35 protein-coding genes, 3 pseudogenes and 1 other annotated feature are annotated in these 45,832 nt (G+C 40.6%); of the genes and pseudogenes, 36 read left to right on the top strand and 2 right to left on the bottom strand.

Going from position 1 to position 45,832, the window contains the following annotated elements:
- Positions 1–278: 278 nt before the first annotated feature.
- The 3 genes and pseudogenes from A0765_RS02580 to A0765_RS10580 all read left to right on the top strand — a co-directional run.
- Positions 279–497, top strand: coding sequence for a YqgQ family protein (locus A0765_RS02580; RefSeq protein WP_005590812.1), 219 nt, complete (start codon positions 279–281; stop codon positions 495–497).
- Position 498: 1 nt separating this feature from the next.
- Entirely contained in the window at positions 499–879 is a 381-nt protein-coding gene (locus A0765_RS02585; protein WP_048764043.1) for a rhodanese-like domain-containing protein, read from the top strand.
- Between the two features lie 39 nt (positions 880–918).
- Positions 919–1,065 (top strand): annotated as a pseudogene (locus tag A0765_RS10580) (DUF4190 domain-containing protein); the annotation flags it as partial.
- Between the two features lie 35 nt (positions 1,066–1,100).
- On the opposite strand, the gene A0765_RS02590 reads toward A0765_RS10580, so the two are convergent.
- Positions 1,101–1,826 (bottom strand): 16S rRNA pseudouridine(516) synthase, encoded by a 726-nt coding sequence (locus A0765_RS02590; protein WP_062004484.1) that lies wholly within the window; start codon positions 1,824–1,826, stop codon positions 1,101–1,103.
- A gap of 192 nt (positions 1,827–2,018) precedes the next feature.
- Here A0765_RS02590 and typA point away from each other — a divergent pair, with 192 nt between their 5' ends.
- The 18 genes from typA (at position 2,019) to A0765_RS02680 (ending at position 22,668) form a co-directional block, all read left to right on the top strand.
- Entirely contained in the window at positions 2,019–3,866 is a 1,848-nt protein-coding gene (typA, locus tag A0765_RS02595; protein WP_062004485.1) for a translational GTPase TypA, read from the top strand.
- Positions 3,867–3,900: 34 nt separating this feature from the next.
- Positions 3,901–4,167 carry a DUF3165 family protein gene (locus tag A0765_RS02600; protein ID WP_045499076.1) on the top strand — a complete coding sequence of 89 codons (267 nt, stop codon included), beginning with the start codon at positions 3,901–3,903 and terminating at the stop codon, positions 4,165–4,167.
- A gap of 353 nt (positions 4,168–4,520) precedes the next feature.
- Complete coding sequence (gene murD, locus A0765_RS02605) at positions 4,521–5,873, top strand: UDP-N-acetylmuramoyl-L-alanine--D-glutamate ligase (RefSeq protein WP_062004486.1); 1,353 nt, start codon at positions 4,521–4,523, stop codon at positions 5,871–5,873.
- Position 5,874: 1 nt separating this feature from the next.
- Complete coding sequence (locus A0765_RS02610; protein WP_062004487.1) at positions 5,875–6,945, top strand: UDP-N-acetylglucosamine--N-acetylmuramyl-(pentapeptide) pyrophosphoryl-undecaprenol N-acetylglucosamine transferase; 1,071 nt, start codon at positions 5,875–5,877, stop codon at positions 6,943–6,945.
- Positions 6,942–8,135, top strand: a complete 1,194-nt coding sequence (locus tag A0765_RS02615; protein ID WP_062004488.1) for a cell division protein FtsQ/DivIB — start codon at positions 6,942–6,944, stop codon at positions 8,133–8,135. Before A0765_RS02610 ends, A0765_RS02615 begins: the two co-directional genes overlap by 4 nt.
- Positions 8,136–8,258: 123 nt before the next feature.
- A complete protein-coding gene (gene ftsA / locus A0765_RS02620) occupies positions 8,259–9,614 on the top strand; it encodes a cell division protein FtsA (RefSeq protein ID WP_048791714.1) in 1,356 nt (451 codons plus the stop codon).
- 16 nt (positions 9,615–9,630) lie between these two features.
- The gene (gene ftsZ / locus A0765_RS02625) at positions 9,631–10,896 is read left to right on the top strand and encodes a cell division protein FtsZ (RefSeq protein WP_062004489.1); all 1,266 of its coding nucleotides are present in this window, start codon (positions 9,631–9,633) and stop codon (positions 10,894–10,896) included.
- A 4-nt stretch (positions 10,897–10,900) separates the two neighbouring features.
- Complete coding sequence (locus A0765_RS02630; protein ID WP_062004490.1) at positions 10,901–11,572, top strand: YggS family pyridoxal phosphate-dependent enzyme; 672 nt, start codon at positions 10,901–10,903, stop codon at positions 11,570–11,572.
- Positions 11,573–11,581: 9 nt separating this feature from the next.
- Entirely contained in the window at positions 11,582–12,148 is a 567-nt protein-coding gene (locus A0765_RS02635; RefSeq protein WP_062004491.1) for a cell division protein SepF, read from the top strand.
- 3 nt (positions 12,149–12,151) lie between these two features.
- Positions 12,152–12,427, top strand: a complete 276-nt coding sequence (locus tag A0765_RS02640) for a YggT family protein (RefSeq protein ID WP_061910824.1) — start codon at positions 12,152–12,154, stop codon at positions 12,425–12,427.
- Positions 12,421–13,206, top strand: coding sequence for a YlmH family RNA-binding protein (locus A0765_RS02645; protein WP_062004492.1), 786 nt, complete (start codon positions 12,421–12,423; stop codon positions 13,204–13,206). Before A0765_RS02640 ends, A0765_RS02645 begins: the two co-directional genes overlap by 7 nt.
- Before the next feature lie 9 nt (positions 13,207–13,215).
- On the top strand, positions 13,216–14,001 hold the full coding sequence (locus A0765_RS02650; protein ID WP_062004493.1) for a DivIVA domain-containing protein: 786 nt from the start codon (positions 13,216–13,218) through the stop codon (positions 13,999–14,001).
- Positions 13,998–14,201 (top strand) — a binding site (T-box leader). It overlaps the preceding gene by 4 nt.
- A 52-nt stretch (positions 14,202–14,253) precedes the next feature.
- A complete protein-coding gene (gene ileS, locus A0765_RS02655) occupies positions 14,254–17,046 on the top strand; it encodes an isoleucine--tRNA ligase (protein WP_062004494.1) in 2,793 nt (930 codons plus the stop codon).
- A 193-nt stretch (positions 17,047–17,239) separates the two neighbouring features.
- Positions 17,240–17,692: an NUDIX domain-containing protein gene (locus A0765_RS02660; protein WP_062004495.1), complete on the top strand. Its 453-nt coding sequence runs from the start codon at positions 17,240–17,242 to the stop codon at positions 17,690–17,692.
- A 99-nt stretch (positions 17,693–17,791) separates the two neighbouring features.
- Positions 17,792–18,097: a DUF1827 family protein gene (locus A0765_RS02665; RefSeq protein WP_062004496.1), complete on the top strand. Its 306-nt coding sequence runs from the start codon at positions 17,792–17,794 to the stop codon at positions 18,095–18,097.
- Between the two features lie 271 nt (positions 18,098–18,368).
- Entirely contained in the window at positions 18,369–19,493 is a 1,125-nt protein-coding gene (locus A0765_RS02670) for an AI-2E family transporter (protein WP_062004497.1), read from the top strand.
- A 97-nt stretch (positions 19,494–19,590) separates the two neighbouring features.
- The gene (locus A0765_RS02675) at positions 19,591–21,237 is read left to right on the top strand and encodes a phosphoenolpyruvate carboxykinase (ATP) (protein ID WP_062004498.1); all 1,647 of its coding nucleotides are present in this window, start codon (positions 19,591–19,593) and stop codon (positions 21,235–21,237) included.
- 90 nt (positions 21,238–21,327) lie between these two features.
- On the top strand, positions 21,328–22,668 hold the full coding sequence (locus A0765_RS02680; RefSeq protein WP_045499115.1) for a hemolysin family protein: 1,341 nt from the start codon (positions 21,328–21,330) through the stop codon (positions 22,666–22,668).
- Positions 22,669–23,020: 352 nt separating this feature from the next.
- Here A0765_RS02680 and A0765_RS09880 read toward each other — a convergent pair.
- Positions 23,021–23,116, bottom strand: a pseudogene (locus A0765_RS09880) (trehalose operon repressor); the annotation flags it as partial.
- A 23-nt stretch (positions 23,117–23,139) separates the two neighbouring features.
- On the opposite strand from A0765_RS09880, the pseudogene A0765_RS10775 reads away from it, so the two are divergent.
- From A0765_RS10775 to A0765_RS10590, 15 genes and pseudogenes are all read left to right on the top strand, one after another.
- Positions 23,140–23,241: pseudogene (locus A0765_RS10775) on the top strand (DUF3459 domain-containing protein); the annotation flags it as partial.
- A 378-nt stretch (positions 23,242–23,619) separates the two neighbouring features.
- A complete protein-coding gene (gene pflA, locus A0765_RS02685) occupies positions 23,620–24,417 on the top strand; it encodes a pyruvate formate-lyase-activating protein (RefSeq protein ID WP_005590787.1) in 798 nt (265 codons plus the stop codon).
- A 349-nt stretch (positions 24,418–24,766) separates the two neighbouring features.
- The gene (locus A0765_RS02690) at positions 24,767–25,990 is read left to right on the top strand and encodes a glycosyltransferase (RefSeq protein ID WP_005590786.1); all 1,224 of its coding nucleotides are present in this window, start codon (positions 24,767–24,769) and stop codon (positions 25,988–25,990) included.
- Between the two features lie 167 nt (positions 25,991–26,157).
- Positions 26,158–27,417 carry an accessory Sec system protein translocase subunit SecY2 gene (gene secY2 / locus A0765_RS02695; RefSeq protein ID WP_005590785.1) on the top strand — a complete coding sequence of 420 codons (1,260 nt, stop codon included), beginning with the start codon at positions 26,158–26,160 and terminating at the stop codon, positions 27,415–27,417.
- Positions 27,418–27,423: 6 nt separating this feature from the next.
- The gene (gene asp1, locus A0765_RS02700; protein ID WP_062004499.1) at positions 27,424–29,025 is read left to right on the top strand and encodes an accessory Sec system protein Asp1; all 1,602 of its coding nucleotides are present in this window, start codon (positions 27,424–27,426) and stop codon (positions 29,023–29,025) included.
- A complete protein-coding gene (gene asp2, locus A0765_RS02705; protein ID WP_062004500.1) occupies positions 29,012–30,571 on the top strand; it encodes an accessory Sec system protein Asp2 in 1,560 nt (519 codons plus the stop codon). Before asp1 ends, asp2 begins: the two co-directional genes overlap by 14 nt.
- Complete coding sequence (gene asp3 / locus A0765_RS02710) at positions 30,568–31,602, top strand: accessory Sec system protein Asp3 (protein ID WP_062004501.1); 1,035 nt, start codon at positions 30,568–30,570, stop codon at positions 31,600–31,602. The genes asp2 and asp3 overlap by 4 nt, the downstream gene beginning before the upstream one ends.
- Entirely contained in the window at positions 31,592–33,979 is a 2,388-nt protein-coding gene (gene secA2, locus A0765_RS02715; RefSeq protein WP_062004502.1) for an accessory Sec system translocase SecA2, read from the top strand. The genes asp3 and secA2 overlap by 11 nt, the downstream gene beginning before the upstream one ends.
- A gap of 69 nt (positions 33,980–34,048) precedes the next feature.
- Positions 34,049–37,078, top strand: a complete 3,030-nt coding sequence (locus tag A0765_RS02720; RefSeq protein WP_062004503.1) for a serine-rich family protein — start codon at positions 34,049–34,051, stop codon at positions 37,076–37,078.
- Positions 37,079–37,141: 63 nt separating this feature from the next.
- The gene (locus A0765_RS02725) at positions 37,142–38,317 is read left to right on the top strand and encodes a family 1 glycosylhydrolase (RefSeq protein ID WP_062004504.1); all 1,176 of its coding nucleotides are present in this window, start codon (positions 37,142–37,144) and stop codon (positions 38,315–38,317) included.
- 246 nt (positions 38,318–38,563) lie between these two features.
- Complete coding sequence (locus tag A0765_RS02730; protein WP_257000787.1) at positions 38,564–39,433, top strand: coiled-coil domain-containing protein; 870 nt, start codon at positions 38,564–38,566, stop codon at positions 39,431–39,433.
- Between the two features lie 14 nt (positions 39,434–39,447).
- On the top strand, positions 39,448–40,977 hold the full coding sequence (gene gtfA, locus A0765_RS02735) for an accessory Sec system glycosyltransferase GtfA (RefSeq protein ID WP_062004506.1): 1,530 nt from the start codon (positions 39,448–39,450) through the stop codon (positions 40,975–40,977).
- Between the two features lie 30 nt (positions 40,978–41,007).
- Entirely contained in the window at positions 41,008–42,336 is a 1,329-nt protein-coding gene (gene gtfB, locus A0765_RS02740) for an accessory Sec system glycosylation chaperone GtfB (protein ID WP_062004507.1), read from the top strand.
- Positions 42,337–42,406: 70 nt separating this feature from the next.
- The gene (locus A0765_RS02745; RefSeq protein ID WP_062004508.1) at positions 42,407–42,583 is read left to right on the top strand and encodes a hypothetical protein; all 177 of its coding nucleotides are present in this window, start codon (positions 42,407–42,409) and stop codon (positions 42,581–42,583) included.
- Between the two features lie 431 nt (positions 42,584–43,014).
- The coding region (locus tag A0765_RS10590) for a KxYKxGKxW signal peptide domain-containing protein (protein ID WP_257000788.1) at positions 43,015–45,832 on the top strand (2,818 nt) is incomplete at its 3' end.

Here is a 45,832-nt window from a genome sequence, read left to right on the forward strand (position 1 = left end):
ATCAGCTTTTACAGCCCTACTCAACTGTGCGGAGGTGGGACGACGAAATCGAATTCTAACCAATTACCGATTTCTGTCCCACTCTCTGTTTTTTCTTAAGGATTGTTTAAGCTTCTTCCTTTATACTAAGATTATCAAATGAAGACCTCCTAACTTTGTTTGATAGAACTCCTAAACTTTTCTTTTTCATAATAATCTCCCGAAAAGGCAGTCTCCGTGGCTGTCTTTTCTGTTTTGCCATCTTGAAAACTTTGCTAAAATCTGATAAAATATAGCTCATGAAAACACTCTATGATGTGCAGCAATTTCTTAAAAATTTCGGGATCATTATCTATATGGGCAAGCGTCTTTATGATATTGAGATGATGAAAATTGAGCTAGAGCGGATTTACGATGCTGGCCTGATGGATAAGCTTGATTATCTGGAGGCTGAGGCGGTTCTTCGCAGAGAACATCAAGTAGAGTTGAAGTATTTAGAAGATAAAGGGAGAAACTAGAATGGGAATTTGGACTTTATGGGCAATCTTGCTGGGAATGTTGGCTTGGATGGGCTTCAATTATTTCCGTATTCGTCGTGCAGCTAAGGTAGTAGATAATAGTGAGTTTGAAGGCTTGATTCGTCAAGGGCAATTGATTGACTTGCGTGATCCATCGGATTTCCATCGCAAGCATATCTTGGGCGCGCGCAATATTCCGTCTCAACAGCTCAAGTCTAGTATCAATGCGCTTCGCAAAGACAAACCAGTTCTTCTTTATGAAAATAGCCGTGGCCAACGTGTGACCAATGCGGCAATCTACTTGAAGAAGCAAGGCTTTAATGATATTTATATCCTGTCTTACGGTCTTGATTCTTGGAGTGGCAAGGTTAAGACAAGCTGATTCTTTGTAGAAATATATACAAAGTTAACTACCTATAATTTAATCGGTCTGATTTTGGGCAATTCTCATCAAAAAGAAACTCAATTAGATTATAAAACAGAAAGAATTCTTAATATCGTCGGTATTGTTATTTCTGTCATCAACTGGATTGCAGGAATTCTTCTGACTATGAATGGATTTGTGTAATAAATAATAAAAAGGCTTGAATAAGCCTTTTTGTTTTACCAAGTTTGTTCCAAATAGCCTCTGATAATCTCGAGTTCGGAAGGATTCAGCGGTCGATAGCTGCCTTCTGCTAGATTGGGATCCAGCTGAAAATCACCGAAATGAGTGCGTTTGAGATAAGTGACTTTGACACCAACTGCTAGAAACATTTTCTTGACCTGATGAAATTTCCCTTCAGAAATGGTAACTGATGCGGTGGAGTGCTCGAGGCTAGTTGTGTGAATCTGAAGTTGGGCGGGTTTGCAACGGGTGCCATCCAGAAAAACAATGCCTTGCTGAAAAGCAACTATGGCTTCTTGGTCAAGAGGGCCGTTGACTTCGACATAGTAGGTCTTTGCGATATGGTATTGTGGATGGAGGAGTTGAAATCCCAGTGGCCCATTATCTGTAATCAGAAGCAGGCCCCGTGTATCACGATCCAAACGGCCGATGGCGTAAAGCTGGTCGTTAAAATCTTCTGGGGCAATTAGATCTAGGACGGTCATCTTGTCTGCATCAGAATTGGCAGTGACAGTACCGGCGGGCTTGTTCATCAGAAAATAATGGTGGGCTAGGTGCTTTAAAGGTTTACCAGCTAGGCTAATGGACTGGAGGCCACTATCGACATTTTGACTGAGGGAGCGAGCTGCTTGACCGTCAATTACAATCTGCCTTAGTCGCAGTTTTTGTTTCATCTCTTTCCGGCTAATCTTAGCTAGGGCTAAGAATTTATCAAGGCGCATGAGTTTTCCTTTCAACGGTTTGGATCGATTCTTTTTTCTTTTTATCATACACTTTCGGAAGTAAAATTGCAAAAATGACTACAGTTTACGATTTACCTATGAAAACATTTACACTTGGTTGGCCCGTGTTTTTTGGAAAAAACTATGTTATAATTTTTATTTGGAAATAAATAATAAGATTTAGAGGAAATCATGACAAAATTAAGAGAAGATATCCGTAACATTGCGATTATCGCCCACGTTGACCACGGTAAAACAACCCTCGTTGACGAATTATTGAAACAATCTGAAACTCTTGATGCTCGTACAGAGTTGGCAGAGCGTGCTATGGACTCAAACGATATCGAAAAAGAGCGTGGTATTACCATCCTTGCTAAGAATACAGCTGTTGCTTACAACGGAACTCGCATCAATATCATGGACACACCAGGACACGCGGACTTCGGTGGAGAAGTTGAGCGTATCATGAAAATGGTTGACGGGGTTGTCTTGGTCGTAGATGCCTACGAAGGAACCATGCCACAGACTCGTTTCGTATTGAAAAAAGCCTTGGAACAAGACCTTGTCCCAATCGTTGTGGTTAACAAAATCGATAAACCATCAGCTCGCCCAGCAGAAGTAGTAGACGAAGTATTGGAGCTCTTCATTGAGCTTGGTGCAGACGATGACCAGCTTGATTTCCCAGTGGTGTATGCTTCAGCTATCAACGGAACTTCTTCATTGTCAGACGATCCAGCTGATCAAGAAAAAACAATGGCACCAATCTTTGACACCATTATCGATCATATCCCAGCTCCAGTAGACAACTCAGATGAGCCTTTGCAGTTCCAAGTGTCACTTTTGGACTACAATGATTTCGTAGGTCGTATCGGTATCGGACGTGTCTTCCGTGGTAGTGTGAAAGTTGGGGACCAAGTTACTCTTTCTAAACTAGACGGCACAACGAAGAACTTCCGTGTTACAAAACTCTTCGGTTTCTTTGGTTTGGAACGTCGTGAGATCCAAGAGGCCAAAGCGGGTGACTTGATTGCCGTATCTGGTATGGAAGATATCTTCGTTGGTGAAACAATCACTCCGACAGATGCCATTGAACCACTTCCAATCCTTCACATTGATGAACCAACCCTTCAAATGACTTTCTTGGTAAATAATTCACCATTTGCAGGTCGTGAAGGTAAATGGGTAACGTCTCGTAAGGTAGAAGAACGCTTGCAAGCAGAATTGCAAACAGACGTTTCCCTTCGTGTGGATCCAACGGATTCACCAGATAAATGGACTGTTTCAGGACGTGGTGAGTTGCACTTATCAATTCTGATTGAAACCATGCGTCGTGAGGGCTATGAACTTCAAGTATCTCGTCCAGAAGTTATCGTGAAAGAAATCGACGGTGTTAAATGTGAGCCGTTTGAGCGTGTCCAAATCGACACTCCAGAAGAATACCAAGGATCTGTAATCCAAAGCCTTTCTGAACGTAAAGGTGAAATGTTGGATATGATTTCAACTGGTAATGGACAAACTCGTTTGGTCTTCCTTGTTCCTGCGCGTGGTTTGATCGGATACTCAACTGAGTTCTTGTCAATGACTCGTGGTTACGGTATCATGAACCATACCTTCGACCAATACTTGCCGTTGATTCCAGGGGAAATTGGTGGACGTCACCGTGGTGCCCTTGTTTCGATCGATGCTGGTAAGGCTACAACTTACTCAATCATGTCTATCGAAGAGCGCGGAACTATCTTTGTCAACCCAGGTACTGAGGTTTACGAAGGGATGATCGTTGGTGAAAACTCTCGTGAAAACGACTTGACAGTGAACATTACTAAGGCCAAGCAAATGACCAACGTCCGTTCTGCAACCAAGGACCAAACAGCAGTTATCAAGACACCTCGTATCTTGACCCTTGAAGAGTCACTTGAATTCTTGAATGACGATGAGTACATGGAAGTAACACCTGAGTCAATCCGTTTGCGTAAACAAATCTTGAACAAGCAAGAACGCGAAAAAGCTAATAAAAATAAGAAAAAACAAGCAGCGGAATAAATCATTTAGTTGACTGATGGTAGAAAGGAGCAGCATGATTTACCTGATTATTGGAATATTAATCCTGCTTTTCTATGTATTTGCCATTCCAACTAGTATTAAGGGGACGTTGAATGTCTTGACATTTGTACTCTTGCTGGTTGCCTTGATCATTTTGCTTGCTTTGGCAATTTTTCAAATTTTTAAATTGCCTGGAGAATTATTTGTGAGTATCTTTTTGATTATTATTACAGTGTGGGCCTTGATGGATATCGAGCGTCTAGTGCCATCTCAGAAATCAAAAGAAACTTTAAACTCATAAACTATAAGGAAGGAATTAGGATTTCAAAGGTCGTGTAGACTTTCGGTAGCCTAATTCCTTTTGTTTATCTGAAGCGAGATTCTTCAATGGTGGTTTTGACTGAGTAGAAAGATAATACAGATACCGGTAGTTTCTCATCTAGCGAGAACATGTTTTTTCGAATGTTGCTGGTAATCAAATGTTTTAGATAGCCCTTTGCCGGTATAAAAAGATGTTTCCAAAGGTTTCAAATAGAATAATATTTCTTCTTATTTATTAAAAGCTGCTAACAGTTAAAATAAAAGCCTGATATGACTTTTTTATTTTCGCAAAAAAAGGTAAAATAGAAGGTAGTATGAATGAAGAGGTACATGATGAAGACTATTTCAAAATTTGCCAATAAGAAAGTCTTGGTGTTGGGTTTAGCTAAATCAGGGGAGTCAGCTGCCCGCCTTTTGGATAAGCTGGGAGCGATTGTGACGGTCAATGACGGCAAGCCTTTCGAGGAAAATCCAGCTGCCCAATCTTTGCTAGAAGAAGGAATTAAAGTCGTGACAGGTGGTCATCCTCTGGAACTGTTGGATGAAGATTTTGAATGGATGGTGAAAAATCCGGGCATTCCTTACAATAATCCTATGGTTATGAGGGCTTTGGAAAAGCAGATTCCTGTTATTACTGAAGTTGAGCTGGCTTATCTGATTTCGGATGCACCGATTATTGGGATTACTGGCTCCAATGGAAAAACCACTACCACAACCATGATTGCAGAAGTGCTAACAACAGGCGGACAAAATGGCCTCTTGTCAGGGAATATCGGATTTCCAGCTAGCCAAGTTGCCCAGGACGCGGGTGAAAGAGACACATTGGTCATGGAACTTTCTTCTTTCCAACTAATGGGAATCGAAGCCTTCCATCCAGAAATAGCGGTCATTACAAATCTGATGCCGACGCATCTGGACTATCACGGCTCTTTTGAGGGATATGTGGCAGCCAAGTGGAATATCCAAAAAAATATGACAGCTTCTGACTATGTCGTGTTGAATTTCAATCAAGATTTGGCGAAAGAATTGGCTAAGAAGACGGCTGCCAAAGTGCTTCCTTTTTCGACTAAAGAAAAGGTCGATGGAGCTTACTTGGACGGTGATGTGCTGACTTTCCGTGGGGAAGCCATTATGAAAGCTTCTGAACTAGGCGTGCCTGGTAGCCACAATGTAGAAAATGCTCTAGCAACCATTGCAGTAGCCAAACTGCGCGGGATTGACAATCAAGTTATTAGAGAAACTCTGGCTCATTTTGGTGGTGTCAAGCATCGTCTCCAGTATGTGGGCGAAATCAATCAAGTCAAATTTTACAATGACAGTAAATCAACTAATATTTTAGCGACACAAAAGGCTTTGTCAGGCTTTGACAATAGCAAGGTCATTCTGATTGCTGGTGGTTTGGATCGTGGCAATGAATTTGATGAATTGGTGCCAGATATCAAGGGCTTGAAAAAGATGGTGATTCTGGGAGAATCGGCTGCGCGTGTTAAGCGGGCTGCGGATCAGGCAGAAGTAAGCTATCTGGACGCTTCAGATGTCAGAGATGCTACTCGTAAAGCCTTTTCTGTGGCGGAGCCTGGGGATATTGTCCTTCTCAGTCCAGCCAATGCCAGCTGGGATATGTATAAGAATTTTGAAGTGCGGGGCGATGAATTCCTTGCCGTGTTTAAAGAATTAAAGGAATAAAATGAAAAAAATAGTATTTACAGGCGGAGGGACAGTTGGCCATGTGACCCTCAATCTTTTGCTGATGCCTAAATTTATCGAAGAGGGCTGGGAAGTCCATTATATCGGTGACCGCCATGGGATTGAGTACAAGGAAATTCAAAAATCAGGTCTACCTGTTGTTTTTCATTCGATTGCAACTGGCAAGCTCCGTCGCTATTTTTCTTGGCAGAATCTTTGGGATGTTTTCAAAGTGGCAGGTGGGATTCTCCAGTCGCTGGGCATCATGTTGAGAGTACGTCCAAAAGCCCTATTTTCAAAAGGAGGCTTTGTGTCTGTTCCGCCAGTGATTGCGGCGAAGGTGACGGGCGTTCCAGTTTTTATTCATGAGTCTGACTTGTCGCTTGGTCTGGCCAATAAAATTGGTTATAAATGCGCGACAAAGATGTTCACGACTTTTGAGCAAGCTGAAGGACTGAGCAAGGCTGAACATGTTGGAGCGGTGACCAAGATCGCTGCCCTCCCTCAAACGGAACCGGCTGAGATTGAGAAAATTAAGGCCCATTTCACAGAAGGAAAACCTACCTTGCTCTTTGTTGGTGGCTCAGGAGGAGCGAAAGTTTTCAATGATTTTATTACCAAAAATAAGGATCGCTTGATTGAAAAATACAATATTATCAATCTGACGGGCGATGCTAACTTGGATGAGCTTTCCCATCGCATTTACCGAGTGTCCTATGTGACAGATCTGTATCAGCCACTGATGGCTATGGCAGATGTCGTCGTGACACGAGGCGGTTCCAATACTATTTTTGAATTACTGGCGATGAAGAAGTTGCAAGTAATTGTACCTTTGGGGCTGGGGGCAAGTCGAGGAGATCAAATTGAAAATGCCAACTACTTCTTGGAAAAAGGCTATGCGCTTAAAATCAATGAAGAAAACTTGAATCGGGTCAATCTCCAAGTAGCAGTGGATGATTTACTAAGAGAAAAGGATGCTTACTATCAACGAATGGAAAAAGCACCTGAATTAACATCAGTAGATGAATTTTATGAAATTTTGAAGCAAGATATTAACAAAGGGAAAAAATGAAAAAAAGTAAGGAAGATAAGCAAGAGACTGCTCAACTTTCTCTTTCTGAATGGCAAGTCAGAAACAAAGAGTATCTTGAGAAAAAAGCTCAAGAAAAGGCAAAAAAGCAAGCTGAGTTAGAGAAAAAAAGAGCTGAACTAGAGCAGAAAAAAGAAGAAATGAAGGCGGAACTGGAAAATCAGGAGCCTTCTAACGAAGAAGATACTGTCTCCGAAGAAATTGACACAGACTCTCCTACAAGTGAGGAAGAAGATGCAGTTCAAGATTCTGAAAGTGAATCTGAAGTTGAGGAGCAAGAGGAAGTCCAAAAACAAGAAGAAGAGCAAGAGGAAGAAGTAGAGCAGCTTGAGTTTTCAAAAGTTCCAATTGAGAAAATTCATTGGTATCGAGCTTTGCCAGTTTTAGTGACAAGCTCCCTAGTTTTTTTAGCTTCCCTTTATTTCCTTACACCGCTTGCAACCATGAAGACCATTGAATTTACTGGGAACAAGGTTGTGAGTCAGGAGGAGTTAAGAAGCAGTAGCAAAATCGATCAGCGCGATTATACTATCACTGTTTACAAAAATCGCCATCATTACGAGCAAAATCTGAAAGCTTCTAGCCCCTGGATTGAAAATGTAGAAATGACTTATCAATTCCCACTGACTTTCAAAGTCGATGTTCAGGAATACAATATTTTGGGTTATTTACAGAAAGATTCTAAGTATTATCCTATTTTAACGAGTGGAGAATACGTAAAAAAAGAGGTTGCGGCTGATGCCTTGCCCGAAGAGCGGATGGATGTGACCTTCTCGGATGCAGGCTTGATCAAGGAGTTTGTTCAACAACTGAAGAATGTTCCCGATTCAGTCAAAAAGAGCATTAGAAAAGTTGATTTAACTCCTAGCAAGGTGACAGAGGATTTAGTGACTATTACCATGTTTGATGAACACCAAATTTTAGTTCCAATTTCTCATATTGCTAAGAAACTTCCCTACTATGAAGGAATTCATCCTCAGTTGGAAGTGCCAAGCGTGGTCGATATGGAGGCTGGTATTTTTAGCTATGCGCAAGGCACAGAAAATGAAGCTATCCATGAAGCTAGCAACGATGCGCAAGATACAGAATCTTCAACTCAACATGCAGAGCAATCTACCGAGCATTCTGCTCAATCTCAGGCAGAAAAGCCAGAGATTTCTGAAAATAACTAATTATTATAGATAAAAAACTGCGCCAATTTCGTATTTTTATGATATAATAAAGTTTGGATAACCCTATTTTCTAGAGTTATTTGTATTAGAATGGAAACGTGGAAGACAGAGAGGACTGATGTAATGGCTAGAGATGGCTTTTTTACTGGATTAGATATAGGAAGTAGCACAATTAAAGTGTTGGTGGCAGAGCACATCAACGGTGAAATGAATGTTATTGGAGTCAGCAATGCAAAGAGTGCTGGCGTTAAAGATGGGATTATTGTCGATATTGAAGCAGCAGCAGCGGCTATTAAGTCAGCAATTTCTCAAGCAGAAGAAAAAGCGGGGATTTCAATTGGACTAGTGAATGTTGGCTTGCCTGCAAATCTACTGCAAATTGAGCCAACTCAAGGAATGATTCCTGTGACTAGTGACTCCAAAGAAATTACCGATGAAGATGTCGAGAGCGTTGTAAGATCTGCCTTGACCAAGAGCATGACTCCTGACCGTGAAGTAATTACCTTCATCCCAGAAGAGTTTGTTGTTGATGGCTTCCAAGGGATCCGTGATCCTCGTGGTATGATGGGGATTCGCCTAGAAATGCGCGGCCTACTCTACACTGGTCCTCGTACAATCCTGCATAATCTCCGTAAAACAGTGGAGCGTGCAGGAGTGAAATTGGAGAATATTATCATTTCTCCTTTAGCGATGACAAAATCCATTTTGAACGAAGGAGAACGGGAGTTTGGTGCGACAGTCATTGATATGGGTGGCGGACAAACTACAGTTGCTTCTGTAAAAAATCAAGAATTACAATTTACCAATATCTATCAAGAAGGCGGGGACTATGTCACAAAAGACATTTCAAAAGTGTTGAAAACTTCTCAGAAATTGGCAGAAAGCTTGAAATTTAACTATGGTGTAGCTTATGTACCATTTGCAGGCACAGAATCTTTCCCAGTTGAAGTCATCGGGGAAGTTAATCCAGTTGAAATAACAGAAACCTATCTAGCTGAAATCATCTCTGCTCGTATCAAACATGTTTTTGAACAAATCAAGCAAGATTTAGATAGAAGACACGTGTTAGATCTTCCTGGTGGTATCGTCATCGTTGGTGGTGGAGCGATCTTGCCTGGCGTTGTAGAATTAGCTCAGGAAGTATTTGGCGTTCACGCTAAATTATATGTACCAAATCAAATCGGTATCCGTAATCCAGCTTTTGCTCACGTGATTAGTCTTTCAGAGTATGCGGGCAATCTGACCGAAGTGGATCGAATTGCACAAGCTGCTGTTCGTGGAGACGAGCAGTTGCGTCATCAAGCAACTAGCTTTGAACGTCCAAGTCATAGAGTACCTCGCTTTGATCATCAGCCGGTTGAACCAGTTCAAGAGGTGGAACCAGAAATTGCACCGCTTAGAAATGAAGAACCACAAGAGGAACCAAAGGCTAGTCTTACAGATAAGATGCGCAATTTAATTGGGAATATGTTTGAGTAAGGAGAATAAATAGATTATGACATTTTCATTTGATGCGGCTGCTGCACAAGGCGCAGTCATTAAAGTAATTGGTGTCGGCGGTGGCGGCGGAAACGCTATTAACCGTATGATCGATGAAGGTCTTGCTGGCGTAGAATTTATCGCAGCAAATACAGATGTGCAAGCACTTAGCAGTGCAAAAGCAGAAACAGTTATCCAGCTTGGTCCTAAGTTGACTCGTGGTCTGGGTGCCGGAGGTCAACCTGAGGTTGGTCGTAAAGCAGCTGAAGAAAGCGAAGAAGTCTTGACAGAAGCCCTTCAAGGCGCAGACATGGTCTTTATCACTGCTGGTATGGGTGGTGGCTCTGGTACAGGAGCAGCACCAGTTATTGCTCGCATTGCTAAATCAGTAGGCGCCCTAACTGTAGCAGTCGTGACACGTCCATTTGGCTTTGAAGGAAGCAAGCGTGGTAATTTTGCCGTTGAAGGAATCAATGAGTTGCGTGAACATGTAGATACTCTTTTGATCATTTCAAACAACAACCTTTTGGAAATTGTTGACAAGAAAACTCCGCTTCTGGAAGCCTTGAGTGAAGCTGATAACGTATTGCGCCAAGGGGTTCAGGGTATTACTGATTTGATTACCAGCCCTGGCTTGATCAATCTTGACTTTGCAGACGTGAAGACTGTTATGGAAAACAAAGGTAATGCTTTGATGGGTATCGGTATCGGAAGCGGTGAAGAACGTGTTATCGAAGCAGCTCGCAAAGCTATCTACTCTCCACTTCTTGAGACAACTATTGACGGTGCAGAAGACGTGATCGTCAACGTTACTGGTGGCCTAGATATGACTTTGATTGAAGCAGAAGAAGCTTCTGAAATCGTTAATCAGGCAGCTGGTCATGGTGTCAACATCTGGCTTGGTACTTCTATTGATGAGTCTATGAAGGATGAAATCCGTGTGACTGTTGTTGCAACAGGTGTTAAAGAAGATAAGGTTGATAAGGTAAGTGGATTGCAAGGCGTTAAACCTGCGAGCCGAGCTAATCAAGTACGCTCAGCACAATCATCTGCTCATTATGATCGAAACTTCGATATGGCAGAAACAAGAGAAATGCCAGCTCCTTCTCATCGCTCAACTGTAGAAACTTCTAGAGCTTCAGCCTTTGGAGACTGGGATTTACGTCGTGAATCAATTGTTCGTCAAGCAGAACCTGTACCTTCTAGCCGTGTAGAGCGCTTTACAGATATTAAGGAAGAAGATGACGAGCTTGAAACACCGCCATTCTTTAGAAATCGCTAATTAAATGGATTTTCAAGTAAATAAAGATTTAATTTTTCAAAATGTTGCTCAAATAGTTGAAAAAGAAAATCGATTGAAGGACTCCGTAAACATTATTGCGGTTACCAAATATGTTGACTGTGAAACAGCGAAAAAACTCGTGGATACAGGAATCAAACATATTGGAGAAAATCGAGTAGATAAGTTTCTTGAAAAATATCATGCTTTAAAGGAAGAAAACCTTACCTGGCATTTGATTGGTAGTTTGCAGAGAAGAAAAGTGAAAGATGTAATCAACTATGTTGATTATTTCCATGCTTTAGACTCTGTCAAATTGGCTCAAGAAATCAACAAGCGAGCAGATCATGTGATTAATTGTTTCTTGCAAGTCAATATTTCAAAAGAAGAAAGCAAGCACGGTTTTTTAGTTGAAGAACTAGATAGTGTTTTACCAGAGCTTGCAGCCTTAGAAAACATTTGCATTGTTGGCCTGATGGCCATGGCTCCACTCGAAGCTGATCATCAAGAACTGAATCAGATTTATTCAGAGGCACATCAGCTTCAACAAAACTTACAAAGCAAACAGTTAAAAAACATGCCCTTTTCTGATTTGAGTATGGGAATGAGCCGTGATTATCCAGAAGCGATTGCCAACGGCTCAACCTATGTCAGAATCGGAACAGCATTTTTTAAATAGGAAAGAACTATGTCATTTAAAGATAAATTTGATAAATTTATAGAATACTTTACAGAAGATGGAGAAAAGTCTGACTTACCAGTACAGCCTTTAGATGAATCTGATTCTGTTTTGAAGCAGGCAGAGATCGAGCCAGTTCCGGCTGCATCAGCAAAGGAAAACGCACGTACTCGTTCAGCTTCTTCACAAGTCCAACAAAAACCTGCGACGGAAAATATTACTAGATTGCATGCTCGCCAACAAGAACTAGCTCAGCATCGAGTGAAATCTAGTGAGAAGGTTACGATTGATGTTCGCTATCCGAAAAAATATGAGGAAGCAACAGAGGTTGTTGATTTACTTGTTGCGAATGAGAGTATCTTAATTGATTTTCAATATATGACAGAGGTACAAGCAAGACGTTGCTTGGATTATCTTGATGGGGCACGCTATGTTTTAGCTGGGAACTTGAGAAAAGTTGCTAGTACCATGTACTTGCTCACTCCAATCAATGTTGTCGTCAATGTAGAAGATATTCGCCTTCCCAACGATGTGGACCTGAGTGAATACGATTTTGATATGAAACGCAGCAGATAATTAATGATTTACTTTATTTTAAAATTAGTTTCTAATCTAATTGATCTTTACTCCCTTCTCGTCTTCGTCTATGCACTCTTGTCTTGGTTCCCTGGAGCTTACCAAACAGCCCTAGGAAGGCTTGTTGGTTCTCTGGTTGAACCATTTTTGCGTTTGTTCCGCAGGTTGCCTTTGCAGTTTGGTAGATTAGACTTTACTGTTCTGGTGGCACTTTTTGCCTTAAGAGTGCTTGATACTTTATTTCTACACTTCCTCGCCTCCTTGTTATTGCTATGGTAAACAAGATCTATCAGCATTTTTCTCAGGATGATCAAGATTTTCTGGATAAAAGCATGGAATTGCTTCAAAGAGTAGAAAATCAATATAGCTATGAGACGACTGCTTTTTTGAATCCTCATCAGGTCAATATTCTCAAAAATTTGAGTAAGCAATACGATGTGCAAGTATTTGCTAGTTCAGATTATTTTCCAAGTGAGTTTGCTAAAGTGTTGATTGCACCTAGCTATTATCAATTAGAACTCGAAGATTTTGGTGTGGTCTTGCTAGAGATTACCTATGCAAGTAAGTTCTACAAGGTAACTCATTCACAAATTATGGGAACTCTTTTGCATCAGCTAGGGATTGAGAGGCGGACGTTTGGCGATATTATCGTTGTGGATGACCGTGCACAAGTATTTGTGGACCGAAGATTAAAAGAATATTTTATTACCAATGTTTTCAAAATAGCTAAAGTTCCAGTTCGGCTCAAGAAAGTTTCCTTGACCGAGCAGCTGCAAAACTTGTCAGCGACTAAAACCAGAGATGTCTTGGTCTCTAGTCTTAGACTGGATAAATTAGTAGCGACAGTCTTTAAATTATCGCGTAGCCAAGCTGTGGAACTAATCATGGGGAAACAGGTGAAGCAAAACTACAGAACTATTGATAACCCTAGTCAACAGATTGCTTTAGGTGAATTGATTAGCGTTAGGAAATATGGACGATTTAAGGTTTTAACAGAAAATGGTTTTTCCAAAAATGGGAAACATAAACTAACAGTTGAATTATTACCTAGCAAATAAGGAGGAAATATGGCACTAACATCACTAGAGATTAGAGATAAAGCTTTTTCGACCAGATTTAGAGGGTACGATATTGATGAAGTTGAAGAATTTCTTGATATCATTGTCGGTGATTATGAAGATTTAATCCGTGAAAATCATGAGAAAGAAGCAAAAATCCGCAATCTTGAAGAGCGTCTAATTTATTTTGATGAAATGAAAGATTCGCTTAGTCAGTCCGTTTTAATTGCGCAAGACACAGCAGAGCGGGTCAAACAGGCAGCACAAGAGCGTTCAGGAAATATTGTGCAGCAAGCAGAGCAAGATGCGCAACGTTTATTAGATAGAGCCAAGTATAAGGCGAATGATATTCTTCGTCAGGCTACAGATAATGCCAAAAGAGTAGCTGTTGAGACAGAAGAATTAAAAAATAAAACACGTGTCTTTCATCAGCGTCTCAAATCGACAATTGAAAGTCAACTAAGTATTGTTGACTCTCCAGATTGGGAAGATATCCTTCGTCCGACTGCTACCTATCTTCAGACCAGTGATGAAGCCTTTAAAATGGTAGTGGAAGAAGCGCTTGGAGAAAAAGTCGAGCTAGAGGAAGAAGTGGATGTTACGCGCCAATTCTCACCTGAAGAATTAGCTGAATTGCAAGAACGAATTGAGCAAGCAAATCGAGATTTGGCAGAAACACAGACTCTTCAAACTATAGATGAAGAGCTGATCCAAGCACAACAGAAAGAAATTTTAGAATCTGGAGAACTTTCAGATTTGGATGAAGATTCTAAAGTTCAAGTGGATCTTTTATAAGTGCAGAAACACAAGGCAAATAAAATATTTTCAGCGAGCAGGTGGTGGTGAAAGACCTGTAATCCCTTTTGTTTGACTTATCATTCTGCTTCATCGTTTCTGAAGCGAGTAAGAAACGACGTCGGCCTACGTTACAGGCTAAGAGGGACAGGTTTTTTCCTGTCTAAACAAAGGTGGTACCACGAATTTTCGTCCTTTCGGAGAAGTTTGTGGTTTTTTATTTTGAAAATTATGATGGAATAAGGAGACTAAATGAAACTCAAAGAAACCCTGAATCTTGGGAAAACTGCATTTCCAATGCGTGCTGGCCTTCCAACCAAAGAACCAGTTTGGCAAAAAGAATGGGAAGAAGCAAAACTTTACCAACGTCGTCAAGAATTGAACCAAGGAAAACCGCATTTCACCTTGCATGATGGACCTCCATATGCAAACGGAAATATCCACGTTGGACACGCTATGAACAAGATTTCTAAAGATATTATTGTTCGTTCAAAATCGATGGCTGGCTACTATGCGCCTTACATCCCAGGTTGGGATACTCATGGTCTCCCAATCGAGCAAGTCTTGGCAAAACAGGGTGTTAAACGCAAAGAAATGGACTTGGTTGAGTACTTGAAACTTTGCCGTGAGTATGCTCTTTCTCAAGTTGACAAACAGCGAGAAGACTTTAAACGTTTGGGTGTTTCTGGTGACTGGGAAAATCCTTATGTGACCTTGACTCCAGACTATGAAGCAGCTCAAATCCGTGTCTTCGGTGAAATGGCTAAGAAAGGCTATATCTATCGTGGTGCCAAGCCAGTTTACTGGTCATGGTCTTCTGAGTCAGCCCTTGCTGAAGCAGAAATTGAGTACCATGATTTGCTTTCAACTTCCCTTTACTATGCTAACCGCGTCAAAGACGGAAAAGGTGTGCTAGATACGGATACCTATATCGTTGTATGGACAACCACGCCATTTACCATCACAGCTTCTCGTGGATTGACAGTTGGAGCGGATATTGACTACGTTGTGGTGCAACCTGCTGGTGAAGCTCGTAAGTTTGTAGTTGCTGCAGAGTTGTTGACTAGTTTGTCTGAGAAATTTGGTTGGGCTGATGTTCAAGTCTTAGCGACTTACCGTGGTCAAGAATTGAACCACATCGTGACAGTCCACCCTTGGGATACGGCTGTAGATGAGCTGGTGATCCTTGGCGACCACGTTACGACTGACTCTGGTACAGGTATCGTCCATACAGCGCCTGGTTTTGGTGAGGATGACTACAATGTCGGTGTTGCTAATGGTCTTGAAGTTGCTGTAACAGTTGACGAACGCGGGATCATGATGGAAAATGCTGGTCCTGATTTTGCGGGTCAATTCTATGACAAGGTGGTTCCAACTGTTGTCGAAAAACTTGGTAATCTACTCCTTGCGCAAGAAGAAATCTCTCACTCTTACCCATTTGACTGGCGTACGAAAAAACCAATCATCTGGCGTGCAGTGCCACAATGGTTTGCTTCTGTATCAAAATTCCGCCAAGAAATCTTGGATGAAATTGAAAAAGTGAAATTCCACTCAGAATGGGGTAAAGTTCGTCTTTACAACATGATTCGTGACCGTGGCGACTGGGTCATCTCTCGTCAACGTGCTTGGGGAGTTCCCCTTCCTATCTTCTATGCTGAAGACGGAACACCAATCATGACAGCTGAAACGATTGAACATGTGGCTCACCTCTTTGAAGAGCATGGCTCTATTGTCTGGTGGGAACGTGATGCTAAAGACCTCTTGCCAGAAGGATTTACGCATCCAGGTTCACCAAATGGCGAGTTCAAGAAAGAAACGGATATCATGGATGTTTGGTTCGACTCAGGTTCATCATGGAATGGAGTAGTTGTCAACCGTCCAGAACTCAAATACCCAGCAGACCTGTACCTAGAAGGTTCTGACCAATACCGTGGTTGGTTCAACTCTTCACTTATCACATCTGTTGCCAACCATGGTGTAGCGCCTTACAAACAAATCTTATCACAAGGATTTGCCCTTGATGGTAAAGGTGAGAAGATGTCTAAATCCCTTGGAAATACCATTGCTCCAAGCGATGTTGAAAAACAATTTGGTGCGGAAATCTTGCGTCTTTGGGTAACAAGTGTTGATTCAAGCAACGACGTACGTATCTCTATGGATATCTTGAGCCAAGTCTCTGAAACTTACCGTAAGATCCGTAACACCCTTCGTTTCTTGATTGCCAATACATCTGACTTTAACCCAGCTCAAGACGCAGTCGCTTACGATGAACTTCGTTCCGTTGATAAGTACATGACCATCCGCTTTAACCAGCTTGTCAAGACGATTCGTGATGCTTATGCTGATTTTGAATTTTTGACAATCTACAAGGCCTTGGTGAACTTTATCAACGTTGACTTGTCAGCCTTCTACCTTGACTTTGCCAAAGATGTTGTCTACATCGAAGGTGCCAAATCACTTGAGCGCCGTCAAATGCAGACTGTCTTCTATGACATTCTTGTCAAAATCACGAAGCTCTTGACACCAATCCTGCCTCATACAGCAGAGGAAATCTGGTCATATCTTGAGTTTGAAGCAGAAGACTTCGTTCAATTGTCAGAATTGCCAGAAGCTCAAACATTTGCTAACCAAGAAGAAATCTTGGATACCTGGGCAGCCTTCATGGACTTCCGTGGACAAGCTCAGAAAGCCTTGGAAGAAGCCCGTAATGCCAAAGTGATCGGTAAATCACTCGAAGCGCACTTGACAGTTTATCCAAATGAAGTGGTGAAAACTCTTCTTGGAGCAGTAGATAGCAATGTAGCTCAACTTTTGATCGTGTCAGAATTAACCATTGCAGATGGACCAGCTCCAGAAGGTGCAGTTAGCTTTGAAGATGTTGCCTTTACAGTTGAACGTGCTGCAGGTGAAGTATGTGACCGTTGCCGTCGTATCGATCCAACTACTGCAGACCGTAGCTATCATGCAGTTATCTGTGACCACTGTGCAAGCATCGTAGAAGAAAACTTTGCGGATGCAGTTGCAGAAGGATTTGAAGAAAAATAATCCAGTCTAACATGAATAGGTTTGACTGATGGCTAGTAGAAGAAGTCCCGTCTCAACTGAGGCGGGCTTTTTTACTTGAGAACTAAGGGGCTAAGCTTCCTTGTGAAAGCTGAAAAAATAAGTTCAAACTCTTGACAGGCTAGTATAAGTTATTTATGATAGTAGTAAAGATTAGAAGGAATGAGGAAAGATAATGACCCATCCAGTTTTTGGAGTTCATGAGGAAAATGTCGAGTATGTGACACGCTATGGAGTTTACGCAGTGATTCCGGATGAAAAGAAAGAAAATATTATTTTAGTACAAGCTCCTAATGGCGCTTGGTTTCTTCCTGGAGGACAAATGGAAGAAGGAGAAGATCAGCTGGCTACTCTCGAGCGGGAATTGCTGGAAGAGCTTGGTTTTAGCATTCAAGTAGGAGATTACTTTGGTCAAGCGGACGAGTATTTTTATTCTCGCCATCGGGACACGCATTTTTATAATCCTGCCTATATTTACGAAGCCCTTTCTTATCAGGCAGTAGAAAAGCCACTGGAAGATTTTAATAATCTAGCATGGTTTCCTGTCGAACTTGCAATAGAAAAATTGAAACGTGGCAGCCATAAATGGGGAATTGAGCAGTGGAAGCGCAAATATCAGAATAACTAACCTGCTATATGTAAAATAATATAAATTACAGGTAATCGTTCACAATTCCTGAAAAACGTGTTATAATAATAGCGACGATTTAAGGTAGGAGGCAAATGAATGAAGCTTATAAATACGACGAATACCCACGCAGAATTAGTAAAAAATCAGTTGGAAAGCACAGACGCAACGCTTGTAGAGGTTTATTCTGCAGGCAATAGTGATGTTATTTTCACAGAGGCTCCTAGCCATTACGAAATTCTCATTTCAAATAAGCATCGTGCGATACGAGAGCAAGAAATTGAAAAAATTAGAGAATTCTTTTTGAAACGAAAAATTGACCAAAAGAATATTGACGCCTCTGCCATTCGGACGATCTATGCTAATAGCTTGATTGAGATTTCAATCCCGATTAAAGGACAATGACTTGTTTACGGGTTTAAACAGTTTTACATTCTCAATTGTATTCTTTGCTTCCTGATGGAAGTGATATCAAAAATCACTTGAAAAACTGTGCTCTTCAGCTCTTGCTTTCAGGTGATTTTTTATTTGTCTGATTTAGATTTTAAATTGCGTGATCTTTTCTGACTAGCCAAATTCTTCGAACTTAATAATGTTTCCATTTTTATTCTTTCTTTTATGAAATAACCTTTATTTTATGATAAATTATGGTAAAATAACTTGGAGGAGAGTAAAGATGTTTCATAAAAGTAAGTTAATGTTTTGGACCAGTGAAGTCTTGCTGCTAACGATTATCTTTTTCATCTGGCGCCAGATGGGAGATATGATTACGCCAGTGGTGAGCGTTATCAATACGATTTTAATTCCTTTTGTTATGGGAGGATTTCTCTACTATATCACAAATCCTCTAGTAACACTGCTCGAAAAAAAGTTGAAAATCAATCGAATTTTCGGGATTTTAATCACTCTTTTCCTACTCTTTGGCCTAGTGACAGTCGGAGTAATCTACCTTTTGCCAATCTTGATTAACCAGCTGTCCAGCTTGATCAACTCGACACAAAATCTCTATTGGGAAATTCAGAGTTTTGTCAATCAATTATCCAAAAATCCTTTATTTAAGAGTTTAAATATTCAGTCTACTATCCAGCAGCTTAACCTGTCCTATGTAGATATTCTGCAAAATATTTTAAATAGTGTTACCAATAGTCTGGGTAGTGTAGTGTCTGCTGTCATCAATACCCTCATGATTCTCATCATGACGCCGATTTTTTTAGTCTACTTCCTGATGGATGGACATAAGCTTTTGCCTATGTTGGAGCGGACCGTTCTTAAGCGCGATAAGCTCAATATATCTAGTCTCTTGACCAATCTCAATGCGACCGTTGCCCGTTATATCAGCGGTATTTCAATTGATGCCTTGCTGATTGGGACCTTAGCTTATATTGGTTACAGTGTCATTGGACTCAAGTATGCCTTGGTCTTTGCTATTTTCTCAGCTTTGGCTAACTTGATCCCTTATGTGGGCCCTAGTATCGGCTTGATTCCTATGTTGATCACCTACTTTTTTACCGACCCGCATAAAATGCTGGCAGCCTTGATCTATATGTTGATCATCCAGCAGATTGATGGAAATATCCTCTATCCTCGTATTGTTGGGAGCGTTATGAAGGTGCACCCTATTACGATTATGGTTCTCTTACTTCTTTCAAGTAATATCTATGGCATTATGGGCATGATTGTAGCGATTCCGACCTACTCTATCCTCAAGGAAATTGTGAAATTCCTTGCCAACCTTTATGATAACCACAAAGAAGCTCAGCAGCAAAAGAAGAATGAAGAATTTGGTATTATAAAAAAATAGGAGAAAGCTCGCCTTTCTCTTTTTTACTGCATTTTTTATGGTCCATCATTGGATATTTATGCTAAAATAATAGTAATAGCATAAAGGAGGTATCGTTATGGGAACACGTCGTAAATTTTCTCCGCAAGAAATAAGAAAAGATTCTTCTTATTTTTCGCCCTTGAAGACCATTGTAGAGACAGCCTTTTATGAGAATCAGGTTCAGGCAATCAAGACCGTAGAAGAGGCCTATCAACTGGCTTCGGTAGCTGCTGGAACGGTTGTGCTGGACATGCCGGTGATTCATACTAAGGAGCTGGGACTTCCTTCTTATGCCCGCGTTTTATTAACTAACTCGGGGGCTGTTGTCGGCCGAACTGCCAAGGCTAGACGAATTTATGGCAGAGATCGTCAGGAAGATGAGCACTTGCTGTTTCTGGTTCGTAGTGCTGTTTATCAGGCACATCAGAGGACCTTTTATAAGGCAGATGCAGTCGTGGGGCTGGATGAGGACTTTATGGTTTGCGCCCATCTGATGGTTCCTCAGGAAGAAATAAACAATCTTTATTCTTGGCTCTTGAATTTCCAGATTTTGGATGAGGAATTTAAGAACCGCCTACGAGCTTCTAAAAAGTACGAGGAAAATGATATCTTTGTCTTTTTTGATCCCAAGTGGACGCATCCAGACTATCCTGAAGGTTTGGTTTACTTTGATACCAATCATAATTGCGCTGTTATTCTGGGCTTAAATTATTTCGGGGAGCTGAAAAAGGCAACCTTGACTTTGGCGTGGGGAACGGCTGCTAGAAATGGCTATGTTGCCTGCCACGGAGGTCTGAAAATCTTCAAGCAGAAGACGGAAAAAGAAGACTATGTTGCATCTTTCTTTGGGCTGTCAGGTTCAGGAAAATCTACATTGACGCATACCAAACATGACCATAAATATGACATCAAGGTTCTCCATGATGATGCTTTTATTATCTCGGTCAAGGATGGCTCCTCTATTGCCCTCGAACCGTCTTATTTTGACAAGACTAATGACTATCCTACAGGCCATAGTGAGCAGGATTTCTTTGTCACTGTGCAGAACTGTGGAGTGACGCTGGATGAAAATGGGCGGAAAAAGCTAGTAACAGAGGACATCCGTAACGGGAATGGACGGACTGTCAAATCGCGCTTTGCGACTCCGAATCGAGTAGACCGAATTGATGAGCCCATCAATGCTATCTTCTGGATTATGAAGGATGATTCTCTGCCGCCACTGGTTAAGATCAATGATCCGCTGATGGCTTCCACAATGGGCTGCACCCTGATGACCAAGCGCTCCAATGCCGAGAATGTCACTGGTTTGCACGAAGACTTGGTTATTGAACCTTATGCCAATCCTTTCCGAGTCTATCCATTGGTGGAAGATTATCGGAAATTCCGTCGTTTATTTGAGTCAGGGGTCGCTTGCTACATTATCAATACTGGTTTTTATATGGGCAAAGGTATCTCAAAGGAAGTATCTTTAGATATTATTGAGCAGATTGTAGAGGGAAGGGCTCAATTTAAGCCTTTTGGTCCTTTGGAAGGTTTTGAATATCTGGATTATAAGGGTTATGCTGTTCCAAACTTTGACGACAAATACAGACAGCTCATTCGTGAAAGAATGCAGGTTCGTTTAAACTTTCTATTGGCCTTTAATCAGAAATATCCCAAGACAGCCCTGCCTGTTGGAGCTATTTCCCAGCTAGAAAAAGTCTTGCAGGACTTAGAGGATTAATCTGCAAAACGCTTTCCTATAAATCCTTGTGCACGAATCCCAAAAATATGTTATAATCAAAGTTGATTATAATTTTTAGGAGAAGAATCCATGGAAGACCCTGGCAGTCAGAGTATTTTATTGCAAGCAATACTGCTATTTGTTTTAACCTTACTAAATGCCTTTTTCTCAGCTTCTGAGATGGCGATGGTGTCGCTCAATCGAGCTCGCGTCGAGCAAAAAGCCGAGGAAGGCGATGCCAAATACGTTCGTTTATTAAAAGTTCTTGAAAGTCCCAATAACTTTCTGTCAACGATTCAGGTTGGTATCACCGTCATCAATATTCTGTCGGGGGCAAGCTTTGCGGATAATCTAGGGAAAATCTTTGCTTCTTGGATGGGTGATTCCAAGACGGCACATGCAGTTGCTAGTTTCTTGGCCCTTGCTCTCTTGACTTATATTTCCATTGTTTTGGGGGAGCTTTATCCTAAGAGAATCGCTATGAATCTTAAGGATAGTTTGGCTATTCGGACTGCACCAGTGATTATCTTCCTCGGGAAAATTGTCAGTCCGTTTGTCTGGTTGCTTTCAGCCTCTACCAATCTTCTCAGTCAGATGACGCCGATGAAGTTTGATGATGCGGATGAAAAAATGACCCGAGATGAGATTGAGTATATGCTGACCAATAGTGAGGAGACGCTGGATGCAGATGAAATCGAAATGCTGCAGGGGATTTTCTCGCTAGATGAAATGGTGGCGCGTGAACTCATGGTACCACGGACAGATGCCTTTATGGTTGATATTCAGGATGACACCAAGGAAATCATCGAAAGTATCCTCAAGCAAAATTTCTCACGAATTCCTGTCTATGATGGCGATAAGGACAATGTGATCGGCTTGATTCATACTAAGCGCTTGCTAAATGAAGCCTTCGCCAATGGATTTGACAATCTAAACCTCCGCAAGATTCTGCAAGAGCCACTTTTTGTGCCTGAAACGATTTTTGTAGATGATTTGCTCAAATCTCTCCGGAATACCCAAAATCAAATGGCGATTCTGTTGGATGAGTATGGTGGTATGGCAGGTCTCGTGACGCTTGAAGACTTGCTAGAAGAAATCGTCGGTGAAATCGAAGATGAAACAGACAAGGTTGCTATCGAGGTTCATGAAATTGGTGAGAATACCTACATTGTTTTAGGAACCATGACCCTCAATGACTTTAATGAATATTTTGAAGTTGAAATTGATAGTGATGATGTGGATACTATTGCTGGTTATTATCTGACTGGTGTTGGAACCATTCCAAATCCAACAGAACGGCTCAGCTATGAAGTGGAAAGCCAGAATAAAAAACTGATTTTGACCAATGACAAGGTTAAAAATGGCCGTGTCACCAAGGTGAAAGTGGAAATATCTGAAATGATTGAAGAAGATGAAGAAGCTGAAAAATAATTCAGCTTCTTTTGTTTTAAGTTTTCCGCAAGATTTTTATAAGGAATGCTTAAGCTGAAAGTCTTATACTAGTCTCAACAAATAAGAAATGAGGGCAGTCCAATGACATATAAAGTAAATGTAACCTATCAGAAATCATTCATTCGCTCCAAGTTAAACAAAGCAGCCTAACCAGTACTAGCAATAGAAGCAAGAAATAGATTCTCGTATCAACATTTCATAAATTTTTCATATCATCTCCTAAATATAAAAAAATTATAAAACTAAAAATAAACCAAAGAACAGGAAAACTCCTCTGCTCGCTAGATTTTAGCTGACAGAGGAGATTTTTTATGCTCGCTGAATCAAGACTTCATTCTCTCTGCCGAGTAGCAAAATCCACGAAGCGAAATTTATCTAGTTTGTGCCGGCTCTCCGTGTATTGAAACTGGCGGCCGTCGGAGAGATAGAAGATAGAGCATTTTTAGATATTATCAAATTAGGCAGGTACTGATTTCAAATTACGAGGAGACAGCAATAGCTGCGACCATGACTTTGAAACCCTATGAAACGTTAGCTATTCTAGTAAAATAATGATTAAAACCAGCTTAAGCTTCTTTTAAGTATGGTGCAGTATACTAGAAGCATCAAATGAAGACCTCTTAACTTTATTTGATAGAAGGAGTCCTTTAGTTTAACAGATGAGCAGCTGTTATAGCTATAGTTCCGCACCTTTTTTTCATAACAATCTCCGAAAAGGTCGCCCTCAGGGCGGCTTTTTTTATGGAGAAAGCTGGAAACGGAGAAAAGCAATTTCAAGAAAAACTGAAAAACTCTATCTGTTGTAACACAATGAAAATGAAACTGAAAAACAGTTTATTTTCTAAAAAATAGGCAGAATCTATCTATTTTCACTCGAATCGTGGTATAATGTAGTTATAGTAAAACGTTTTCAGGTACAAGAGGATTATTATGGTTGAAGAAGCGATTGATTATGGGAAAGTAACGGGAATGGTGCACTCTACGGAGAGTTTTGGAGCAGTGGATGGACCAGGTATCCGCTTCATCGTCTTTTTGCAGGGCTGTCATATGCGTTGTCAATATTGCCACAATCCAGATACCTGGGAGATGGAAACCAACAAGTCTCAACTGCGGACTGTGGATGATATCCTACAAGAAGCCCTTCGTTACAAAGGTTTCTGGGGCAATAAAGGTGGTATTACCGTCAGCGGGGGAGAAGCACTTCTACAGATTGACTTTTTGATTGCCTTCTTTACCAAGGCCAAAGAGCTGGGGATTCATTGTACGCTGGATACCTGCGCCCTGCCTTTTAGAAATACGCCTCGTTATCTAGAAAAGTTTAATAAACTGATGGCGGTGACGGATTTGGTCTTGCTGGATATCAAGGAAATTAATGAGGCGCAGCATAGGATCGTGACTACCCAGACCAATAAAAACATCTTGGCCTGTGCAAAATATCTCTCAGATATTGGAAAGCCAGTGTGGATTCGACACGTTCTGGTGCCAGGCTTAACGGACCGTGATGAGGACTTGATTGAGCTAGGTAAGTTTGTCAAAACACTCAAGAACGTTGATAAGTTTGAAATCCTTCCTTACCATACTATGGGAGAATTCAAGTGGCGGGAGCTGGGCATTCCTTATTCACTGGAAGGTGTGAAGCCACCGACTGCTGACCGGGTCAAGAATGCCAAGGAACTGATGCAAACAGAATCCTACACCGAATACATGAATCGGGTGCATAATAACTAAGTGATGTAAGTAGGGTAAGTGGACTGGAGAGAAACCAGTCCATTTTTCTTAATAAAATACCTGCTAATTCTTCGGGATAGCCTAATTTTATAAGATTTGATAGCATGTTCAGCACCTATTTAAAGACGTTACAGGTAGTGGCTGTCTGATTTTAAAAGGATGGATATATTAGAAGCGCTTATAGCAAGCTTTCTTCTTTTTGTGTGAGTAGCTTTCACCTCTATTTTAAGGCTAGAAAAGTTAGGTCTAGCTTTCAAGAAGGTGTTTGAATAAAGGCGGAATTTATGGTATAATAAACCCTAATAGCGATTTTTTTAGAGAATTGAATAAGCTTAGTGGGAGTAGTGTTTTGGAAAAGAAAAAAGCCATTGTGGTTTCGGGAGATTATGGGTATATCAGACAGATTGAAACAACAATAAAATCTCTTTGCTGTCATCATAAAAATCTAGATATTTATGTTTTTAATCAGGACATTCCTCAAGAATGGTTCTACTATACGCGTCGGAAGGTGGAAGCAGCTGGCAGTCAGTTGAACGATGTGAAATTATTCAATGACCAGATTGACGATCAGGTGAAATCGAAATGGGAAGCTGGGACTTACGCTCATATCAACTACATGGCCTATGGGCGCTATTTTATACCGAATTACGTTGCAGCAGATAAAGTTTTATATTTAGATTGTGATATTGTTGTGACACGAAATCTGGACCATCTTTTTGAGATAGATCTGGAGGATTATTATGTAGCAACGACTCGCGCGACATATGGAGTAGGCTTTGGCTTTAATTCTGGAATGATGCTCATCAATAATAAGCGTTGGCGTGAAGAAAACATGGCTCAGCAATTGGTTGAGTTGACAGATAGAGAATTAGCCAATTTTACTGAAGGTGATCAGTCTATCTTGAATTTGATGTTTGAGGGCAAAAAACTTGATTTGGAAGATACTTACAATTTTCAAATCGGTTTTGACATGGGAGCTGCGCTAGATAAGCATGACTGGATTTTCGAAATTCCACTTTCTCCACTACCTGCTGTTTTGCATTATATTTCTGGTCAAAAACCATGGAACACTGTTTCCAACATGCGTCTGCGTGAAGTATGGTGGTTTTACAATTCTCTTGATTGGTCTACAATTATTGAGACAGATGAATTTGATGTCGAGAAAGCTATTAAACAGAGGGATGAAGGCTTTGCTCTCCACTGTGTAACCTTGACAAACTCAGATAGGCTAGAGGGAATTGAAGATTTGGTGAATGCATTACCAAACTGTCTATTTCATATTGCTGCCTATACACAGATGTCTGATAAGTTACTCAAACTGATGGCTTATGAAAATGTTCGTTTGCACCCTGCAATTTTGCCATATCCTTTGAGAGATTTACTTGCGAGCAGCGACATTTATCTTGATATCAATCACGATCAGAAATTCGATACTGTAATTAGGGAGTTTCAAGAGTCTGGTAAGCCTGTTTATGCCTTTGATAATGTTCAAACAGAAGGGGTTTCAGAGCAAGTATTCTCACATGAGAATTATCAGGAAATGGTGGAAAAAATTCGATCAGATTTTAATTAAATGACGAACTGCCCCACATTTTGTAATCGAAATAGAGAAAGCAAGTTGATTCCTTATCTATAATTCTATGGAATGGGCTTGCTTTCTTAAGTCTTTGGCTTAAAAGACAAGTTTATGTATGAAAAGAGGACTCTGGGCAAGTCCAAAATACAAATAAAGGATAATAAATGGAGCACTTTGGTCTTAAGAAAAAGAAGCATCAGAATATTTTTAGAAAGAGAATCCTCTTTACCCTGTTCATTATAGCTATTTATATATTAGGAAGACATATCTTGCTTCCGGGCTACAATGGCAGTATGGAAGCTTTTCGGATAAAGGAAGACAATCCCTTGGCCGCTTTGTATTTGCTGGCAGGAATTGATGTTTCTCAGATTTCAGTATTTTCTTTGGGCTTAGGACCTTGGATTACGACGATGATCGTATGGCAAGTCATGAACCTAAAGAAAAGCTGGAATATACAATCTTGGTCCCTTAAAAAAACGGATTTCTTTCAAAAAATCTTAACCTTGTTCTTTGCGATTGTGCAGGGACTGGCCATTATGTACACCGCTTATAGAGGAAATGGTCGCTTTCTACTTCTAGTGGATGATTGGCTCTATAATCTAGCAGTTTTACTCACAGTTGTGACAGGCAGTTTTATTATTATTTGGTTGTCAAGCCTTAATACTCGTAAAGGAGTGGGAGGGTCAACCATTATTATCATTTCAGGGATTTTACTCCAGTTTGCTGACCAATTAATAGTCTTGCTTGGGAAATCCTTGTCTTCTGTCCGAGGAGGAATGATGTTAGTTGTGGCTCTATTGGCCTATCTTCTCTTGACCTTTGTTGCTGTTGTGTGTGAGAAAGCCGAGATACGTCTGCCTCTCAATCGGATCATGTTAAGCAGTCGCTACTATGATAAATCTTATTTGCCAATTAAGTTCATTCCTTCTGGTGGAATGCCCATTATGTATGCAACAAGTGTCTTGATGTTGTTCCAATTATTACTAGACTGGACGGGGAAAGGATTTTCACTAAAATTTGGGAATTTGTTTGACTTTACAAAGCCCTTGGGTCTCCTTGTTTATCTAGTTGCGATTTACTTGTTGGGTATTTTGTTTGCCTATATCAATTTGGAACCGGAAGAGACAGCGAAACGCTTGCAGCGTCAGGGAGAATATTTTGACTATATTCAGCCTGGGAAAGAAACCTTAAAAGTGTTAAAACACTATATTTCTTTGCAATCAAATATAGGTGCTATCTATCTCATCATGTATGTCGGCCTGCCCTATTTTATTAATTTCTTCTTGCCTTTACCAAGTTTCTTTTTGACCTTGCCAAGCACACTAGTCATTTTGATCAGCATGCTCTTGCCCTTGCGTGAAGAAATACGAATCTTAAGAATCGGGACTTATTATCATAAAGAACTAGAAGTAAAAGGAGAATAGAGGGATATGTTTTACTTTGTACCTTCTTGGTATAAACAAGATCGAAAATGGTATTCTACTGCCCTACCTTTCTATCTGCAGCCGAAAAATATGATGTTTGACGATGCCGTAAATTTATTACGGATGTTTCAACAATCAGGAGAAGCCAACTCTGTCTTGATTTTGAATTATTCACCTCATATTCGGACTTTCTTTTATCAACAAAGACTTTCATCAGATGAAATGTGGAATCTATTTGATAGCATACAAGGTCTGACAGATGTGCCTGCACGAAAAATTCGTTTGGATGATTTGAAATGGCCTCAGGGAGCAGAAATCTTTTATACTCCTTTTATTGTAGATGTTCACGTTGATCACCTACCTCATGCTCAGATTAATTTTTCACAAATAGGTAATATTTTTGATATTACCTATTTTGAAAATAATCAGATAGATTATCAGCTTGTTTTTGATGACCGTGGCTTTGTCTCCAGTATTATCTATTTTGAGCACAATCAGCCTTATTATCAGGACTATCTGAATGCACAAGGGATATGGCAATTCAGAGAATTTTTGACAGCCGATAACCAGCAGGTCATTATCAATCCTGAGGCACAGGGCACATTTGCCAAGGATGTCTATCAGAATATTGAAGAACTTGTTAAAGAAAAGCTAGAGCAGCATTTGGCTTCTGTTTTAACCAAGGATGATTCAATTATTGTTTCAGCAGATGTGCAGCATAATCATTTTTTCCAACAGATTAAGAAGGATCATCTTGTTGTTCTGTCCTTCTTTGGCAATCGTTATCCGATTACGAATACAGAACAATTATTCTCTGATTTAAAAGATACCCCATTTTTTGTGGTAGATAGCTTGGATAAAATCGTGAAGATTGCAGAACAAGTGGGGGAAGTAGAAGAAGAGCAACTTCCTGCTTATTATGAGATTCCACCCTATGACACACAGTTGAATCTTGGGCATAGTCAGCGGAAAAAAGAGTTGATTATCTATGTCAATTTTGATACTTTACCAGAACATCATCTTCAATATGTCTTTACTTCCTTGTTTGATATGATGTTGCAACATGAGTGGATTGACTTATTGGTCGGGACGCAGAGTCAAGATTTTGGTCGAGAAGCTTCTATTCGACAGTTTCTTGAGGAATCTTTATCATCAACAAAGTATGCAGAAAAATTGCTCCTTGTTGACAAGGATAAGGCTGCTAAGAGTGGTGATCCACGCTTAGAAGATGATGATAGCCTCAGAGAGCGAATTGATACTGTGGTGATTCATAGTGATACCGATTTGGCAAAGGCTCTGAAGTATGTTCGGGTCATCTTGGATTTGGGAAGCCCCGCAGATATACGAACCCAAATTGCAGGTATCAGCGGAGGGATTCCTCAAGTGAATTTGTATAATTCTTCCTATGTGAAGCATGGCGAAAATGGTTGGATTATGAATGATATTTCTAACCTGAAAGAGGCACTCTTGTATTACCTCACAGATTTGGAACACTGGAATCAGTCTTTGGTGCATTCGGTTAAGAGGATTGAGCTGTATACAAGGGGAGAAATTGTCGAAATGTGGAAAAATACGATAAAGGAATTAAAGCTAAATGAACAGAATTAGTGTCCTACAGATTGCCAATGAGAATTGGCAGCACCAATATGAGATTCCTAGTAATATCGCATGGACATTTGTTAAGCCAGAAGATATCATGTCTCTCTTGCCGGAAGATATTGGTATTTTAAAAAAGGATGGGAGGAAACCGAAGGCTGTTAAGCCCTATGATGTTGTCTTGGTAGATACTGTTGAGCATTTTGAGTACATCACAGTATTGGACAGCTTAATTCAGGTTTATCGCTTGTTTTATCATGAGCGCTGTCAAATCACTACAAAAACCTTGGAGAGATTCCTTTTACGCAAAAGAGCCGTTCAGTCTACTTTTGAAGATCCAGCTCAGATGCTGTATCTATTTTCACGGGGCTTTTCTTCCAAGCAAAGTGGTACCAAGCTCAGTGTTAATCATCTAGCCGTCAATCCCTCCTTTTCAGGTCAGATTAACTATGAAGGAACTAACTATCTCCGTCTGTGTGGCCAATATGGTGAGGATTACCAAACTGTAGCAACCTATCAGTACAATATCTTTCTGAGCGCAGACGCCCCTTTGGATTTATGGCCAGAGTTCAGAAATTCTGAAGATTGCGCAATTCGTTATGTCATCAAGGGTTATCCAGTTGGCAATTCTCCCATGCAAGAATGGATTTATGATGAAGAATCTTTTGATAAGCCTCTCGTTTTGGATACCAGCGATTCTTATTACCTAAGCGTCAGTGTTCAAGTGAAGGGGCAAGGAATTGTGAAAATTGGACCATTCCACCATCGCCAGTCTCATTTGGGTTATGGGGACTTGTTGATTGGTGGAAATCGTGTTGTGGATAAAAATCGGGAGGAATTGATTTACTACTTCCATCCTGGTGATTTGAAGCCACCTCTCAATATTTATTTTTCTGGTTATCGTCCAGCTGAAGGATTTGAGGGATACTGGATGATGAACAATTTGGGAGCGCCTTTCTTGTTGATTGGAGATCCGCGTTCTGAGGGTGGTGCTTTCTATCTCGGCTCAGAAGAGCTAGAGCAAAAGCTTGTTCAGGTTATTCATCACTGTTTAGATGAATTAGGCTTTACAAGGGATCAGTTGACCTTATCCGGACTATCAATGGGGACCTTTGGAGCCCTGTATTATGCTTCCAAGTTAGAGCCTCATGCAGTGATTGTCGGTAAGCCCTTAGTAAATTTAGGCGATATTGCAGAGAATGAATCCACGATTCGTCCTGGAGGTTTTCCTACTTCTTTAGATTTGGTGCTTCGTACAACAGGAGAATTATCAGAGGAAGGAATAGCTCAACTTAATGAGCACTTCTGGTCAGCATTCAAAGAAGCTGATTTTTCAAGGACGAAATTTATTGTGTCTTATATGTATCATGATGACTACGATGGTACGGCCTACCCTGATATGCTAGAAGAGCTAGGAAAGCGAGCTTATCGCGTTAATATCATTAGTAAAGGATTGACTGGACGACATAATGATGATACGCAAGGAATTGTCGAATGGTTCTTTAATCAGTATAAAACTTTATTAGTGAATAGTTTTGAAAGGAAGTTTGGTTCGTGAGATACAAGGAAGAAATCTATTTTGCTTATTGGGATATGCAAAGTGTATCACAGTATCTATATGGATCGTCTGTGAAGCTGCTAGCAGATGGGCATGTTTTATATGAGAATCAGTTCATGCCGTCTGGTACAGTCATTCATGAATGGCATTCGCAAGCAAACTATCAGGCTTTACGAAATACGAGCCAGCTTCCTGAATTGAAGCGAGGAGAAAAATATATCTTTGGCAGCCATCTGGAGACTCTTCCTGAAAATTCGACCTACTTGAAGATTGAATTTATGAATGCGCGTGATGAGGAGATTTTTAATCAAATCATTAAGCAGGGTGAGACAATGAGCGTTCGTGTTCCTAATAATACCCATCATTATAAAATTCAATTAGTAAGTTCAGGTTGCCATCGCTTCTTGTTTGAAAGCATCTATATTGCTGAAGAAGGTGTGGCAGATTATACTGTCGATCGCTATTGGATTTCGAAATTGTTGCATAAGGATGTCAATCAAGAGACGATTTACGTTTGCTTTACGGAGCCTGATTTCAATCGGACGGGCTACATTCCAGAAATTGTTCGGGAACATTTTCCAAATTTGCTGGTAGTCAATTCTTCCTATAAAGACGCTCTTTTGTATATGGAAAAAGAGTTTTTCGAAATCTTACTTGGAACAATTGAAAAGCTGTCTCGAGAATATTCTTTTGAAAAGGTCGCTTTTGCTGGCTATGGGCCGATTTCAAATATCGCAGCCTTGCTTTACTCACAGCAATTTGAAAATGCCTATGCTTTAGTGACTGATGATTTCATGCCAGAATTGGATTATCAGCATGTTCTTGTTCGCTATCAAAATAGGGTAAATTATCCTTTATTTAGAGATTTGCTACTGGAACGCTTCAATTCAGCTAGAGTAAAAGAGTATGCCCATCTGAAAAATAGGCCACGGGTACTAACCAAAATTGATTATTTGTTGGATCAGTCCTTTTTGCTTCAAAAAATAGACTTGGAGAAAACGGAAGAGTGGATGAGAAAGAATGAAGCCTAAAAAATTACATTTAGCTAATTCCTTTAAGCTAAGGCGTTATAAAAAAATCTTAGAAAAGATTAATCAGCTTTCTGATAATTATGCAGCCATGTCAGATGAAGAATTGCAGTCCAAAACTCAATGGTTTAAAGGCCGTCTTTCTAAGGGAGAAAGGCTGCAGGAAATTTTACCAGAAGCCTATGCCACCATTCGTGAAGCGGCTAAGCGCGTCTTGGGGCTCTACCCTTACGATGTACAAATCTTAGGTGCCTTAGTCATGCAAGACAATCAGATTGCCGAGATGAGGACGGGAGAGGGCAAAACACTAACAGCAATTCTGCCCTTGTACTTAAATGCCTTGACTGGAAACAGCACCATCTTGGTTACGGCCAATGAATATTTGGCGATACGTGACGCTAAACAAATGGCTCCTGTTTTTCATTACTTAGGAATGACAGTTGGGATTGGTGTTTCAGAAAATCCAGCTAAAAGATTGAAGGTTGCGCAAAAGCAGCGGATTTATCAAAGTGATATCGTGTATACAACACATAGTGCGCTGGGATTTGACTATCTTGAAGAAAATTTAGCGACCTCTCAAGCAAAGAAATTTTTGCCTAAGTTCTATTTCTGTTTAGTGGATGAGGTTGATGCAGCTCTCTTGGATAGTGCACAGATGCCTCTGATTATATCAGGCTCTCCGCGGGTTCAGTCCAATCTATTTGTTACCTGTGATGAGTTTGTTAAGACCTTGAAAGAAGGGGAAGATTTCAAGCTGGATTCGACTCGGACTTCAGTCTGGTTGACGAGAAAAGGTGTCAAGGAAGCAGAAGTATACTTCCGTGTACAAAATGCTTACGATCCAAATAACTACCAACTGATCCGTCAAATCAATTTGGCCTTAAGGGCCAATCATTTATTTGAAAAAGATCGTCAGTATACTGTAGAAAATGGCGAAGTCAAGTTGATGGATGAGGCAACAGGGCGAGTTTTAGAAGGGAATAAACTTCAATCTGGTTTGCACCAAGCCTTGGAAGCGAGAGAACGCGTAAAGATTTCCTTAGAAACACGTTCCATGGCCTCTATTACCTATCAAAATCTGTTCAAGATGTTTCCTAAATTGGCGGGGATGACGGGTACAGGGAAGGTCTGTGAAGATGAATTTCGTGAAGTGTATGACTTGGGAGTGGTCGTTGTACCAACTAGAAAACCCAATCAACGGATTGATTATCCAGATGAGATCTATCTAACTATCCCTCAAAAACTTTATGCTTCTTTGGATTATATTAAAAAACTACACAAAAAGGGGCAGCCAGTTTTGATTGCGACAGGATCGGTAAGAATGTCAGAAATTTACTCCATGCTCCTGTTGCAGGAAGGGATTGCTCATAATGTGCTAAATGCCTACAATGCAGCAAAAGAAGCAGAGATGATTGCACAGGCTGGTCGGCGTTCTGCGGTAACCGTCGCAACCTCTATGGCTGGTCGTGGAACGGATATTATCCTAGAAGAAGGTGTTGCTAAATTAGGCGGACTGGCGGTTATTGGAACAGAGAGAATGTCCAGTGAACGAGTGGACTTGCAGCTTCGTGGTCGTGCAGGCCGTCAAGGCGCACCTGGACTAAGTAAATTCTTTGTTTCACTTGAAGATGATATTATCACAAAGACTGGCAGTAAGTGGATCAATGATTTTTATCAAAAAGAAGTCGCCAAGCCAGAGGAAAAACAGAAGGTTCATCTAAAATCTGTTCGTATTAAATATGAGGTGACAGAAGCTCAGAGAAACAGCGACAATGCGGCAGCTGCTTCAAGACGATCAACAGAGCAGTATGACGAAAGTATCCGAATTCAACGGCAGATCATTTATAACAAGCGCAATGACATTATTGCTCATTCTGACTTTAAACTAGAATATTTTTTATCTGTTTTATCAGATGCTATGGACGCCTATATAAATAAGCATCCATTTAGAGAGCATGCCGATCTGTATCGATTTGTTTTGGATAACATTAGTTACTATTGTCAAGGAATTCCAAGAGATTTAGATGTGACAAACATTCATCAGGTTAAGAAGTTTCTATCTAAGCTTTTCATTGAAGAATATCAGCGAAAACGCGATAGAATTGAGGATTCAGAACTGTTTGGGCAGCTTCAGCGCATCGCAGTGTTAAGAGCAGTGGATGATTGCTGGGTGGAGCAAGTTGACTATCTCCAACAATTTCAAACTTTAGTGGTTAGTCAAGGTTATGCACAAAAGAATCCTGTATTTGAGTTTCATAAAGAGGCTTTTGAGTCATATAAGAGAATGAATGCAGACATGAATCTTAAAATTATAAAAAATATGGCGCTTAGTTATGTCAATGTTCAGCCTACAGGGAAATTAGAGGTTTTCTTTGGCTAAAGTTTTGACAGATTGTGCTATAGACTTTATAATAAGGATATAACTGCATTCGGGAGAAAATGTATATTTATGGGTAAGAATAATAAAGCAAAAGCAAAGGGGTTTAAGCGCGTTATATCGAAGTTTAAACGATTGGTGACGGAGGATGATAATTATTATGATCCGGATGCAGCCATCTTAAAACCGATTAGCCGAAAACCCCAAGAGCAGAATCAGGTTGTGTTAGGTATTAATGAAGAATTAAAACCACAGACAGAGCCAATTTCTATTATGGAAGACTTTGAAGATTTTCAAGCCAACAATAGCTTGGTAGTAGACGATCTGATAAGAAATGTCAGCCAAAGTTTATCAATGAGTGTTTCGACTTCAATGAGTTTGTCTGCTGAACATTTCGATAGTGATTCTGTTTCAACAAGTGAGAGTCCTCTTCAAGATTCGCTGTGGGAAAATGATTCATTAGAGACTTCTTCTTTAGACTCTTCTTCTTTAGACTCTTCTTCTCACATTATCGATCAATCAGATTCAGAATCTGAGCTGGTTCTTGAGGATGAATCTCTATCCGCCTCTATTAGTGCGAGTGAGAGTCTTTCTGAGTCTGAATACTGGAGTATCTTTGAATCTGAATCTCTCAGTATATCAGAGTCAGATTCGCTTTATGAGAGTGAATGGCTATCCGCTTCTATCAGCACGAGTGAGAGTCTTTCCGAGTCTGAATACTGGAGTATTTTCGAAATGGAATCCCTCAGCATATCAGAGTCAAATTCACTTTATGAGAGTGAGTGGTTATCCGCTTCCATAAGCGCCAGTGATAGTCTTTCCGATTCTGAATACTGGAGTATTTTCGAATCTGAGTCCCTCAGCATATCAGAGTCAGATTCACTTTATGAGAGTGAGTGGCTATCCGCTTCTATCAGCGCCAGTGATAGTCTTTCCGAGTCTGAGTACTGGAGTATCTTTGAATCTGAATCTCTCAGCATATCAGAATCAGATTTACTCTATGAGAGTGAATGGCTATCTGCTTCTATCAGTGCAAGTGAGAGCCTTTCTGAGTCTGAGTACTGGAGTATCTTTGAATCTGAATCTCTCAGCATATCAGAATCAGATTCACTTTATGAGAGTGAATGGTTATCCGCTTCTATCAGTGCCAGCGAGAGTCTTTCCGAGTCGGCTTCTATCCTTCTTAGCGAATTCGTTTCAACTTCGGTAGCGGATAGTCAGTCAGTTTCTCTGTCAGAATCCATTAGTGCTAGTCTGAGCCTTTCAGAATCTGAGTCTCTAAGTGCCTTAGAAGAGACTTCTATGAGTCTTTCGAATTCAGTTTATGAGGAGGAAGCGTATTCACTTTCAGTAAACGAGAATAAGCCAGATACTTTCTTGATTTCTCTTAGCACTAGCCTGAGCCTCTCTACTTCTGAATGGTTGGCTCAGTCTGAGTTTACTTCACTTAGCCTTTCGGCATCTGAATCTTTGAGCATCAGTCAGTCTCTATCCTTGAGTGAAGCTTTTTCTCAACTTCTTTTCGAGTCTGAATCAGCCAAGGAGAGTCAGCAGCTATCAGAATCACTTAGCTATAGCCAGTCCCTTTCTCTGTCAGAATCTTTGAGTGAATGGACAGTAACTTCTCTCAGTCTCAGCGAGTCAATCTCTTTGAGCGAGTCAATCTCCTTGAGTGAGTCCATTGCCGAGTATACTTGGTTAAGTTCTTCATTATCGGTTAGTGCCTCTGTTGCTCAATCCGAATTGGAAAGCAAATTGACATCAATTTCCGAGTCTATTAGTGTCTCAGAATCTCTCAGTCAGAGTGTGAGCGTCTTCACTTCTTTCAGCTTGAGTGAGTCAGTTTCCTTGAGTGAATCCGAAAGTCTCAGTGCGTCAAGCTCCTTGAGTTTGAGTGAGTCCGCTTCTTTGAGTGAATCTGAAAGTCTTAGTCAGAGTCTCAGCCTTTCAGAATCCTTGAGCCAAAGTGTCAGCGCTTCACATTCTTTGAGTCTCAGTGAGTCAATTTCAGTCAGTCAATCTGAACAAGAGAGCCAGAGCCTTAGTGTGTCAGAATCCTTGAGTCAGAGCGCAAGCATTTCGACTTCCTTTAGTTTGAGTGAATCACTTTCCGAATATACTTGGCTCAGTTCGTCACTCTCAGTTAGTGCCTCTGTTGCCCAATCTGAATTGGAAAGCAAGTTAGCATCGATTTCCGACTCTATTAGTCAGAGTGCTTCAATCTCTCTGAGTGTTTCAGAATCTCTCAGTCAGAGTGCAAGCCGTTCAACTGCCTTTAGTTTAAGTGAATCAGTTTCCTTGAGTGAGTCTGAGAGCCTTAGTCAGAGCCTCAGTGTTTCAGAATCCTTGAGTCAAAGCCTGAGTGTTTCAAGCTCCTTGAGCTTGAGTGAGTCTGAAAGCCTTAGCCAGAGTCTCAGTATTTCTGAATCATTAAGTGAGAGTGCAAGCCTTTCAACTTCTTTAAGTTTGAGTCAATCAATTTCAGAGTATAATTGGCTCAGTTCGTCACTCTCAGTTAGTGCTTCTGTTGCCCAATCTGCATATGAGAGCAAGTTAATTTCAGTTTCAGAGTCGGCTAGTCAGAGCACCTCAACCTCTATCAGTCTTTCAGAATCTCTTAGTTATAGTGTCAGCATCTCAACTTCCTTTAGTTTGAGTGAGTCGATTTCCCTGAGTGAATCAGAGCAAATCAGTCAAAGTATTGTGAGAGTTTCCTTATCTGAGTTTTACAGTATTTCAGTCTCAGAGTTGCTTTCTTACAGACAGAGTGTTTCAGAGTCTAAGTCAGTATCACATAGTTTACAAGTCTCAGAATCTCTGTCACTTAGCTTGTCTCGAACAGAGTCAATGCTTCTTGCCTATCAACAAGAATCGCTTGAAAGTATGAGCCTTGCATCTCAGGAACTTTCAGAGGCGGTTGCACTATCTCAAGAAAGCTTGTCTGTTCAAGTGTCTACAACTCCAAACTTGAGCGTGACTGATCAAGAGGCATATCAGATGGTAAGACCAGGTTTACAGCCAATTTCTCCTGACTTAAAAAATGTCGCTAGTACATTATCTGGATTGGCTTCTATCGCTCAAAATAAGAAAGACCAGCGATAATTTTAAAGATACTAGAGGATGCAATAGTATCCACATATATTCACAAAATTAAAAGGAGTCATTATGATTAGAAATACGATGCCCAACAGCAATAAAGGTTTGGGAACGATGGATGTATTACCACTTAGTGAACCACGTATAGGAGTACTGACAGGGGAAATCAACTACAAAAAAGTACCAATAGGTGCCTATGATCTTCTGGGGCAATTTACTTTAGCGAGTCAACCGGATTATGTTAGTGATTTGAATATGATTCAATCGATGGGCTTCAATGTTTATAGAATTTCTATCTCTTGGGCGCGAATTTTTCCAACTGGAGAGGAAGCGCAGCCAAGTGAAGAAGGTTTGCAATATTATGAAGCTATCATTGATCAAGTGTTGCAAAAGGACATTGAACCGATTGTAACTTTGAGTCATTTCGATCTTCCCCTTCATCTGTATGAAAAATACGGTGCGTGGAAGAGCCGCAAGATGATTGAACTTTATGAGCATTATACAGAAGCTGTTTTCAGATATTTTAAAGACAAGGTAAGATATTGGATTACTTTTAATGAATTTAATATTTTACATCATTTACCATATCTTGGTGGTGGTCTGTCCTTTGAAGATGGAGAAAATCGGAACCAACGAATCTGGCAGGCAGCTCACTATCAATTGGTCGCTTCGGCACGTGCTGTTAAGCTTGGAAAATCAATCAATCCAGAATTTCAATTTGGCGGCATGTTGGTAGTTAGTCGTAACTATAGTCAGAATCTAGATAGTGCGATTGATGCGATGGAAGCAGAAGTCAAGAACCGTGAAAACTATGTCTTTACAGATGTACAAGTTCGTGGCTCTTATCCAAACCATTTCTTGCGCCGTTTAGAACGTGAGCAGATTGCTTTAGATATTGAAAATGATGACTTCTTTGACTTACGAGTCGGAAAGGTTGATTTTGTTAGCTTTAGTTACCATGCATCTAGTAATTCTCAAGAAGTCTTTATCAATAAATATGGCTATAACAATACCAATAAGAATCCAATTGATCCTGTAGGTCTTCGCCTAGCTATGAATAATCTTTATGACCGCTATCAAAAGCCACTATTTATTGTGGAAGATGATCTAGTATTAGATGAGTCAGACAGCCGATCAATAGAAGAGCTAAAAACGAATATTCAAGAGATCGTTAAAACAGTAGAATATGATGGCGTTGAGCTTCTTGGTTATGCACCTCTTAGCTGGGTAGATCTCAATTTCTAAAATAGACGCTTTTACATTTAGTTACCTTTTAAGAAAATACCTGAATGGATCATACATCATCTATTCAGGTGTTTTTGTTTATAAAAGAATAAGGTTACAAAACTAAGAAAAGCATAGAGCTAGTGGGTAAATAGAATTTTATTTGCTCCTGTAGTATCCGGATTTTTTTGCTCGGAGACTTATAAAACAATGGTAATAAGCGTCATTTTATGCTACAATTGATAAGATAGTATATAATTAGAATAAATGAAGAATAGAGGGAGCAGAATGAGACTTAAAAAGACCCTATTTGGTAACTATCGTGCCAAGGAAGTTGAAGAATACATTGAATCGTTAGAAGAAGGATTTGATAGTGAAATTCGTAAAAAGAATGAGAAAATTGAATCTTTACGTAAAAAAATTGATGCTTTAAAGAACCAAGAAAGAGAAATCGGTGAAGCCGTCGTTTATGCTAAATCGCTGATTATTGAAGCACATGAAAAGGCAGAAAAAGAGGCTCAAGAGGTTCTAGAAAAAGCTCAGAAAGACTTCTTACAAGTAAGATCGTCTATCCTTGAAGAGATCGATGAATTGACGAAAAAACGTCTTGAAACGGAACAGCTCTATAAGGCACAAAAGGAAAAAATCAAAGAGCTTCTTAGTCAAATTGGTCAGATTCTAGACGAAGAAACTTTAGAGGGTCAAATTGACATCGCAAGTCTAATCGAGGAAGCTTCGGAAGACGACGAATTTGCAAGCATATTTGATACTCCTTTAGAGGAAGATGAAGCTACGCGTTTGTTTGATACACCTTTAGAAGAAGACGAGGCTCCAAATGAGCAAGTTGAAGCTGAAAGTCTATTCGATGAAGCTTCTCTTGAAACGCATGAAGAAGAAGTAAATGAATCAGATGTTTTTGGTGAGGAAGAAGTCCCAGTAGAAATCTCTGCTCCACAAAAAGAAGTTGTCAATATTGAGCAAACATTTGCTAAGACAGGTACAGATAGCTCTGTTCCCGTTACTTACTTCACTTCTCCTGTCAAAAAGTCTAAAGACGAAGATAAAGAAAAAGAGAAAAAGAAGAAAGGAAAAATCATCAAACGCCTTTCAAGAATTAAAAAAGATAATCTTTTGTAAGAGGAACATGGTTTATGACAATTTATAACATCAACCTAGGAATTGGTTGGGCAAGCAGCGGGGTTGAGTACGCACAAATTTATCGTGCAAAATTGCTTCGCAGTGTGGGCTTAGAGGCAAAATTCATCTTTATGGATTTTATTTCAGCCGATAATATTGAACATTTGACGAAGAATATCGGCTTTGAAGACTCTGAGGTCATCTGGCTCTATCAATATTTTACAGATGTTAAGATTGCTCCAACAACCTACACTCTAGCACAAGTCTTAGCTAGTTTTGATAGAGAACCTCTAGAAATCGTCCGTAATCCTGAGAACAAGACCTTTCGGATCTTGTTTGGAGATAATGATTTCGTAACGTGCTATTCATGCGATATGGATAATGAACTGATTGAGCGGGCAGAGATTGTTTCGCGTGGCTGTCTCATTCAGAAAGAATATTATACTTATACTAAAAACTTTATTGAGTATTATAGTCCTGTAGATGGTCGGGCTCGTCTCTATCAACGGACTTGGCTCAATGAAGACGGTAGTGTGGCTTACGAAGAGATTATCGATGAGGTAGACGGTAAGCAAGAAACGCAAGTTTATCGTTTTCCAGATCAGGTCTTCTACTCCAAGCAGGAGTTTGTTGCTCATTTCATGAGAAGCTTGAAGTTGACAGACAAGGATTTACTGATTCTAGACCGAGAGACAGATATTGGCCAGCCAATCTTCGCCAATAAGGGGGCTGCTAAACTAGCTGTCATCGTTCACGCAGACCACTTCAGTGAAAATCCCGCAGAAAAAGAGTATATCTTGTGGAATAATTACTACGAGTATCAATTTGAGTATGCGGAAGAAGTGGACTACATCATCAACTCGACGGATGCTCAAACAGAGCTGCTGAAGGAGCAGTTTGCTCAATATACCGACATCAAGCCGAAGAATATTTTAACTATTCCTGTGGGTAGCTTGGATCAACTGCGTCGACCAGAAGGTCAGCGGAAACCTTTTGGTTTGATGACAGCTTCTCGTTTAGCCAGTGAAAAGCATATTGATTGGCTGATTCACTCTGTAGTGAAGGCGCATGAGCAATTACCGGAAATCACCTTTGATATCTACGGTACAGGTGGTGAGGAAGCTATGCTACGGAAGTTGATTGCGGATCTGCAGGCAGAAGAGTATATTCGACTGATGGGGCATCATCATATGGCGGATATTTACAAAAATTATTCCGCTTATCTAGCAGCATCTACAAGTGAAGGTTTTGGTCTGACTCTGTTGGAAGCAGTAGGTTCTGGCCTGCCCATCATTGGCTTTGATGTTCGTTATGGCAATCCGACCTTTATCCGCGATGGAGAAAATGGCTACCTGATTCCCAAGGCTCGTCCAGATGATCTAGATGCCATGACGACAGAGTATGCGGAAAAGATTGTTCAGCTATTAACTCAACATTCTCAAGAAGATTTGTCCCGTGTATCCTATGAGATAGCTGAGCCTTACCTTGATGAGCATATTGCCCAGCGCTGGTCTGATCTGGTTCAATCTGCTCAGACCAACTAAGTAGGATTCAGAAAGAAAGGCATAACCACTATGATTTGTTTGTTTGACCGCTATGATCAAGCAAGTTTTGATTTGTTACGTTCATTAAAAGCAACAGGACTTGATTGTCCTGTTGTTGTTGTACAAGACGATGGCTATCTTTCACCAGATGTCGAGTCTCCTTACAGTTATTTTACAGGAGATTTGGACACACCAGAGGGCCGTCCAATTTATTTTAATCTTGTCCCCAAACCGCACCTATGGGAGATTCGCTCTAGCAATGTAAATGGGGAAATCTTGGATATGGGCAAGAAGCGTGCGAATATTTTTTATCGCCAACCAACGCATGAAAGACGTGTGCGGGCTGTCGAATGGTTGGATACAGAGGGGCAGGTTCGAGCAGCAGATATCTACAATCGTAAAGGACGGCTTTTTGCACAAATAACCTACGACCAGACACAACGTCCGACCCATACTCGTTATTTTGACCAGAGCAATGTCGTGGTGATTATGGAAAATCATCTGACTGGTGATATCATCCTGACACTGGAGGGCAAGCGTCATATCTTTAAATCCAAACAAGAATTTGTCATCTTTTATTTGCAATATCGTGGGTATGATACAGATCGTATTATTTATAATTCTCTAGCAACCCCCTTCTTGGTGGCCTACGCTCTTCGTCCTAAAAATGGTCGTGCAGAAGATGTCCTTTTCTGGCAAGAGCCTATCGGAGAAGCCTTACCTGGTAATATGAAAGTAGCTATGAAAATGCCTCATCGCAATATCCGCATCGCTGTTCAGGACAGACAGGTATATGAGAAAATTCAAAGCTTGGTAACACCAGAAGAAAAAGTCTATTTCCACAATATTGGTTATATTTATGATTACCAGCGTCTTAATAATATGAATCCAGAAGCCTTGATTTTGACCAATAGTGATCAGCTTGAGCAAATAGAGCAGCTCTTGAATCAGCTGCCAAATGTACATTTCCATATAGGAGCCATCACAGAAATGTCTGGCCATTTGATGGGGCTCAATCGTTATCCGAATGTTTCGCTTTATCCAAATATTCGTCCGGCCAAGGTTGCAGAGCTTTTTGAGAGATGTGACTTGTATTTAGATATCAATATCAGCGATGAAATCCTCAATGCTTGTCGCACAGCTTTTGAGAACAACATGTTGATTCTCAGCTTCACAAATACTTGCCATAGCCGTCGATTTATTGCGGATGATCACATTTACGCGCCAGAAAATGTTTCAACCATGGTGGATAAGATTCAAGCTGTCCTTGCTTACTCATCAGAGATGGAAGCAGCACTTGCTAGACAGAAACAGGCTGCTAATCAAGCTAGTTTGGAGCAATATAAGACCATTCTTTAACCAGATACATGAGAACTTGCTTTCGATGAAGGCAAGTTCCTTTATGCAGATTTAGTAAGGGAGGACAATCATGCAAGAGAAGCAAAAGGGAATTCTGCAGGAGCATATCAACGAGCAACTAGATAATCGTAGAAAACCGTTGAAAAGAGAGAAGCAAGAGTTTAGTATGATTGCAGTTCTAGGTGGTATTCTTTTTCTTATCACCCTTTTAGTCACAATCATCATGCAGTTGGGACACTTTTTCTAGGATTTTTTCTGGATGAAGGAGGTCTCTGGAAAAGATGAACCTTGACGAGCAAATCGTCAAGGTTTTTTTGCCTCTATCTAATTGAACTAGTGCGAAAGGGGGGAGTAGGGGTTCAAAAGATAATAAAACGCTTTCAATAATTTGAAACTTAAAAGCGGATTTTCTGAAAAAATTAGCTATTTTCATTTGTTATTTCACATATAATTACTTGAAAAGGGGAATCCGTTTTGGTAAAATAATAGATGGTATATACTAGATAAAAGCAACTGGTGTATACCAGTTGAAATCTGCTTTTTCTGAGTCAAAGGGATAAAAACTGAAACTGACTGCAACTTTTATTAACTCTGGTTTTGGGAGGCAGCGCAATCTACACTTTGTTAATGGTCATGAGATTAACAAAGGGTCGCAATTGGATAAAAGAAAGGAATCGAATGTTTCGAAGTAAAAAATTTAACAAAGATTTCGAGATCGTAGATGAGAAAAAGCGTTATAAGCTTTACAAGTCGGGCAAAAACTGGGTAAAAGCCTCGAACTCTCAATTGGATCTCTTCCGTATCGGTGGGATGGGCGAAGTTGTCTCTAGTACCCTGTCAGACACTGAAGAACTTGATCACGCACACCTTAGTTTTAACACGCTAGCGGGTATAGGGGGAATCCTGGCCGCGGGGGCTGCAGGATTTGTGATGACTCAAGAGCAAACTGTTTATGCGGATGAAACATCTGAGTATACAGAAAAGGATAAAACAGTCATCGCAGCTGAACCGAAAGTAGCTGAAACAACTGAAACAAGTGCCAACTCAATCATCGCTCAAGCGCAAGCGGAAGTAAAGAAAGCTCAAGCAGAACAAGCATCTGCAACAGCTTCTGTATCAGTCAGTCAATCTGTTGAGGATCAAGCGAGTGCGAGTCAGTCAGTTTCAGTCAGTCAATCTGCCTCAGCAAGTCAGTCAGCTTCAGTCAGTCAATCTACCTCAGCAAGTCAATCAGCATCAGCTCCTACATCAGTCTCAGCAAGTGCAAAAGCATCTGCATCAGTAAGCTCTACACCATCAGAGTCAGCAAGCGCTCAAGCACCTGCCTCTGTAGTTGAGAGTACATCAGTTGTTAGCGGACCATCAGCTCAGGCTTCTGTGTCTACCTCAGCTTCTGCATCGCTCAACCTTAAGGTCAATCCTGCGGTAAGTCTTGTATCAGGTAGTGCTAACCAAAGTTTGGCAAGTGCAGCTCTTAGCACAAGCCAAGCAGCAACAACAAGCAACAACATCGCAGCTGGTATTGTAGCAGACAAGAACCAAGCTCAAGGTAAGGATACAACCAAGCAAGCTGAGAAAAACCAAAAGGTTGACAATACTGTAGCGACTGCACCAAAGACAGGGTATTCTGGATTCAGAGCAAATCCGATCGATACTGGATCAAAAGAACCTTTCTTTCTAAATACCGATCCATATAGCATCAACTCTCCAGAAACAAGTGGTCGTTTAAATAGACAACGGGTCTTTCTGGGACGAGCAGGTGTTCCTTTCTCGGTAACATATTACATGCATAAGTCTCAATTTGATGCGGACGAATATCCTTACGGTTCATATAAGGATAGTGAGTCTGCAGGACTTTCTCCAAGAACAACTCTAGAGACTCGAAACTGGCAAGAAGCACAAGAGAAATATAATATTACCTCGGAAACAGGTCGTGTGGAAGTGGCTCCTGGACGTTATATTCCATATGTAACTTTTAAGAGTGATAATCCAAAACCACTTAGAAGTAGTGTCAATCTGGATGTGACCTTTGATGGACGTAGCTTTCCTCAAACCAGCGTATTCATGAACTTCACTACTTCTCAGTTTAAGGGACCTGCTGTAACGTATGATGCCGAAGGGAAAAAAGAAGCACTGGCTCCTCTTGCAAAATATAAAGTAGGAGATACAGTCAATGAAACCTACTATTTCCATAATGATAAACAGTATAGATATGAGCAAGATGCTAGAAATGCTATTACTTTGTACGCTGGTAATGGTGGTTGGACCAGAAATATGGGCTTGAGATTTGTTCAAGGAGTGGAAAGACGTGCTGATTTTACCTATGTTCCTAAAGTCACTGTTACGGGGACTGTTAAAACTGAAAATCCTAATTATCTTATCAGACATAATGATGGAGTGGGAGGTAAGGATGCTGAATTCTTTACCTATCTAGGCCGTCCAGAAGAAGTTGTAACTGAGGCTGCGCAGGAGTCAATTATCAACAAGAGCAAAGACTCACTAATTCCTTCCCCTGAACCACTAGTTCCTGAGGTTGAAGTCGGTAAACGAGTTAATGAAACTTTATATGTTCATGATGGTAATAACAAAGGAGATAAGTCTGTTGGTTCTTGGCAAAGTTCTTACCTTGCGGATCAAGCGGTTGAACTGATTCATGGTAAGAAAGAACTAGAAGCTCTTGGATTAACAGTTACTACTAAAAGCAATGAACCAGGGGCTGGTAAAACTGGTTATATCCCATCTATCCAAATTTCTGGAACGCCTACTAAAACAGGAACTGTAACACTTAAATATAAGATCACTGACGAAGCGGGACAGCTTAACTTTAAGGACATTCAAGTAAATGTTAAAGAAAGCGGATCCCTTAGCCAATCAGTTTCAGCTTCTGTATCTGCAAGTCAAAGTGCTTCAGCATCTATCTCAGCAAGCATCAGTGCAAGCCAATCAGCATCAAGCTCAGTAAATGCTAGCCAAAGTGCTTCAGCAAGCCAATCAGCCAGCGCATCCGTATCAGCTAGTCAAAGTGCTTCAACATCAGTAAGCGCGAGCCACTCTGCGTCAATTAGTACGAGCCAAAGCGCTTCAGCATCTATCTCAGTAAGCATCAGTGCTAGCCAATCAGCATCAAGCTCAGCAAGTACAAGCCAAAGTGCTTCAGCAAGTGCAAGCGTAAGTGCATCAGTAAGCGCAAGTCAATCGGCTTCAGCATCAGTAAGTGCAAGTCACTCAGCATCTGTATCAGCAAGCCAATCAGCCAGCGCATCAGTAAGCTCAAGCCAATCAGCTTCAGCTTCTGTATCAGCTAGTCAAAGTGCTTCAACATCAGTAAGCGCGAGCCAGTCTGCGTCAATTAGTGCGAGCCAAAGCACTTCAGCGTCAGTATCTGCAAGTCAATCAGCTTCAGCATCTGTATCAGCTAGCCAAAGCGCGTCAGCATCAGTAAGCTCAAGTCAATCAGCTTCAGCGTCTGTATCTGCAAGTCAAAGTACTTCAGCAT

Origin of the sequence: Streptococcus cristatus (genome assembly GCF_001588905.1) — a bacterium.
Taxonomy (GTDB): Bacteria; Bacillota; Bacilli; order Lactobacillales; family Streptococcaceae; genus Streptococcus; species Streptococcus cristatus_N.

Bases quoted from the DNA above. Each gene is read 5' to 3' on its own strand.
- A0765_RS02725 (WP_062004504.1), top strand. From the start codon at position 37,142: ATGATTAGAAATACGATGCCCAACAGCAATAAAGGTTTGGGAACGATG.
- A0765_RS02730 (WP_257000787.1), top strand. From the start codon at position 38,564: ATGAAGAATAGAGGGAGCAGAATGAGACTTAAAAAGACCCTATTTGGT.
- A0765_RS02635 (WP_062004491.1), top strand. From the start codon at position 11,582: ATGTCATTTAAAGATAAATTTGATAAATTTATAGAATACTTTACAGAA.
- A0765_RS02675 (WP_062004498.1), top strand. From the start codon at position 19,591: ATGGGAACACGTCGTAAATTTTCTCCGCAAGAAATAAGAAAAGATTCT.
- gtfB (WP_062004507.1), top strand. From the start codon at position 41,008: ATGATTTGTTTGTTTGACCGCTATGATCAAGCAAGTTTTGATTTGTTA.
- A0765_RS02590 (WP_062004484.1), bottom strand. From the start codon at position 1,826: ATGCGCCTTGATAAATTCTTAGCCCTAGCTAAGATTAGCCGGAAAGAG.
- A0765_RS02660 (WP_062004495.1), top strand. From the start codon at position 17,240: ATGACCCATCCAGTTTTTGGAGTTCATGAGGAAAATGTCGAGTATGTG.
- A0765_RS02650 (WP_062004493.1), top strand. From the start codon at position 13,216: ATGGCACTAACATCACTAGAGATTAGAGATAAAGCTTTTTCGACCAGA.
- A0765_RS02615 (WP_062004488.1), top strand. From the start codon at position 6,942: ATGAAAAAAAGTAAGGAAGATAAGCAAGAGACTGCTCAACTTTCTCTT.
- ftsA (WP_048791714.1), top strand. From the start codon at position 8,259: ATGGCTAGAGATGGCTTTTTTACTGGATTAGATATAGGAAGTAGCACA.
- A0765_RS02600 (WP_045499076.1), top strand. From the start codon at position 3,901: ATGATTTACCTGATTATTGGAATATTAATCCTGCTTTTCTATGTATTT.
- A0765_RS02630 (WP_062004490.1), top strand. From the start codon at position 10,901: ATGGATTTTCAAGTAAATAAAGATTTAATTTTTCAAAATGTTGCTCAA.
- A0765_RS02665 (WP_062004496.1), top strand. From the start codon at position 17,792: ATGAAGCTTATAAATACGACGAATACCCACGCAGAATTAGTAAAAAAT.
- A0765_RS02640 (WP_061910824.1), top strand. From the start codon at position 12,152: ATGATTTACTTTATTTTAAAATTAGTTTCTAATCTAATTGATCTTTAC.
- secY2 (WP_005590785.1), top strand. From the start codon at position 26,158: ATGGAGCACTTTGGTCTTAAGAAAAAGAAGCATCAGAATATTTTTAGA.
- pflA (WP_005590787.1), top strand. From the start codon at position 23,620: ATGGTTGAAGAAGCGATTGATTATGGGAAAGTAACGGGAATGGTGCAC.
- A0765_RS02670 (WP_062004497.1), top strand. From the start codon at position 18,369: ATGTTTCATAAAAGTAAGTTAATGTTTTGGACCAGTGAAGTCTTGCTG.
- A0765_RS02610 (WP_062004487.1), top strand. From the start codon at position 5,875: ATGAAAAAAATAGTATTTACAGGCGGAGGGACAGTTGGCCATGTGACC.
- gtfA (WP_062004506.1), top strand. From the start codon at position 39,448: ATGACAATTTATAACATCAACCTAGGAATTGGTTGGGCAAGCAGCGGG.
- asp1 (WP_062004499.1), top strand. From the start codon at position 27,424: ATGTTTTACTTTGTACCTTCTTGGTATAAACAAGATCGAAAATGGTAT.
- A0765_RS02720 (WP_062004503.1), top strand. From the start codon at position 34,049: ATGGGTAAGAATAATAAAGCAAAAGCAAAGGGGTTTAAGCGCGTTATA.
- A0765_RS02580 (WP_005590812.1), top strand. From the start codon at position 279: ATGAAAACACTCTATGATGTGCAGCAATTTCTTAAAAATTTCGGGATC.
- A0765_RS02645 (WP_062004492.1), top strand. From the start codon at position 12,421: ATGGTAAACAAGATCTATCAGCATTTTTCTCAGGATGATCAAGATTTT.
- typA (WP_062004485.1), top strand. From the start codon at position 2,019: ATGACAAAATTAAGAGAAGATATCCGTAACATTGCGATTATCGCCCAC.
- A0765_RS02585 (WP_048764043.1), top strand. From the start codon at position 499: ATGGGAATTTGGACTTTATGGGCAATCTTGCTGGGAATGTTGGCTTGG.
- secA2 (WP_062004502.1), top strand. From the start codon at position 31,592: ATGAAGCCTAAAAAATTACATTTAGCTAATTCCTTTAAGCTAAGGCGT.
- A0765_RS02745 (WP_062004508.1), top strand. From the start codon at position 42,407: ATGCAAGAGAAGCAAAAGGGAATTCTGCAGGAGCATATCAACGAGCAA.
- ftsZ (WP_062004489.1), top strand. From the start codon at position 9,631: ATGACATTTTCATTTGATGCGGCTGCTGCACAAGGCGCAGTCATTAAA.
- murD (WP_062004486.1), top strand. From the start codon at position 4,521: ATGAAGACTATTTCAAAATTTGCCAATAAGAAAGTCTTGGTGTTGGGT.
- A0765_RS02680 (WP_045499115.1), top strand. From the start codon at position 21,328: ATGGAAGACCCTGGCAGTCAGAGTATTTTATTGCAAGCAATACTGCTA.
- asp2 (WP_062004500.1), top strand. From the start codon at position 29,012: ATGAACAGAATTAGTGTCCTACAGATTGCCAATGAGAATTGGCAGCAC.
- ileS (WP_062004494.1), top strand. From the start codon at position 14,254: ATGAAACTCAAAGAAACCCTGAATCTTGGGAAAACTGCATTTCCAATG.